This is a genomic window from Rhodococcus sp. T2V (assembly GCF_029269925.1).
Classification (GTDB): Bacteria; Actinomycetota; Actinomycetes; order Mycobacteriales; family Mycobacteriaceae; genus Rhodococcus_F; species Rhodococcus_F koreensis.
The window spans coordinates 1-57,671 of record NZ_JARJBD010000038.1 but is presented as its reverse complement, the minus strand read 5'-3'; the positions used below and the strand labels follow the sequence as shown (position 1 = coordinate 57,671).

General features: G+C 66.5%; 48 protein-coding genes and 5 pseudogenes (1 of these 53 running past the window's edge). 37 read left to right on the top strand and 16 right to left on the bottom strand.

The window, feature by feature from the left end:
• The 6 genes in view from P3H15_RS28290 to P3H15_RS28265 are tightly spaced (at most 11 nt apart) and all read left to right on the top strand, a layout consistent with a single transcriptional unit that may run on beyond the window.
• A protein-coding gene (locus tag P3H15_RS28290; protein WP_276140274.1) for an ATP-binding protein crosses the window boundary here: on the top strand, positions 1-850 show its 3' portion. It extends 1,064 nt beyond the left edge of the window; the window shows 850 of its 1,914 coding nt (coding positions 1,065-1,914); its start codon lies off the left edge, out of view; it ends in the stop codon at positions 848-850.
• 11 nt (positions 851-861) lie between these two features.
• Entirely contained in the window at positions 862-1,095 is a 234-nt protein-coding gene (locus P3H15_RS28285; RefSeq protein ID WP_276140273.1) for a hypothetical protein, read from the top strand.
• A complete protein-coding gene (locus P3H15_RS28280) occupies positions 1,092-1,745 on the top strand; it encodes a hypothetical protein (RefSeq protein WP_276140272.1) in 654 nt (217 codons plus the stop codon). The genes P3H15_RS28285 and P3H15_RS28280 overlap by 4 nt, the downstream gene beginning before the upstream one ends.
• Complete coding sequence (locus P3H15_RS28275) at positions 1,742-2,104, top strand: hypothetical protein (protein WP_276140271.1); 363 nt, start codon at positions 1,742-1,744, stop codon at positions 2,102-2,104. Before P3H15_RS28280 ends, P3H15_RS28275 begins: the two co-directional genes overlap by 4 nt.
• Complete coding sequence (locus P3H15_RS28270; RefSeq protein ID WP_276140270.1) at positions 2,097-3,236, top strand: hypothetical protein; 1,140 nt, start codon at positions 2,097-2,099, stop codon at positions 3,234-3,236. The genes P3H15_RS28275 and P3H15_RS28270 overlap by 8 nt, the downstream gene beginning before the upstream one ends.
• Complete coding sequence (locus P3H15_RS28265) at positions 3,233-3,748, top strand: phage baseplate assembly protein V (protein WP_276140269.1); 516 nt, start codon at positions 3,233-3,235, stop codon at positions 3,746-3,748. Before P3H15_RS28270 ends, P3H15_RS28265 begins: the two co-directional genes overlap by 4 nt.
• A 43-nt stretch (positions 3,749-3,791) precedes the next feature.
• On the opposite strand, the gene P3H15_RS28260 is transcribed toward P3H15_RS28265, so the two are convergent.
• On the bottom strand, positions 3,792-4,031 hold the full coding sequence (locus tag P3H15_RS28260) for a hypothetical protein (protein WP_276140267.1): 240 nt from the start codon (positions 4,029-4,031) through the stop codon (positions 3,792-3,794).
• Positions 4,032-4,069: 38 nt separating this feature from the next.
• On the opposite strand from P3H15_RS28260, the gene P3H15_RS28255 reads away from it, so the two are divergent.
• From P3H15_RS28255 to P3H15_RS28215, 9 genes are all read left to right on the top strand, one after another.
• Positions 4,070-4,438 (top strand): GPW/gp25 family protein, encoded by a 369-nt coding sequence (locus P3H15_RS28255; protein ID WP_276140266.1) that lies wholly within the window; start codon positions 4,070-4,072, stop codon positions 4,436-4,438.
• Positions 4,435-6,996, top strand: a complete 2,562-nt coding sequence (locus tag P3H15_RS28250; RefSeq protein ID WP_276140265.1) for a putative baseplate assembly protein — start codon at positions 4,435-4,437, stop codon at positions 6,994-6,996. Before P3H15_RS28255 ends, P3H15_RS28250 begins: the two co-directional genes overlap by 4 nt.
• An 89-nt stretch (positions 6,997-7,085) precedes the next feature.
• Positions 7,086-9,803, top strand: a complete 2,718-nt coding sequence (locus P3H15_RS28245) for a hypothetical protein (RefSeq protein WP_276140264.1) — start codon at positions 7,086-7,088, stop codon at positions 9,801-9,803.
• Positions 9,800-11,884 carry a hypothetical protein gene (locus P3H15_RS28240; protein ID WP_276140263.1) on the top strand — a complete coding sequence of 695 codons (2,085 nt, stop codon included), beginning with the start codon at positions 9,800-9,802 and terminating at the stop codon, positions 11,882-11,884. The genes P3H15_RS28245 and P3H15_RS28240 overlap by 4 nt, the downstream gene beginning before the upstream one ends.
• Before the next feature lie 11 nt (positions 11,885-11,895).
• Positions 11,896-15,105, top strand: coding sequence for a DUF6519 domain-containing protein (locus P3H15_RS28235; protein WP_276140262.1), 3,210 nt, complete (start codon positions 11,896-11,898; stop codon positions 15,103-15,105).
• Positions 15,106-15,118: 13 nt separating this feature from the next.
• Complete coding sequence (locus P3H15_RS28230; RefSeq protein ID WP_276140261.1) at positions 15,119-15,625, top strand: hypothetical protein; 507 nt, start codon at positions 15,119-15,121, stop codon at positions 15,623-15,625.
• Positions 15,626-15,658: 33 nt separating this feature from the next.
• Positions 15,659-19,264, top strand: a complete 3,606-nt coding sequence (locus tag P3H15_RS28225) for a DUF4157 domain-containing protein (RefSeq protein ID WP_276140260.1) — start codon at positions 15,659-15,661, stop codon at positions 19,262-19,264.
• Positions 19,265-19,369: 105 nt separating this feature from the next.
• A complete protein-coding gene (locus P3H15_RS28220; RefSeq protein WP_276140259.1) occupies positions 19,370-20,584 on the top strand; it encodes a DUF4157 domain-containing protein in 1,215 nt (404 codons plus the stop codon).
• Positions 20,585-20,975: 391 nt separating this feature from the next.
• On the top strand, positions 20,976-21,377 hold the full coding sequence (locus P3H15_RS28215; protein ID WP_276140258.1) for a hypothetical protein: 402 nt from the start codon (positions 20,976-20,978) through the stop codon (positions 21,375-21,377).
• Here P3H15_RS28215 and P3H15_RS28210 read toward each other — a convergent pair.
• The 4 genes from P3H15_RS28210 to P3H15_RS28195 form a co-directional block, all read right to left on the bottom strand.
• On the bottom strand, positions 21,314-22,441 hold the full coding sequence (locus P3H15_RS28210; RefSeq protein WP_276140257.1) for a M14 family metallopeptidase: 1,128 nt from the start codon (positions 22,439-22,441) through the stop codon (positions 21,314-21,316). The genes P3H15_RS28215 and P3H15_RS28210 overlap by 64 nt on opposite strands.
• Positions 22,438-22,695: a hypothetical protein gene (locus P3H15_RS28205; protein ID WP_276140256.1), complete on the bottom strand. Its 258-nt coding sequence runs from the start codon at positions 22,693-22,695 to the stop codon at positions 22,438-22,440. Before P3H15_RS28205 ends, P3H15_RS28210 begins: the two co-directional genes overlap by 4 nt.
• A gap of 82 nt (positions 22,696-22,777) precedes the next feature.
• On the bottom strand, positions 22,778-23,830 hold the full coding sequence (locus P3H15_RS28200) for a DUF2278 family protein (RefSeq protein WP_276140255.1): 1,053 nt from the start codon (positions 23,828-23,830) through the stop codon (positions 22,778-22,780).
• Between the two features lie 184 nt (positions 23,831-24,014).
• Positions 24,015-24,329, bottom strand: coding sequence for a hypothetical protein (locus P3H15_RS28195; protein WP_276140254.1), 315 nt, complete (start codon positions 24,327-24,329; stop codon positions 24,015-24,017).
• A 655-nt stretch (positions 24,330-24,984) separates the two neighbouring features.
• Between P3H15_RS28195 and P3H15_RS55805 the strand changes: the two genes are divergently transcribed.
• The 4 genes and pseudogenes from P3H15_RS55805 to P3H15_RS28180 form a co-directional block, all read left to right on the top strand.
• The gene (locus tag P3H15_RS55805) at positions 24,985-25,371 is read left to right on the top strand and encodes a Tn3 family transposase (RefSeq protein ID WP_369426204.1); all 387 of its coding nucleotides are present in this window, start codon (positions 24,985-24,987) and stop codon (positions 25,369-25,371) included.
• A 172-nt stretch (positions 25,372-25,543) separates the two neighbouring features.
• A complete protein-coding gene (locus tag P3H15_RS28190) occupies positions 25,544-27,703 on the top strand; it encodes a hypothetical protein (protein ID WP_276140253.1) in 2,160 nt (719 codons plus the stop codon).
• Positions 27,696-28,220 (top strand): hypothetical protein, encoded by a 525-nt coding sequence (locus P3H15_RS28185; protein ID WP_276140252.1) that lies wholly within the window; start codon positions 27,696-27,698, stop codon positions 28,218-28,220. The genes P3H15_RS28190 and P3H15_RS28185 overlap by 8 nt, the downstream gene beginning before the upstream one ends.
• A 26-nt stretch (positions 28,221-28,246) precedes the next feature.
• A pseudogene (locus tag P3H15_RS28180) lies at positions 28,247-28,480 on the top strand (transposase); the annotation flags it as partial.
• Here the strand turns inward: P3H15_RS28180 and P3H15_RS55800 are convergent.
• The 3 genes from P3H15_RS55800 to P3H15_RS28165 all read right to left on the bottom strand — a co-directional run bounded on the left by P3H15_RS55800 (position 28,381) and on the right by P3H15_RS28165 (position 35,760).
• On the bottom strand, positions 28,381-28,683 hold the full coding sequence (locus P3H15_RS55800; RefSeq protein ID WP_369426206.1) for a hypothetical protein: 303 nt from the start codon (positions 28,681-28,683) through the stop codon (positions 28,381-28,383). The pseudogene P3H15_RS28180 and the gene P3H15_RS55800 sit on opposite strands and share 100 nt — an antisense overlap.
• 257 nt (positions 28,684-28,940) lie before the next feature.
• Positions 28,941-32,435, bottom strand: coding sequence for an indolepyruvate ferredoxin oxidoreductase family protein (locus P3H15_RS28170; RefSeq protein WP_276140251.1), 3,495 nt, complete (start codon positions 32,433-32,435; stop codon positions 28,941-28,943).
• Entirely contained in the window at positions 32,428-35,760 is a 3,333-nt protein-coding gene (locus P3H15_RS28165) for an Rv1355c family protein (protein WP_276140250.1), read from the bottom strand. The genes P3H15_RS28170 and P3H15_RS28165 overlap by 8 nt, the downstream gene beginning before the upstream one ends.
• A gap of 462 nt (positions 35,761-36,222) precedes the next feature.
• Here P3H15_RS28165 and P3H15_RS28160 point away from each other — a divergent pair, with 462 nt between their 5' ends.
• Positions 36,223-36,390 carry a hypothetical protein gene (locus P3H15_RS28160; RefSeq protein WP_276140249.1) on the top strand — a complete coding sequence of 56 codons (168 nt, stop codon included), beginning with the start codon at positions 36,223-36,225 and terminating at the stop codon, positions 36,388-36,390.
• Positions 36,391-37,092: 702 nt separating this feature from the next.
• Here P3H15_RS28160 and P3H15_RS28155 read toward each other — a convergent pair.
• Positions 37,093-38,343 carry a pitrilysin family protein gene (locus P3H15_RS28155; RefSeq protein WP_276140293.1) on the bottom strand — a complete coding sequence of 417 codons (1,251 nt, stop codon included), beginning with the start codon at positions 38,341-38,343 and terminating at the stop codon, positions 37,093-37,095.
• Positions 38,344-39,127: 784 nt separating this feature from the next.
• Complete coding sequence (locus tag P3H15_RS28150) at positions 39,128-39,637, bottom strand: hypothetical protein (RefSeq protein WP_276140248.1); 510 nt, start codon at positions 39,635-39,637, stop codon at positions 39,128-39,130.
• A 44-nt stretch (positions 39,638-39,681) separates the two neighbouring features.
• On the opposite strand from P3H15_RS28150, the gene P3H15_RS28145 reads away from it, so the two are divergent.
• From P3H15_RS28145 to P3H15_RS28130, 4 genes are all read left to right on the top strand, one after another.
• Complete coding sequence (locus P3H15_RS28145; RefSeq protein WP_276140247.1) at positions 39,682-39,960, top strand: hypothetical protein; 279 nt, start codon at positions 39,682-39,684, stop codon at positions 39,958-39,960.
• 107 nt (positions 39,961-40,067) lie between these two features.
• The gene (locus tag P3H15_RS28140) at positions 40,068-40,367 is read left to right on the top strand and encodes a hypothetical protein (protein WP_276140246.1); all 300 of its coding nucleotides are present in this window, start codon (positions 40,068-40,070) and stop codon (positions 40,365-40,367) included.
• Positions 40,368-40,449: 82 nt separating this feature from the next.
• Positions 40,450-42,135, top strand: a complete 1,686-nt coding sequence (locus P3H15_RS28135; RefSeq protein WP_276140245.1) for an RICIN domain-containing protein — start codon at positions 40,450-40,452, stop codon at positions 42,133-42,135.
• 109 nt (positions 42,136-42,244) lie between these two features.
• Complete coding sequence (locus P3H15_RS28130) at positions 42,245-42,847, top strand: serine hydrolase domain-containing protein (RefSeq protein WP_346348807.1); 603 nt, start codon at positions 42,245-42,247, stop codon at positions 42,845-42,847.
• Between the two features lie 789 nt (positions 42,848-43,636).
• Here P3H15_RS28130 and P3H15_RS28125 read toward each other — a convergent pair.
• Positions 43,637-44,119, bottom strand: coding sequence for a GNAT family N-acetyltransferase (locus P3H15_RS28125; protein ID WP_276140244.1), 483 nt, complete (start codon positions 44,117-44,119; stop codon positions 43,637-43,639).
• Between the two features lie 588 nt (positions 44,120-44,707).
• On the opposite strand from P3H15_RS28125, the gene P3H15_RS28120 reads away from it, so the two are divergent.
• Positions 44,708-46,054 carry a serine/threonine-protein kinase gene (locus tag P3H15_RS28120; RefSeq protein ID WP_276140243.1) on the top strand — a complete coding sequence of 449 codons (1,347 nt, stop codon included), beginning with the start codon at positions 44,708-44,710 and terminating at the stop codon, positions 46,052-46,054.
• 228 nt (positions 46,055-46,282) lie between these two features.
• Positions 46,283-46,717, top strand: coding sequence for an SRPBCC family protein (locus tag P3H15_RS28115; protein WP_276140242.1), 435 nt, complete (start codon positions 46,283-46,285; stop codon positions 46,715-46,717).
• A gap of 239 nt (positions 46,718-46,956) precedes the next feature.
• Here the strand turns inward: P3H15_RS28115 and P3H15_RS28110 are convergent, their stop codons facing one another.
• Together P3H15_RS28110 and P3H15_RS55535 are read right to left on the bottom strand one after the other, a co-directional pair.
• Complete coding sequence (locus P3H15_RS28110) at positions 46,957-48,357, bottom strand: sensor domain-containing diguanylate cyclase (RefSeq protein ID WP_276140241.1); 1,401 nt, start codon at positions 48,355-48,357, stop codon at positions 46,957-46,959.
• Between the two features lie 209 nt (positions 48,358-48,566).
• Positions 48,567-48,874, bottom strand: a pseudogene (locus P3H15_RS55535) (phosphatidylserine/phosphatidylglycerophosphate/cardiolipin synthase family protein); the annotation flags it as partial.
• Between the two features lie 386 nt (positions 48,875-49,260).
• Here P3H15_RS55535 and P3H15_RS28105 point away from each other — a divergent pair.
• The 5 genes and pseudogenes from P3H15_RS28105 to P3H15_RS28085 all read left to right on the top strand — a co-directional run.
• Positions 49,261-49,971, top strand: coding sequence for a hypothetical protein (locus tag P3H15_RS28105; protein ID WP_276140240.1), 711 nt, complete (start codon positions 49,261-49,263; stop codon positions 49,969-49,971).
• A 749-nt stretch (positions 49,972-50,720) separates the two neighbouring features.
• Positions 50,721-51,257 (top strand): annotated as a pseudogene (locus P3H15_RS28100) (AAA family ATPase); the annotation flags it as partial.
• 216 nt (positions 51,258-51,473) lie between these two features.
• Positions 51,474-51,791 (top strand): hypothetical protein, encoded by a 318-nt coding sequence (locus P3H15_RS28095; RefSeq protein WP_276140239.1) that lies wholly within the window; start codon positions 51,474-51,476, stop codon positions 51,789-51,791.
• A 189-nt stretch (positions 51,792-51,980) separates the two neighbouring features.
• Complete coding sequence (locus P3H15_RS28090) at positions 51,981-52,208, top strand: hypothetical protein (protein ID WP_276140238.1); 228 nt, start codon at positions 51,981-51,983, stop codon at positions 52,206-52,208.
• A 9-nt stretch (positions 52,209-52,217) separates the two neighbouring features.
• Positions 52,218-52,800 (top strand): annotated as a pseudogene (locus tag P3H15_RS28085) (hypothetical protein); the annotation flags it as partial.
• A 26-nt stretch (positions 52,801-52,826) separates the two neighbouring features.
• On the opposite strand, the gene P3H15_RS28080 reads toward P3H15_RS28085, so the two are convergent.
• Together P3H15_RS28080 and P3H15_RS28075 are read right to left on the bottom strand one after the other, a co-directional pair.
• Positions 52,827-53,294: a hypothetical protein gene (locus tag P3H15_RS28080; protein WP_276140237.1), complete on the bottom strand. Its 468-nt coding sequence runs from the start codon at positions 53,292-53,294 to the stop codon at positions 52,827-52,829.
• A gap of 248 nt (positions 53,295-53,542) precedes the next feature.
• Positions 53,543-53,752: a hypothetical protein gene (locus P3H15_RS28075; protein WP_276140236.1), complete on the bottom strand. Its 210-nt coding sequence runs from the start codon at positions 53,750-53,752 to the stop codon at positions 53,543-53,545.
• Between the two features lie 338 nt (positions 53,753-54,090).
• Here P3H15_RS28075 and P3H15_RS28070 point away from each other — a divergent pair, with 338 nt between their 5' ends.
• Positions 54,091-54,543 carry a PDDEXK nuclease domain-containing protein gene (locus P3H15_RS28070; RefSeq protein WP_276140235.1) on the top strand — a complete coding sequence of 151 codons (453 nt, stop codon included), beginning with the start codon at positions 54,091-54,093 and terminating at the stop codon, positions 54,541-54,543.
• Between the two features lie 134 nt (positions 54,544-54,677).
• Here P3H15_RS28070 and P3H15_RS28065 read toward each other — a convergent pair whose 3' ends face one another.
• A complete protein-coding gene (locus P3H15_RS28065; protein ID WP_276140234.1) occupies positions 54,678-54,863 on the bottom strand; it encodes a hypothetical protein in 186 nt (61 codons plus the stop codon).
• A gap of 177 nt (positions 54,864-55,040) precedes the next feature.
• Between P3H15_RS28065 and P3H15_RS55795 the strand changes: the two are divergent.
• The 5 genes and pseudogenes from P3H15_RS55795 to P3H15_RS28045 form a co-directional block, all read left to right on the top strand.
• Positions 55,041-55,232, top strand: a pseudogene (locus P3H15_RS55795) (helix-turn-helix domain-containing protein); the annotation flags it as partial.
• A gap of 40 nt (positions 55,233-55,272) precedes the next feature.
• On the top strand, positions 55,273-55,629 hold the full coding sequence (locus P3H15_RS28060) for a hypothetical protein (RefSeq protein WP_276140233.1): 357 nt from the start codon (positions 55,273-55,275) through the stop codon (positions 55,627-55,629).
• Between the two features lie 724 nt (positions 55,630-56,353).
• Positions 56,354-56,791: an RICIN domain-containing protein gene (locus P3H15_RS28055; RefSeq protein ID WP_276140232.1), complete on the top strand. Its 438-nt coding sequence runs from the start codon at positions 56,354-56,356 to the stop codon at positions 56,789-56,791.
• Positions 56,788-57,075 (top strand): LuxR family transcriptional regulator, encoded by a 288-nt coding sequence (locus P3H15_RS28050; RefSeq protein WP_276140231.1) that lies wholly within the window; start codon positions 56,788-56,790, stop codon positions 57,073-57,075. The genes P3H15_RS28055 and P3H15_RS28050 overlap by 4 nt, the downstream gene beginning before the upstream one ends.
• 385 nt (positions 57,076-57,460) lie before the next feature.
• Positions 57,461-57,671: glycine cleavage system protein H (locus tag P3H15_RS28045; protein WP_369426205.1), on the top strand; the 211-nt coding region annotated here is incomplete at its 3' end.

Here is a 57,671-nt window from a genome sequence, read left to right as displayed (position 1 = left end):
ATCCCTGTGGCAAGCCTGCCGGGACAGAACCCCTAGCCGATTGGCCGCGTTGGCTCAACGGATCGAACCGGTGGCGACCTGGGACGACCTGGTGCTGGACGAACCCCAACTCGACGCGCTTCGGCAGATCACCGTGCATGTCCGGCAGCGTCTCGAGGTGTACGACGCGTGGGGTTTCGCGCGGAAAAGCTCCCGAGGCCTCGGGATCAGCGTGCTGTTCGCCGGTGAGAGCGGCACCGGCAAGACCATGGCGGCGGAGTTGTTGGCGGGTGACCTCGAGCTCGACCTCTACCGCATTGACCTTTCCGCCGTGGTCAGCAAGTACATCGGCGAGACCGAGAAGAACCTCCGACGGGTGTTCGACGCCGCAGAGGAAAGCGGCTCGGTGCTCCTGTTCGACGAGGCGGACGCGCTGTTCGGTAAACGCAGCGAGGTCAAGGACAGTCATGATCGTTACGCCAACATCGAAGTCAGCTACCTGCTGCAGCGCATGGAGGTTTACCGCGGGCTCGCGATCCTGACCACCAACCAAAAAGCGGCGATGGATCCGGCCTTCCGGCGTCGTCTCCGCTTCATCGTCGAATTTCCGTTCCCCGGCCTCCGGCAGCGCGAGGCGATCTGGCGCCGGATCTTCCCCGCCGAGACACCCCTGGACGGGATCGATTACGCCAGCCTCGCCCGGTTGAACGCGCCGGGCGGGGTCATCCGCAACATCGCGCTCAACGCGGCCTTCCTGGCTGCGGCGGAAAAGGTGCCAGTGACAATGCGTCATCTACTCCGGGCCGCACGCACCGAGGCTGGCAAGCGTGAACGACCGATGTCGCCCACGGAGGTGCAGGGATGGCAGTGAGGCGGATTGTCGTGACCATCGACCAGCTGGGGCTACACGGCGTCGCGCACGCGGACGCGCCGGCACTGGTAGCTGCCCTGCAGGGCGAACTCGAGCATTCGTTGGCGCACGAAGCCAGCGATGCTCAGAGGTGGACTTCCACAGCTCAGGCGGTGCTCCGTCCGCACCCCGTGCGCGAAGGCGGCGGGCCCCAGCGGATGGGTCACGCCCTCGGACAGGCTGTGGCGTCGGGGCTGACGCCATGACCGGATTCCCCAACTCCCCCAAGCTCACCAAGGGCGGCATCGTCCTGGTCGACGCCGCGACCGGACAGGTGCAGCGGGTCATCACGCTGCAGTACAACCCGGACTCGCTGACCCGCTCGCTGCAGGCCAAGACTCTCGGGGAGGGCCAGCATGCCCAGCCACTGCGGCTGACGGGTCCCGCCACCGAGACGATCAAGCTGGAAGCCGAGATCGATGCCACCGACCGGCTCGAGTTCCCGGATCGCAACCCCCAGACCGTTCTGCACGGTATCCAGCCCGAACTGGCGGTGCTCGAGTCGCTGGTACATCCCCAAAGCAGCCGACTGATTGCCAACAACGAACTCGCCAACTCCGGCACGCTTGAGATCGCGCCGATGGAGTCGCCCCTGCCGCTCTTCGTGTGGGGTACGAATCGCATCGTCCCGGTCAAGGTCACCGAGCTCAGCATCACCGAGGAAGCTTTCGACACCGCGCTGAACCCTATCCGCGCCAAGGTGAGTCTTGGGTTCCAGGTGTTGTCGGTCGACGACCTCGGCTTCGACCACAAGGGCGGAAGCGTGTTCCTGAACTATCTCCAGGCCAAAGAGGAGCTGGCCCGGCAGGCACGGGCCGGCGCCCTCGAAACGCTCGGCATCGGAGGCATCCAATGACCGACCCCGTCCAAGCCTTCCTGCAGGCCGCGTCGCTGGAACTCGCGGCCTTCCCGCCCGGCAGCCGGTACCAAGGAATCCCGATCGGCCGCTGGACAGCTGCCGACGGCCGAACGGTCGTCTTCGTGCGCCGGCGAACGGTGCCGCCGCCGGACCGCTTCGTCACCCTGCGGTTGCACACCGTGGTCGAGGGCGACCGGCTCGACAACCTGGCCGCAACCCATCTCGGCGACCCGCAGCAGTATTGGCGGCTGTGCGACGCCAACGGTGCCATGCGGCCCGACGAGCTGATCGACACCATTGGACGAGCGCTGCGCATCACGCTGCCCGAAGGCATGCCAGGAGCAACCGATGCTTGACGCCATCCACCTGACATTGCTCATCGGGCCGATCGTGCCCATACCGGCGCCGCGGGTCGTCATCGACGCGCTCAAGAGCGTGACGGTGACCACCGCGGCGGGGTCGCCCAGCGGCTTCCAGCTCGACTTCGAGTTTCCCACCGACTCGGCGCTCAACACGCTGTTGCTCATCGCCGCGGGCACGAACGCCAGCCCGGCCACCCCGCCGCTGCGGATCATGCTCATCGTCACGCTGAACGGCGTGCTCACCCCACTGTTCGACGGCGTGATGAACACCTTTGATATCCAGGCAGGCCAGAACGGCTCGGCGGGAACCATCACCGTCACCGGCTCGGATCTGACCGCGGTCATGGACATGATCGACTTCAGCGGGCTGCCCTACCCCGCCATGCCGATCGAAGGCCGGTTCGCCGTCATCTGCGCTAAGTACGCGGCTTTCGGGCTCATCCCGCTCCCGGTTCCAGTGCTGTTCCCGGATGTGCCGATCCCGGTCGATCGCATCCCCACCCACCAGGGCACCGACCTGCAGTACGTTCGGAAACTCGCCGACGACGTCGGCTACGTCTTCTATCTTGAGCCCGGTCCCGTGCCCGGGACGAACATCGCCTATTTCGGGCCCGAGATCAAGGTTGGAATTCCGCAGCCGGCACTCAACATCGATATGGACGCGCACACCAACATCGAGTCGATGAGCTTCTCCTTCGAGCCGACCAAGGGTGTGCAGCCGATCGTCTTCATCCAGAACCAGCTGACCCGCGTGCCGATCCCGATCCCCATTCCGAACCTCAACCCGCTGCAGCCACCGCTCGGCGTCCTGTCCACCCCCCTGGCCAACATCACCATGCTCAACGACACCGCCAAGCTCAACCCGATGCAGGCCATCTCCCGCGGGCTCGCCGAAGCGAAGAAATCCCAGGACTCGGTCACCGCGAACGGTGAGCTGAACGTCCTGCACTACGGCAGGATGCTCAAGGCCCGCGGCCTGGTCGGGGTGCGGGGTGCGGGTTTCGCCTACGACGGGCTGTATTTCGTGGAGAGCGTCACCAGCACTCTGAGCCGGGACAGCTTCAAACAGAGGTTCACCCTGACTCGCAACGGGTTGATCTCCATCACCCCCAAGGTGCCAGCATGAACAGCCAACAGAAGCACTACGGAAAGTACCGCGGCGTTGTGCTCAACAACGTCGATCCGATGCAGCAGGGCCGGCTGCAGGTTCAGGTGCCTGACGTCACCGGCCTGGCACCGGCCAGCTGGGCCATGCCATGTGTGCCCATTGCCGGCATCCAGGCCGGGATGGTGGCACTGCCGGTGCCGGGCTCAGGCGTGTGGGTCGAATTCGAGCAGGGCAACGCCGATCACCCGATCTGGACCGGCTGCTTCTGGGGCAGCGCGGGCGAGATTCCGGCGCTGGCGCGGGTGACACCACCCGCAATACCCGCTATCACTCTGCAGACTCCATTGCAGAACGGGTTGACCGTATCGGATCTGCCAGGGCCGACCGGCGGAATCGTGCTCAAGAGCGCAACCGGCGCGATGCTCATCGTGAACGACACCGGCATCTACATCCAGAACGGCAAGGGCGCGATTATCACTCTGGTCGGCCCCACGGTAACCGTCAACAACGGCGCGCTGGTGGTGATCTGATGCCAGGTCCCCTGCTTCACGTCGGCGCCTCGGTGCTGTGTGTTCACGGCGGCACGGCGACGCCCACCATGCCGAATTCGCGGGTGCTCGTCGGTGGCCAGCCGACCGTGCTGATGTCGGCGCCGTACGCGATCGCCGGTTGCCCCTTCGTGACGGGCACCAACCCGATGCCGTGCGTCACCGGACTGTGGACGGTCGCGGCGATCCGGGTGACATCCAACGGCCAGCCGATAGTGCTGATGGACAGCCAGGCGGTGTGCGCTCCGAACGGGACACCCGTCATGGCAACCGCGGCCCAGACCCGAGTCGTTGGGAGCTGACATGGCGCCGAACCTGCATTACCCCTACCAGTTCGACGGGCGCGGGCACACCCGCACCGAGGCCCACGCCGAGTGGATCCGTGGCCTGGTGGAGCAGGTGCTGTTCACCGCACCTGGCGAGCGCGTGATGCGCCCGGATTTCGGCAGCGGCCTCCGCCAGCTGATATTCGCGCCGAACAGTGACGAGCTCGCGGCGACCACCCAGGTGCTCGCCCAGGGTGCCCTGCAGCAGGGGCTCGGTGATCTCATCATCCTCGAGTCGCTGCAGGTCCAGGCCACCGGTGAGACGCTCACCGTCACCGTCCGATATCTCGTGCGACTCACCGGCGAACCCGCGGAGCACACATTCGACCACGGTGGTGTGGCGTGATCTACACCTGCTGTGACAAGAACCGGCGCGCCGCGGTGGACGCGCACGCCACCCTGAACGGGATCGACCAGCTGGAGGTGCTCGACCTCGACGCTCCTCCCGGTATCTCGCGGCAGCGCACGCTGATGGTCCGGTTGCTCAAGCCCGTGCCGGCTGGCCTAGCCCCCGACAACGTGCGCATCGAGGGCGGTGAGCGGGTGCGCAATGTCGCCGTCGAGTGGGTTGCCCCGGCAACGGCGGCGCCCGAGGCCCCGGCCTTCTTCGCCGCGTTAGATGAGGCCGACCAGGTGTTGCTGGTGCGCACCGACAGCACCGGCGATTTCACCACCTACACCCTGCGGCTGGTCCGCGCGTCGGACGACGCACGGCCCCCGGCCGACTTCGACCCGGTGTTGGCGGCGGTGTCGTTCAGCTTCAAGGTGGAGTGTCCGAGCGACTTCGACTGTCGGCCACAACGCGTGTGCCCGGAGGAACCCGCCCCGGCACCGGACATTGACTACCTAGCCAAGGACTACGGCGGATTTCGTCGGTTGATGCTGGATCGCCTCAGCCAACTCGTTCCCGGTTGGCGCGAGCGCACGGCCGCCGACCTCGGCGTGACCCTCGTCGAACTGCTGTCCTATGCGGCCGACCATCTCAGCTACTGGCAAGACGCGGTGGCCACCGAGGCGTATCTGGAGACCGCCCGCCGCCGGCCGTCACTGCGGCGCCTGGCCCGCCTTGTGGACTACGCCGTACACGAGGGCTGCAATGCGCGCGCGTGGGTGCAATTGCGGGTGTCGGATGACGCGGTGGATCTGCACCCGCAAACCGTGCGGTTGTACACGCGGGTGCCGGGCGCACCTGACCGCATCGCGGTCGACTCTGCCGACGATGCGGCCGCCCTCCGACATCGGCCCGAGGTATTCCAGCCCATGCATGAAGTAACGCTGCATGAATCCCACAACGACCTGTTCTTCTACACGTGGGGCGACAAGCAGTGCTGCCTGCCCGCCGGGGGAACCCGGGCCACCCTGCGCGGCCACTATCCGGACCTGCGTGCCGGTGACGTGGTGGTGTTCGTGGAGGTGCGCGGACCGCTCACCGGCAACCCCTCGGATGCCGATCCCGCACACCGCCACCCGGTACGCCTCAGCGGGATTCAGGCGTTCGACGGTGCAGCGCAACTGACCGACCCGCTGACAGAAGAAACGATCACCGAGATCGAGTGGACCACCGACGACGCGCTGCCCTTCCCGGTGTGCGTCTCTGCCCGCACCGACGACGAACACGGCGCCCAGTTGGTCGAAGACATCAGTATCGCGCTGGGCAACATCGTGCTCTGCGATCACGGCCGCAGCATCACCCAGGAATCCCTCGGTGTGGTGCCACCCGCTCGGCTGCGTTATCCGGCCGACGACCCGGATCACTGCTCGCCGGGTACACCGGCACCGATACCGCCACGCTTCCGCCCACCCCTGGCGGAAGCACCGCTGACGCGACGCGGCATGATGCCGAGGTCCACCGTCGAGCACGGGGTCCGCGTGACCCGGCAGGTCCCCTTCGACCCCGATGCCTCCGCGCGTCGCGCGTTCGAGTGGCGGATGGCCGACGTCGTACCTGACATCACGTTGGAATCACAGACCGGCGCATTCACCGCACATTGGGTGAGCCGCTCCGACCTGCTTTCCAGTTCAGCCTCGGACCACCATTTCGTGGTGGAAACCGAACACGACGGCACCGTCGCACTCCGATTCGGCGATGACATGCACGGGATTCGACCAGACGACGGGACGACGTTCACCGCGGACTACCGAGTCGGCAATGGTGTGGCCGGCAATGTCGGCGCACACACTATCGTTCACGTCGTCACCGACGACGGGCGCATCTCGGCGGCGGTCAACCCGATGCCGGCGCGCGGCGGCATCGAGCCGGAGACCGCCGCCCAGATCCGGCGCAGCGCACCACAAGCCTTCCGCACCCAGCAGCGCGCGGTCACCCCGGCCGATTACGCCGAGGTCACCGAGCGCCATGACGGTGTCCAGCGCGCCGCCGCCAATCTGCGCTGGACCGGCAGCTGGCACACCGTTTTCATCACCGTCGACCGTGTCGGCGGTGAACCGCTGGACACGGCGCTCGTCGAGCCGCTGGCGCGCCACGTGAACCGTTACCGCATGGCCGGGCACGACTTGCGTTTCGATGCCCCTGTTTACGTGTCCCTGGAGTTGGACCTCTTCGTGTGCGTGGCACCCCACTATTTCCGCGGCGACGTGCGGGCCGGGTTGCTGGAGGCACTCGGTAGCGGAGTGCTGCCAGATGGCCGGCGCGGCGTCTTCCACCCGGACAACTTCACCTTCGGCCAGGCAGTGTACTTGAGCCCGGTTTACGCGGCGGCGCATCAGGTCGCCGGGGTCGACTCGGTTCATGTGACGCATTTCAATCGACAGGGTCGCGACGACACAGCGCCGTTAAATGACGGCTTCCTGCGGCTCGATCGGCTCGAGATCGCCCGGCTCGACAACGACCCGAGCTTTCCGGAGCACGGGGTGCTGCGGCTCGAACTCTCGGGAGGCAAATGATGTCGAGCCTTGTTCCCCGTGCCACGGACTGCGGCTGCTGCGCCGGCGTCGACAGGGAAACCCCGCGTCGGATCGCCAACACCCCCAGGATGTCCGCGATCGTCTACCGAGTGGGGTCCTGGGCCCAGTTCAGGGCATCGATGCTGGCACGGCTGTCGAGCTCGAGCATGCCCGCTCTTTCCGGGCTGAGCACCCGATCGGATGATGACTTCACGATCGCGCTCTGCGATGCATTGGCGATGTCGCTGGATGTTCTTACCTTCTACCAGGAGCGCATCGCCAACGAGCACTATCTGCGCACCGCCACCGAGCGGCACTCGATCGTGGAGATGGCACGGCTGATCGGCTACCAGCCAACACCCGGCGTCGCCGCCGCCACCTACCTGGCCTTCACCACGCACGAAACGCCGGGTGATCTCGAGTCAACCCCGGCACCGATTCGCGTACCCGTCGGCACCCGGGTACAAAGTGTCCCCGGCCAGGATGAACAGCCGCAGTCATTCGAGACGGTGGAGGAGATCGAGGCACGGGCCGAGTGGAACTCGATCCGTGCACAGCAATCCCATCAGTGGCGACCTGCGCGCGGCGATACTGACTTATACCTGGCCGGTCTGGACACCCGGTTGAAGCCCGGCCACGCGATCCTGATCGTCGGCGAGGACCGCCGCAACGACAACGGCAGCGAACGCTGGGACGTGCGCGTGGTGGCGGCCGTGGAGGAGGACCGGGACAACACTCGTACTCGCATCGTGTGGGACGTCCCGCTCGGACACGTCGCCCCGCACGTCGATCCGGCATCCAGGACGGTGCAGGTCTTCGCGTTGCGAACGCGGGCCGCCCTGTTCGGCCACAATGCGCCCGACCCGCGGTTGATGAGCCGAACGGGGTCCCGCCTGAGCTATCTGGTCACCGGCAGTGGGGCCAGGCTGCGGTGGGCCCATTACTCGATGGGAGCCACTATCGACCTCGACCGTGTGTATCCGGGGGTCACGACGGGCAGCTGGCTGGCGCTGGTGTCCAACGAGGCGGGATACGGCACGCCCAGCCTGCCCGGCTACACCGAGCTGTACCGGGCCGCCGAGGTCAACGAGGTGAGCCGCACCGACTACGCGCTGAGCGGCAAGATCACCCGGGTAAAGCCGGATACCGGCGAAAACCTCACGCGCTACGGTCTGCAACAGACGCTCGTGCTGGCGGAGAGCGAGGAGTTGGCGATCTGCCCGCGCCCGCTGCTGTACCCGCTGTACGGCGACCTGATCGCCATGGACACCCCGGTCGCCGGCCTGCATCCCGGTCAGGCACTAGCCGTGGGGGGTGTGCGCCAGCGCATCGCGATCGCGGCGGGCGTGCACGACCTGTTCCTGACAACCGAGGCAGGCGCCACTGTCACACTGTCCGAGGGCGACAGCCTGGTGCTGTGGGCCGCGCCCGCTCAGGTGCAGAGCGGCACTCCGATCTACCGCACTCCCGAGGAGCTCGAGCTCCTCGTCGGCGATCCTGCCGCGCTGCTGATTCTCGCGGTGGTGGACCGCGACGGGGTGGCCGGCACGCTGCGGGCCCTGGGCTCCCAGATCCGCCTCGGGCAGGCACTGGACAGCGACGCCCGGGTATCGGAGGTCGTCGTCATCAAGGCCGGATCCGACTCGGTCAGCACTGAGAGCGGGCGCACTGTCGTGCGTCTGGCTCGTGAGCTCGAACACGTCTACCGGCGGACCAGCGTCCGCATCAACGCCAACGTGTCCGCGGCGACCCACGGCGAAACGGTGGTGGAGATTCTTGGTGGCGGCGGCGCCAGCCAACCGGATCAGGAGTTCCCCCTCAAACAGGGGCCGCTGACCTACGTCGGCGCCGACACCCCCGACGGGCGGGCGTCGACATTGCGGGTCCGGGTCAACGACCTGTTGTGGACTGAGGTGCCGACGCTCTACAGCCGAGGCGGCGAGGAACGCGTCCACACCGTGCGGCTGGCCGACGAGGGTGCGTCGACGGTGTGCTTCGGTGACGGCGTCGCCGGTGCGCGTCCGCCGACCGGGCAACACAATGTGCGCGCGACATACCGGAAGGGCGTGGGTGTCCAAGGCAATGTGAGCGCCGCGAAGCTGACGACCCTGCTCAGCCGTCCGATCGGGGTGGACTCCGCGACCAATCCGGTGCCCGCGGCGGGCGGCGAGGACCCCGAGCCCCTGGCTTCGGCCCGCGAGAACGCGCCGCTGACGGTGCGAACGCTGGAGCGGGCAGTGTCGGTCGACGACTACGCGGACTACTCGCGGGCGTTCGCCGGTATCGACAAGGCATACGCGGTGTGGGTACCTGCCGGACCCGCCCGCGGCGTCTGCATCACCGTCGCTGGGATCGACGGAGCAACGGTGGTCTTGTCGGCGACCGGGACCGGTGGGCGCCTGCTTGAGTCGCTGCACAGCTACGGCGATCCGCTGGTGGAAATCCGGCTGCAGAACTATCGGCCGGTCGGTTTCCGAACGCGGCTGTTGGTCAAGGTCGGCGCGGCATACCGGACCGACGCGGTTCTCGCTGCGGTGGACGCGACGCTCCGCGAGCAGTTCTCGTTCGCGAAGCGGGATTTCGGGCAGGGAGTCACATTGGATGAGGTGGCCGCTACCGTCCATACCGTCGAGGGCGTGGAGGCCGCGCAGGTGGTCAAGTTGTACAGGGCCACACCGGGCGCGGTTCCGACCCGCGAGCAGCGATTGTCCGCAGCGCTGCCGAGCGTGTCGCTGACCGCCGCTCCCGCGCCCGCCGAACTGCTGACGCTTTCGGATACGCCCCTCGAACTGGGGACCATGCCATGAGCCCGCGGACCCTGTACGAGCTGCTGCCGGCCATCCACCGAATCCGGGATGCCGCGCTGGCCGCGTCCACCGGACTGGAGCGGGGGCCACAGGAGGAACTGCTGGCGCTGTTCGCCGACGAGATCGGTGCCGTCGAGGAGAACCTCGAGCAGCTCTACGAGGATCTGTTCATCGAGACCTGCGCCGACTGGGTCACGCCCTACATCGGTGACCTGATCAGCTATCGCGCTCTCTATGGCGTTGTACCGAGCGTGGCCAGCCCGCGTGCCGAGGTGGCCGACACCATCGCCCTGCGCCGTCGCAAAGGCACGGCGCTGGTGCTCGAACAACTCGCGCGCGACGTGACGGGGTGGCCTGCCTGTGCCGTCGAGTTCTTCGAGCTACTTACCACGACGCAGTACACGAATCACACCCGGCCGCACAGCCGGCGGTGTATCGACCTGCGGGACCGCGAGTCGTTGGAGTGGATCGGTAGCGCGTTCGAAACCGCAAGCCGCAGCGTGGACGTGCGCCTCATCGAGTCGGGCGGTGGACGGCACAACATCCCGAATGTCGGAGTGTTCGTCTGGCGCATTGGCTCCTTTTCGCGGCGTGAAGCACCCGCGGTCCGCGTGGATTCGCGCCGCTACCGTGTCAGCCCGCTGAACCACGATGTACCCCTGTATAACCACCCCGAGGCCGAGGACGACATCACACACCTGGCCGAGCCGTTCAATGTGCCGGTGCCCATGACCCGCTGGCACCTGTCGACCCATCTGGCGCGGCATTATGGTGAGCGCTCGGGGCCTGGGCAACCGGTCGACAACCCCACCCCGAGCGTGGACCTGTTCGTCGACGGTGCTGCGATCGACCGCGACCGCATCGACGTGTGCAACCTGTCCGACGACGGCGCGGCCTGGGCGCATGTGCCGCCCGCCGGGCGGTACGCGATTGACCCGGAACTCGGCCGGATCGCCCTGCCACCCGACGTGGTGGACACCGCTGCCGAGCCCGCCGAGGTGCGCGTGACGTGGCACGAGGGCGCTGTTGCCGAAGTCGGCGGCGGCGAATATGAGCGCGGTGACACGCTGCCGGCACCCGAACCGGGTGCCACGGTCGTTCGGGTGCCCGATGACCAACCGAATCTGGCCGCGGCTCTCGCGGCGGTGGCGGGCGATGGAGTGGTAGAGATCACCGACAGCGGTCGCTACGACGCACCCGCATCGGTCCAGATTGCCGTCGGCGCGGAGGTGCAGATCCGGGCTGCCAACGGCCGCCGTCCCACGTTGGTGTTGTCGCAACCTCTGGTGGTGTCAGGGGAGGCCGGCAGCGTGTTCGTCCTCAACGGCCTGCTCGTCACCGGCGAGCACATCATCGTGCCGGCCGCGGGCGGCAATGTCCTGTCCCGGTTGCGACTCGTACACACCACGATCGTGCCCGGTTGGACGCTCACCGGAGCTGGCTCCCCGCAACACCCGGACGAACCCGCGCTGGAGTGTGAATTGCCCGACTTGGCGCTCGAAGTGGAGCGCTCGATCGTCGGCGCGCTGCGCCTCGACCAACACGCGTCCTGCCGAGCACTCGACAGCATCATCGACGCCACCGCCCGCGATCGCACGGCCGTCGCCGGTCTCGACGGCAACGCGCCCGGCGGGCGCCTCACGCTCGAGTCCTGCACGGTGATCGGCAAGGTGCACGCTGCCGAATTCGCGCTGGTCTCCGATTCGATTCTGGCCGCCGAGCTCGGTGCGGGAGACACCTGGCCGGTGGCCGTGCGGGCCCTGCGCAAACAGACGGGCTGCATCCGATTCAGTTTCGTGCCGTTCGATTCGATCGTGCCGCGGCGCTACCACTGCCAGCCGGACTCGGCGGCGACGGCGCGCAGGATCGCACCGCGATTCACCTCGTTGCGTCACGGCACGGCGGCATACGTGCAGCTACAGACCCGCACCGCCGACGCCATCCGGCGCGGCGCCGACAGCGAGAGCGAGATGGGTGTCTACCACCATCTGTTCGGGCCCCAACGCGAAACCAACCTGCGCATCCGGTTGGCGGAGTATCTCCGTGTCGGCTTGCGCGCTGGCATCTTCTACGAGTCGTAAGGAAGCCGATTATGGGACTCGATTACAGCCGCATCCGCTTCGATGCACGCCGGGACTTCCTTGGCGTCCTTATGCAGCAGGGCCGCGTCCAGCTCGACTCGGATTGGAACGATTGGGTCGCCGAGTTGTCGCGGCGGATGCAGGCGGGTGCCCTGGACACCGTCGGGCGCGCCGTGGTCCCCCGGGAGACCGCCGATGGATTCCTGATCGAGGCAGCCGGCGGTGGGCTGACCATCGGGGCCGGGCGGATGTACGTCGACGGTCTGCTGGCCGAGAACCACGGCGCACCGCCGGCCGACGAGTGGAATCCGCGGTTGGCGGAGCTCACCAGCACCGACCCGGTCGACTACACCGTCCAGCCGTATCTGCCGAACCCGCCGGCGCTGCCCGCTTCACCGGGTCCACACCTGGTTTACCTTGACGTCTGGCAGCGCGAGGTGGGCCTCCTTCAGGACCCCGATCTGATCGAAAGTGCGGTCGGGGTCGACTCCACCGGCCGCCTGCAGACCGTGTGGCAGGTGAAGGTGCTCGCCGGCGTCGGCGACGTGACATGTGCCAGCGACGACGCCGACGTCCCGAACTGGCCGGACACCATCCGTCCCTCCGGCGCCCGGCTGACCACCTCGACCGGCACCGTTTCGGAGCCGCCCAACCCTTGCCAGGTACCGCCGGGAGCGGGGTATTCGGGGCTGGAGAACCAGCTTTACCGCGTCGAGATCCATACGCCCGGCCCGCTCGGCACCGCGACCTTCAAGTGGTCGCGGGACAACGCCACCGTGGCGACCCGGGTCACGCATGTCAACGCCGCGGGCGACCAGCTGACGGTGGAGAGCACCGGTCGCGACGACGTGCTTCGCTTCAATGACGGCGACTGGATCGAAGTCACCGACGACTGGCTCGAGCTGCACAACCAGCCAGGTGAGCTGCGGCGGATCAAACTCGCCGGTGGGGTGGACGACGTGGGCCGCACCATCGAGCTGGAATCACCGGTGACGGCGGCGTTGTTCCCCGTCGACGCACAGAACGCGACCGACCCGGGCCGCCACACTCTCATCCGGCGATGGGACCAAGGCGGCCAGGTGCGTAACGAGGACGGCACCGCCTACGCCGATCTCGACGCGGCCGGCAGCACCGGCGATATCGTCGTCCCGCCCGCCAGCTCCCCGGTGTTCCTGGAGTACGGGGTCCTGGTCGACTTCGACCTCGACCCGGTCGGCGGTGAATTCCGGCCGGGGGATTACTGGGTCGTCGCCGCCCGTGCGGTCGACGCCTCGATCGACGAGTTGGACCGGGCAGCACCGTTGGGCATCCACCATCACTACGCGCGGCTGGCCATGGTGACGTTCCCGGACGACGAGACCGACTGCCGGATGCTTTGGCCGCCGCTGACCGAGGGTGAGAGCTGCGACTGCACGGTGTGCGTGACCCCGGACGGCCACAACTCGGGCACCGCCACGATCCAGCAGGCTGTCGACTCGGTGCAGGCCGTCGGCGGCACCATCTGTCTCGGCGCAGGTACCTACCTGATCCGCGAGCCGATCCAGCTTCACAGTGCCCAGTCGCTGCGGATACGCGGACAGGGCTGGGCCACGATCCTGCTGGCCAGAGCCGTCGGGACGGTCATCGACGTGTCCGGTGGGAGCGGGATCGCGCTGGAAAACCTGTCGGTGATCGGCGGTGGCCTGGACAGCGACGACGGCCGCTCAGTCATGGTCTCCGCGACGAACGTCATCGACTTCCGCATTCAACATTGCAACGTGGTCGGCGTCGCAAACCGGGACGCCACCACGGCCGCGCTGGGTTTCTCCGGTGCGGTGCTGGGGGCAGCCGTCACCGACTGCGCCTTCGTGGCGGTGGACGGCGTCGTCAGCGGCCCGAGCCGGGAAAAATACCTGCTCGCCGCGCATCTGCGCATCGCGGACAATGTGCTGTTCTGCCGTCAGCGCGGCATCGTCTTCGAGCAGGCCAGCTTCTACGTGGGCGACTGCAGACTCGTCGACAACCTGATCCTGGGCTGCGCCGACACCGCGCTGGTCGCCATCGGCGGCACCGTTCCGGGGTCGTGCGTCACCATCGCGGGCAACGCGATTCACACCCAGGGCACCGGCATACGGGCCGGGACGGATGACCTGTCGATTCGGGAAAACCAGATCACCGGCCGAGACCGGGAACGTGCGGCGGACGGCATCGTTCTCACTCGCGGGCTCGATCCGATTGCCATCGACCGGCTGCACGTCATCGGGAACCGGTTGCTGAGCATCGGCGGCCGCGGGATCGTGATCGAGCACCGCGTCGAGACCGGCATGATCAAGCAGAACGCTCTCGACGGCACCGGCGGCGCCGGCCTTACCGTGGAGCCGGGCGGCAGCCTGGGGTACGTGTCTATCGAGAACAACAGGTTCGCCGACATCGGCGCGGACGAGAATCCGGACCTCGCGTTCGCCGGCCTGCAGATTGTCGCCGCCGACCGTGTCGACCTCGTCGGCAACGTGGTGGAAGGCGTGGGCCGACAGGCGCTGGCGAATCCGTTCGTCGCCGGGATCGCGGCCGGTGCCGTCGGCGAGTTGCGTGCGACGGGCAATCGGCTGCGTGCCATCGGGCCCGAGACGAGCGCGAGGCTGATAGCCGGGATCTACGTCGCCCCACCCGTGCCGCAGGTCACCCTCGACGACAACTCGGTGCACCGGACCGGTGATGATCAGCAACCGTTGGTGCCTTGGGCCGCGATCCTGATTTTCCCGGTCAGCTGGACCGACCTCGAGCAAGCCGAGAACGCCGGATTCGACGCGTCGGGGCCGGGCATCGGTAGCTTCAAGTTCGCCCATGCCGAAACGTCCACATTCTTACTCAGTCCGACACATCTGACCGCGATCAGCACGGTGCCGTCAGAGGTGTCCGTCCGGGGTAACCGCCTGCAGGGCGGCGATATCCGGGTCCCTCTGGTCGTTATCGGCGGCGGGGTGGGGACCTGCCTGTTCTCGGACAACCACTGCCGTGTTGCGGGACAGGTTGGCAACGAACCGGTACACGGATCTCTGGCTGCGGTGGTCAACAACGTAGCCAACAACCGACTCACGGCGGAAACCGACGCGGAATCCTTGCACCTGATCAACGGCAACGAGCTCGCCGTGGTCCTGGGCAACATCAGCAGCGGACGCATCCGGGTGAACGGCGCAGCCGTGCCAGCACCCTTTGACCAGCTCAACCTCCTCGCTCTCTGATCAAGGATTCGGCATGAAAATCACCGTTCTGCACGAAGCGACCTCGGTCGACGCCCTGGTCGAAAGTATCGCCCCGGGGCTCGCGCCCGACGACCGCGAGCGTGTCGCCACCGCGCTGCTCAAGGCCAACCCGGGCCTCAACCGGCGGGACCGACTCGAAGTCGGGACCGTCCTTGCGGTGCCCGCGGTCGCGGGCGTGGCATTCACGCCCGCAGCAGGCACATCGGGGATGCACGACCCCGTCGAGAAGATCGGCGGCCAATTCGCCCGCGCAATAAAGGATTACGGTGCCCACCTCGCGCAGCGTCACGAGCAGTACCAGGACCAGCTTAAGCAGGAGGCCACGCTGCTGGAGAGCGAGCAATTTCGAAGTGTGCTGCGCACGCGCCAGGACGACCTCGGACCCCTCGTGCCACGGATCGAGGCCTCGATCGAGGCCCGCTCACGAGCGGCAGCCGCGCTGGACCAGGACGTGCAGGAGGCGGTGCGCAAACTCGTCGATACTCTCGCGAGTCTGTGACCACGCGGTGAAGCTCCGGGTGGAGGTTCGCCGATGACGCGTCTGCATGGAAATGTGGCGCTGCATCCGGGGCCGAACGCTGCCCTCAGTGTGCTGTCCAGCGGCGCGTGGGCGCAGCGGCCACGGGTGCCCGCGCGGCCCCATGAGGGCGGACTCGAACCGGCCGTGGCCGCAGAGGAAACGGGGGCGAGCCCCTCGGATATCGAGCCCGGGGCCAGCTTCCGTTTTGCGGACCTGCGGGTGGCCGGGCTCGAACGCATCGCGAGAACGCCCGCCGTCGAGTCGCCGACGCCGGTCGTGGCTCCCAACGGTCCGTTCGAGGTCACCGAACCGAACGATCCGAGCGAAGTCGAGGCCGATCGCTTTGCCGACGCCGCCGTCGAACTGCTCGCACCTGCCACCCCGGTAGCCCCCGCCACCTCGCGGGTCGCGTCGACCGCACCGATCCCGGCGACCCTGCCCACCACGCCGCCAACCGAGCCGGAGACCGAGGAGGAGGTGGAGGAGGCCGACAAGGCCGAGCGGGACGCCGACAGTGGCAAACAGTCCACCGGCGCCCTCCCGTCCGAGCCACCGCCGCTGCCCGAGAGCGTAGGCGCTCCCCTCGGCGCAGCCGTCCGCGAGCGGATCGAGCCGTTGATCGGGATCGACCTCAGCCGAGTGCGGATCCATACCGATGCCAGGTCGGCCGCACTCGCGAAGCATTTCGAGGCTCGCGCATTCGCCAACCGCAGTGACATCTTCTTCGCCTCGGGCGCGCATGCCCCGAACACGCGATCGGGTCTGCACCTACTTCTTCACGAAGTGGCTCATGTGGTGCAGAACTCGGGTCGACAGCCCGGCTCCGACACCATCGCGCGCGCACCGTTCTTCAGCGGTCCGGGCGTCCACGACAAGATCGAAGAAATACTGATCGAGAAGCACAAAGGCACCCATCTGATCGCCGAGGGCGTGCTCCCGGGGGCCAACAAAAATGGCAAGGAGCTGTCCCGCCTCGGCCACCCGGACCTCTACCGATCCTCGGCCGGGGCCAAGGTCCCCTGGGTCCGCGGGGAAACACAGGACGACGGCTCACTGAAATATGTGCCCGTCGTCCTGGGTGGACGCAAGCATCCGCGCACCTTCGGCGGGAAGCCCGGGCATGAACCGACCGTAGACAAGAACCAGAACTTCACCGGCGACTTTCCGACATCGTTCGAGGTGGCCGAGATCAAGCCGGTGGGTTTCTTCAAGGGCGGGGCGGAGTACGTCGCGGAAAGCTTGGTCCAGTCGAACAATTACCTTGAGGGATTTCCGGAGTTCGCCAAGCAGGCCCGGGCGGACGGCAAGAGCCAGACTATTCCGACGGCGGCATTTCTGACGAAGGTTCCGAACTTCCTGCCGCCGGCCATCGACTACAACAACTTCGCCAGCGACGCCGCGAACCCGTCGCCGGCCAAGCCGAATCTCGTCTTCGGCCCGCGGCGGTACTGGGTCTATCCGCAGCAGAGCTCGCCCGTTCTGCACTACGTAGACCTCCCGCATCCGTACGCCGCCTCCGACTACACCAAGGCTCTCGATGACGTCTTCGCCGTGCTCGAGGGTGTGAAGAACCGCCTCGGGGATAAGCAGTACAAGCTTACCGGGAATAAGCAGTACAAGTTTAAGTCGACCCGGCAGCGCGGGGCCCGCGGACGCCGTCGCACCCGCCGCGTGGCGCGAAAGACCGACTGGAAGGCGGTCCACACGGCCTGGGAGGCGGACCGGTTGAAATGGGATGACACGAAGGCCAAGCCGTACCTCAAAACCGACGCGGCCAAAGCCGTCCGGGAGAAGGCCGCGGCCGATCGATTCCTCAAACTGCCCGTCAGCCTGGATGCGCAGGGCGACGACCGGGCCCACAAGTTCCGGCAGGTCGAGCTCTTCAGCGGCCGGACCGGAAAGATCCTCGGCGACATACGCTACGCACTCGCGCCGGTGTTCGAGAAGATCGGACCGTTCTTCGAATGGCTGAAACAGAAATTCACCGCCCTAGTCGGAAAGCTCAAGCAGGCGAAGACGCTCATCGGTGGCATGACCTGGGCGCAGACCATTCTCGATGTGATATGCGCCGCGCTCCGGACCACCGTGCAGGAGGCCGTGTCCCTGCTGTTCGGCAAGTTCCAGTCCTGCATCATCGGGATGATCGACAACTTCGTGCAGGGCTTCACCCGCGACTTGACCGACGAGTTGGAGAAGCCGTTCGAAACCGCGAAGAAGGCCTTCTTCGATTGGCTCGGTACCGACGAGCAGGCGGCCGGGCAGCTCATCACCGACGTCCAGGCTTCGTTCACGAAGTACGAGGCCATCGTCGACGGGGTCATGAACGTCCAACGGCTGGTCGACGAGATCAAGGTCTACGAGTTGGTCATCCGGGGCATCGTCGAGGCGATTTCGTGCGCGACTCCACCCGGCTTGGGGTGCCTGTGGGGCCTGGTGGCGCAGCTGGCGCCCCAAGCGATCGTCGACCTCGCCATGACGTCAGATCTGTTCCAGGATAAGGTGGTCCGGCCTCTCGTGCGAGATCTGTTGTCCGACATCCTCGATGAGCCGTTCTCGCGCATCGTGTCGACAAGCATGGAGGCGATCGGACTCGGCAAGTACGGCGAGGATGTGACGGCCTGTCACATCACGCCGATCGACATGAAGAAGTTGCTCGACCAAGCCATCACGCCGGGATTGAAGATCACCGATCCGGCGCTTCTTCGCAAGCGTGAGGAATGGGAGAAGGCACACGAGGGCGCGCTCCTCGACGCCGCCGAGGGCAAGTTCATCAAGAAGGACGGCAAGCCGGCGACCCGCCAGGAAATCAAGCGGTTGATGGAGGCGACACGCGATCTGCTGCCGTCCGCGGGCAACATTCAGGATGCCGTGGCCGGTGCCCGCCGGGCCGACGGGAAGATCGACTTCCAGAAGCTCTCGGACTGGGCCCAAGGCAAGGTGAAGGCCAGCCCTCGTGTCGTCCCGTCGGGAGGGTTTTCCGCTGATCCCGGGCACCGGACGGATCCGGGCTACGTAAAGGACACGTTGGGACGCCTCGATCTCGCCAAGGCGTCCGCATCACAGCTGGTTGCTGTGCTGGAAGACTCGCGCGACAGTGACGGCAACGTCAACGTAGACCAGTTCGCCCGCCGGATGGAGAAACACGTCGAACGCCAACAACTCAAGCGCGATATCGAGGCCCAGCAGCCGGACCTGCGGGGTGTGCCCAAACAAGCAGGCCCCGAACTGACCGATCCCAGCGGGACGGCAGCGAGCAGCGATCAGCTGCGCGAGCTGGTGGAAAGCCTGGCGAAGGCAAACCTCGGCGAGGTGAGTGCCGCTGAGAAGGTCGCAGCGGCGCGAGGTGCCAACGGGAAGGTGGATGTGGCACAGCTCAAGGCCGCCGTCGATGCGGCGGCCGGTGGCCTGGCCGGAAGCGCGCCGCCCGGCTCAGACGCGCCCTCGCTCGGGGCGGAGTCCGATGAAGCGCCGCCGCAGAAGAAGCCGGAACCCAAGCAGCCCGACAAGGACTTCGGCAGGGGGCCTCGGGACACCGGTCCGCCATTCCGGATCGGCCCGTTCGACGTGGGCCCACAGCCTATGGTCGGGCCGGAGGGCACCAAACGAAAGCAGGGGTAAGGCTCGGGGGGCGAGCGACGCTGCGCAAAGATCCTTGTCACTGTTTGGCCAATGATGGTCAATAATGAGGTATCCGCGTTGCCTACTATTGGGTCGAGGCTTGAGATGAGCACGCCACAGCGCCAGGTGCTACCGACCGGTTCCTTCGCTCCGGTTTCGCACAGATTGCTGCAGCGCAAGTGCGCCTGCCATGGGGAGTGCGAGGACTGCCGTGACAAACAGCTGTTTCGGAAGCCACGGCAAAACTACGGCAGCAGTTACGCCACCCGTACTGTCAACCGCGACGTGGCGCATTCAGCGGGCCATCCGCTGGACGGCGCCACGCGCGCATATATGGAGCCGTCCTTCGGGCACGACTTCAGTCGGGTGCGCGTGCACACGGATACGAAGGCCGCCGAGTCGGCGCGCGCAGTGAACGCCCGCGCGTTCACTGTTGGTCAGTGCATCTATTTCGACAGCGGCGAGTATCGGCCGGACACGTTGTCGGGTAAGAGGTTGCTCGCCCATGAATTGGCCCACACCATTCAGCAGCGCAGCGCCGACACGGGCGCTCAGCACTTTTCACCCGATCGGGCGGCTCCCGAGAGCCACCACTTCGAGGACGAGGCCGATCATGCGGCCGAGAAGGTGCTCGTTGGTGGGTCTGTGCCGGCACTCGGAGCGGCCTCGCCCGGCGACGCACAGCGGCAGGGCAAAGACGACAAGAAGGAACTCAAGCAGCCCAAGGTGGTTCCACCCGTTAAACCAACCGCCGCACAGAGGAAGGTGATCGACGTGGCGAGGCGCGTCGCTGCCGTCCGAACCCAGGTGGCCAAGTTCAAAGCCACCGGTTTGCACGGCGATGCGGCGTTTCAGGACGCGCGCCAATTGGCGCAGATCAAATTCGACTGGGACCTCCCGAACATGGAACAGATCGGTGAAGTGCTCAGTGGAATGGGCGGCGGACTCATCGGAGTGGATGTCAAGGTTGCAGGTTTCGGCGACCCCCAGTGCGGTTCGCGAGCAGGGTATGTCAGCAACCACCGACCACCGATCGTGCTCTGCCCGGCGTTCTTCACGGATCCCACCGGCGCCGAGGGGCGCTCCCGAACGATGATCCACGAAATGGCGCACCTGCAAGGCGTCGGGTCCGCTGACGTCGGCGAGGAGTACTTCGTCACGTTCGATTGCACGTCGAAAGGCTCGTTCGAGTCTGCCGATTCGTGGGCCAATTATGTCCATTGCCTCAGCGGCCAGACTCCAGACAAGCCAGTGGAGATCAAGGGTAAGGGCGCGGGCAAGACCGCCCCGCCGAAGAAGCCGGAGCGAACGGCCAAGTAGCGAGAAAAGCCACGTTGACTGCCACTAACGAACTGGCCCGGTTTGATCCCAGCGGACGCCGGCCACTACGGACTTCGGCGCCCGTGACCGGTTTGAGCCATTAGCGCGGATTCCCGCAAGGTCGTCATGGGCGATCAGGCTGGCGTTGGCTGGGATCGGGTAGTGCCCGATTGGCTTTGTCTCTCTGCGGCTTCGGCTTCTGAGGTAATTACTTCCAGCACCGGATGGGGTAAGTTTCGCTGCCTGTCACAGCCTGTATCCGTATCACGTTGTGCAACCGACGGCAGCGAGAGCCGCGGTGCGTCCGAACAAATCACAACCCTGTGAGTAGTTTCCGCTTCGCTGGGCGGGTCGCCTTGACCCGCCCCGACCAGACAGTTCTAGTACAAGGGTGGAACAGGCAGCGGAATCGACCCCAGCTGGGGCCGCTCGGCCCGGTGGTGAGTTCTTCGCTGCCCCGACCGAGGTGAACCACCGCCGTTACGAGGCGCTGCGCGCCTACCTGTTCGAAGGTGCCTCGGCCGCACAGGCTGCCGCCCGGTTCGGCTACACGCCGGCCGCCCTGACCTCGTTGGCCCGTTTCACCCACACCGCCGCGCAGTTTTCTCCTGATTCTTCACATGGTAGGCACCAATCCACTCTTCTCGATATCAAACAGTCCCCCGTCCCGGCGCGCCCCGGACCCGCGATCTCTTCCACAGAAATGGATCGTCGGAAGGTCGGTTCCGATCAATCGAGCACCGCGGCGATGAACGCCCGAGCCGTCGGCGTGTTCTCTTCGAAGGTGGGCTGAATTTGACTGGCGGGAAGGATGAAACCGCCCTCCATCGCGGTGCGCGGCCGCAGCTCGATGGTGAAGGAGGGGATCCCGTACACGCCGTAGGTCCAGTCCGTTGTGTCGCCCGCGGTCGGGTACAGCTGGGACGACTGCTCGGCCACGTACTCCTTCCCGTGCACGGCCTTGATCAGGGTGCTCATCTTGGTGGCGAGGGTGGCCATTGCGTTCCGGTCCGCCGCGTTCTGGATCGGTTTCCGGGTGTAGCCCCACGGGTACAGGATCAGCTGGGAGTAGCTGTGGTAGGTGATCACCCCCGCGAACAGTTCCCGTCCGATCAGGTCCCGGACCGCGCGGGTCTCGGGCTCGGAGAAGGCGCGCGGCCCCACGTAGGTCTCGTCGGCGGGGGTGTGCGAGGAGGTGTCGATGTCGAGGGTGCCCCACATGTAGCCGTAGTTGCGGTTCGGGTCCACCCCGATGGTGCCGTCGAAGTTCGTGCGGCGGTTCTTGCGCCACAGCCGCTCGGTGGTCCTGCTGTGTTCGTGTCCGTCGGGGTTGACCATGGGCGCGACCCAGATCTCGCTGGTGGACAGCCAGGTCGACACGGGATCGGTGGTCGAGTTCGTCAGTAGATGCTCGGCCAGCAGGTAGGGGACCTCGACCGCGAGCCATTCACGGGCGTGATGGCATCCCATGAACGCTATCTTGGTGGTGCTGCCCTTCCGCTCGCCGAGGCGCAGCGCCCAGATGGGGCGCTTCTCCACGCTGCGCCCGATCTCCTCCAGTGCGGCGATCTCTGGAAAGCGTTGCGCGAGAGCGCGCATGTCGTGCTCGAGGGTGGCCGCGGAGTGATATCCGGAGGCGGCCTCTTCGGTGGCGAAGTCGGACAGGAAGGCTTCTGTTTCCTGTAATTGTTCGATCGTGTAGCCCATCTTCTCGAGACGTTCCAGCTGCGCCTCGGCGGCCCGCACCACCGCATGTTCCGCCGTCAGTTCCCAGATGTCCAGGCCGAGGGGCATCTCCGCGAGCTTGTTCATGGCGGCTTGTGGCCGCTCCGACGTGACGTTCACTATCAGGTTCATTGTTGCTCCTCATGATCCGATGTCCCCGCAGCGGGGGGACGTTTCTCGAACGCTTCGACCGTGCTGATCCGCTCCACGGTGGCCAGCCGGCGGCGCTGCACCTCGGCGAGCTGTGCGTCAGTGGCGGCGACCACCAGTTCGTTTCCGTGGCGCTCCCACACGTCCAGGCCGAGGCCCACCGCGAGCAGGGTCTCCACGTCCGTCCCGGGGGAGGGGACGAGGCGGGCCACCCAGCGCGAGGGGGTATCGACCATGGCGACGGGCCCTCCTTTCGGTGTCCCGGCTTCGCGGGTGGTCCGGGAGACCGCCGCACAACCCGGGCTGATGCCGTGGACGTCAGAACGTGATCGAGAATCCCGGCTGGGAGGCCTGGACTTTGGTGTAGGTGACGCCGTCCACTCGCAGCCCGTCCGGGTTGAGCACGGTGATCTGGCCGCCCGTGTTGGGCAGCACCACCGGCACGGTGAGGGTGCACCGGAGCGTGTCTCCCGCCTCGATCGTCCCCGACAGGGCCATCGGATGCTTGTCACGGTCCAGCAGTCGCCAGCCGTCCAGGTCGATCGCCGCGCTGGTGGTGTTGAGCAGCGTCACGGTCTCCACCTCGGGGGAGAGCACCGGGTTCGCCAGCGCCGCGACGATCCGCACCGCCCCATCCGGCGCCTCGGGTGTCGGTGGGGTGCCCGGGGTGAACGGGCGAGCGATGATGCCGCGGTCCGAGGGTGGCCCGCTGACGGCCGGCCGGATCTGGTGCCCGGTCTCGTCGTCGGTGTGCCAGGTCTGCGACTGGAATTTCAGGAACACCCCCACCCACTGGTCCTGGCCGGGGAAGTGCAGCAGCAGCGCACCGTCCTGGTAGACGCCGTCATCGGTGGTGAAGCGGCCGACGTTGGCCTGGTTCATGTGGATGTCGTGCACCCCGTTGCCGGGCAGGAACCCGAAGATCTTGTCCTTCTTTCGGTCTTCGGGTCCCCACCGTTCGCCGAAGGCGTAGAGCATCGCGTCCTCGTCGGCCATCGCCCGCTGGACGTAGTGGTCGATCTTCTCGTTCAGGTCGTTGTCCGGGCCGGGCACGTTGAACGGCAGCGGCACCATCTTCCGGGGATCGAACAGATTCGAGCGGATGAAATCCAGCGCCGGCCCGCCCGGTGCCGAGGCGAGCCGGTGCCAACCCTCGTCGAGGGCCGCGCACTGCGGCAGGAACGGATGCTGAAAATGGGACTCGATGAGGTACTCGACCTCCGAGGGCTCCAGCGCCGAGGCCACGTTGACCGCGATGCGATAGTCGGTGGTCTCGTCGATCACGTGGACCTGGTAGTGCGGATTCGCGCCGGAACCCAGCACCCGGTTGATCGGGCGGCCCTTGAGGACCCCGTACTTCGTCAACGGCATGTCGACCTCCTGGAAACGGCGGGTGTGCGGTGGCGGATGCCGGTCACGGTGTGAACCGGGCGATCGCGGGCGCCTCCCGCCGGCGGGTGGGATCGGTGGAGATGCTCGCCAGGGCGGTGTCGCCGGCGGTGCCGGTGTCCGGCGAGGTGATCGAGCAGGCGGTGGCTGATCAGGACGTGGTCGATCAGTTCGCGTTGCCCTCGAAGAGGCGCGAGTACCGTTCCTCGGCCGGGATCTTCCGGGCGATGGTCCACAGCCGGGTGGTATTGCCCCGGTCGGGATACTGCGCGAGGCCCGCGACGTCCTCGGAGTGGTCGAACCCGGGTGTGTCGTACTGTGATCCGGGTGGCCCGTACAGCATCGGGGTGGTCGCGGCCTGCGGGGTGTCGCTGCAATCGCCGAGCACGATCACCGACGCCACTGCCGGCGGTGCGGCCGGGGTGCGCAGCACGGTCGCGGCGATCCGCAGCGTCGCGGCCTCGGCGGCCCGCCGATACAACGCGTACGCCCCGAGGCGGGCGCGTCCGTCCTCGTCCCGGGGTGTGAACCGGTTCCCCGGGAAGGTGCAGGTTCTCCAGATTCCCGGTCGCTACCGTTACCATCAGCCCTCCCTCATGACATGTCCCGGCATCGGGCGCGCGCCGGGATGTGGTGCGCCGGGCTCGGTCACCGACACACACCAGCATGGTCCCCACCGTCCCCGGGTGTCACGAGTAGTGCACTACCTGCCTCGTGTGGATGGCTCGCCCACGGTGGAAGTATCCGAGCGGGCTTCTAGGACGCCTCCGCCGGGCACCTTTGATGCAGAGCAGGAGCGCGTACCGCGACCGGCAGGCTTGAGAAGCTCACGGCCACAGTCGACATCATCGATATTCGAGGTCCACCGGCATGTCCCGGCCAGCGGGACGACCCGTACGGGGTCTATCGCGTCGTCGTGTAGGCCCAGTTCCCTCGAACATGTCCCGGGTGCCGGGTAGAACGTCGTCGCGGGTCGGCGTATGCAATTTGCCATCGGCCCTGAGCCACCCACGGCAAGTTGCCGACACGACCAGCGGACATGCATCGGTGTGTACTCCCGTTCGCGTTCAAGGGAACTGGGCCCTTCAATGGGTTCGATCGATCCGGGTGATTGAGGGCCCCGGGTCACCGGGCACTTGGCATGGCTGATCGTCCCCACCCACGATCGGCGATATGCGACATCCCATGAGGGCATAGACGGCCGACGCGGCGCGCTGGGCCTGGTCCCCGAGTGCGTCACCTCCTGGAACGCCAGGTACCTCGACGCCGCGCCCACCGCGTTGCGGCACGACGGATATCCGGTGGCCGAGGAGGACATCGTGCACCTCGGCCCGCTGCGGCATATCAATGGGGTGCAGTTGCGGGGGCAGTGCCTCGACGTCCCTGGGCTTGAGCCCACTTGCTCGGGGCCACCGATACATGGGCTCGACCCACAGTTGGTACGAAATTCGAGTGGTTCACTACTCATGTTGTGGCGGGCGGCGAAGCCGAGACTTGTCGATGTGAGCGATTCGGTCAGATGATCGGCCCCACCACGATTTTCGCATCAGTGGTTCAGCCGTCGCGGCCATCGGGTGGCCGATCTCCCTCGGCCATGAAACGTGTCCAAAGGAATGAAAGCCATACGCGCGTTCCCGGTGACTAGAGGTTTCACGACCGACAACCGAATATCCGACAAGAAAGGCAAGGAAAGCCATGAACGTCGTATCGGATCCGACAGCAGAATCGGAATTCGCGGACTTCGTAGAGGAGGCGACCGGGCCGCTCTCGACGAACGGGCACGCGCCGGAGGCCTCGGGGCCGGAGACGCACGCCGAAAGTCCGGGAGCTGTGCCACCGATCGCGCTTCCCAAGTTGGCTGTTCAAGCGGCGTATCGAGCCACCGTATCCGGGTTCGATCTGGAGTTGCGGGTCGATGTCGACGGCGTCCGTCCAACGAAGCGGGTCAGCGGCGACTTCTTCACCCGCTCCGGTGCGACCGTGAGCTACTTCGGTTCGTTTGTGGTCAACGCGGTCACCGTCACCACCACCGCCGACGAGGTCAAGGTCGAAGGCCGGGGCGCCTTCACCTGGTCGGCGGCGAACCCGTTCGTGCGCGTGACGATTCCGCGGGTGACGATCCTTCAGCAGCGCAAACCGGCAACGCTGACCTTTTTGAACGCGGCGGGCGTCGCGGGCGCCAGCTACGTGTGCCCGTTCGCCTCCCGCTACCTTCGCACCGTCCAGTGGGAGCAGGATTCGGTCGCCGGCACAGTCCCGTTCATCTCCTACGACACGGGTTCACTGAGCGGTCCCGCTGGTAGCCCAGCGCGTGTCCTGACGGTGTCGAAGGCATATCAAGAGACCGGGATCGACCTACAGGTAGCGGGCGCACCGAACGTCGTTCCGGTCGGGAGTGCCGGCAGCGACGCGAAGTGGACCGACGCCGAACTCCACGCCGCGATGGTCAACCATTTCAGCCTGCATGCCGACAGACCGCAATGGCGGGTCTGGCTGCTTGTGGCGACCACCCACGTCGGCGGCTACCGCGGAATCATGTTCGACTACTCGGACTCGTTCCAGCGGCAGGGCTGTGCCGTCCTGTACGACGCCATCAAGGGGACCGACGCGGATAGCCAGCGAGCGGCGTTGCGCACATACGTCCACGAGCTCGGGCATGCGTTCAATCTGCTCCACTCGTGGCAGAAGAACCTCGCCGACCCGCCGGCGCCTCTGGGGCCGAACAACGGATTCGGCGATCTATCCTGGATGAACTACGTCCAGAACTACAACTCCGGTACCGGCCAGGCCGGCGCGGCGGCGTACTGGGCGGCGTTCCCGTTCCAATTCACCGACAACGAACTCGTCCACCTGCGTCACGGCTTCTACAAGAACGTCGTGATGGGGGCCAACTCGTTCGGCAAGGGTGCCGCCGAGATCGACCCGGACATGTTCGACGAACCGCTCGTCGACAACTCGGGGCTGGCCCTGGAACTGCGGTCGAAGGGCGCATTCGAGTATGGGGAGCCGGTCGTCGCGGAGATCAAGCTGTCGACGAACGATCTGCGCGGGCGTGAGACGCACGGATATCTGCACCCCAACGACGATTTCGTGAGCATCGCGATCCGTCAACCGACCGGCCGAACCGTCGTGTTCCGCCCGATGATGCGGCGCTGCGCGGATGAGTCCCGGGTCATCCGCCTCGACGGCAGTCGCCCGGCGATCTACGAGAGCGCTTACATCGGCTTCGGACGCGACGGACACATGTTCGAGCAGCCGGGCCTCTACCAGCTACGTGCGCAATACCTGGCGGCGGACGGCTCGCGGGTCGTCTCGCCGGTCACCGAACTGCGCGTGCGGCGCCCGATGAACCGCGAGGACGAACTGGTCGGCGAGCTGCTGCTCGGCGACGAGCAAGGTCAACTACTGGCACTGCTCGGCTCGGATTCGGCCGTGCTGCAGAGCGGGAACGACGCCCTCGGCACCTTGCTCGACGAGCACGCCGAGCATCCGCTCACCGTTTACGCTCGGCTCGTGAAGGGCGTGAACGCGGCCCGTGACTTCAAGCTCCTGACACCGCAGAAGACGATCACGGTCCGCGACGCCGACACCACGACGGCAATCTCCATGCTCAAACAGGTCGAGCAGGCCTCCACCGCCGACGCCGGCGTCGACAACATCACGCTCAACATGGCAATGCACTGCCAGGCCAGAGCCGAGGCCCGCGCCGGGCACACCGCGAAGGTCGAAAAGGTGCTCGACCGGATGGTCGACATCTTCCGCAGTAAGGATCTCAAGAACGAGGTGCTCGAGACGATCACAGCGGAGGCGAAGACGGCGAAGAGCGAAATCGTCGGCGAGGAGACCGGTGCCTGAACCGGAGGGGGGCCTTTCGCTCCACCTGCGCGCGGGTGGCCCCACCCAACGGGGCCACCCGCTGAGCGTGTCCATCCAACTGCGCAACTGCGGCCCCCGTCGGTGCCTGCTGGTCGGGGTACTCGACGGCTCGGAGTCGTGTCTGCGCTACCCGCACTACCGACCACAGATCGTCCACGACGGAGCGGTCGTGGCCGCGCCTGAGGTGTCCGAGGACCCACTCGTCGGCCCCCTGCGGGCCGTGGACTTTGTCCGCCTCGATCCCGGTGGGGCGTTCGACCCGAGCGCCGGACATGGTGCAGCGGCGTTTCTGCCACTGACGACGTTCACCAACTTCGTGCCGACCGAGAGCGGAATCTACGTATGCACGCTCGAGTTCTCGACGGAGAGTTTGCGCACCGAGGACTGGCTCGGGCGCTTCAATCAGGACGCCGAACGAGACGTCGTGTTGGACCTGATTGCGGATGTGCCGCGCGTGACGCTCCGGGCGGAACCGCTCCAGATGTTCGTTCGGTGAACGGTTCACGGCATGACCGCTGCACACCGGAGGAACGCCTCAACAAAGAAATCCGCAGACGGACCGATGTGGTCGGGATCTTCCCCGATCGCACCGCGTTGATCCGGCTCGTCGGGGCGGTCTTGGCCGAGCAGCACGACGAGTGGATCGAAGGGCGCCGCTATCTCGGCCTGGATGTTCTGGCCCGCTCCCGCAACGACAAGCCCACCGAGAGCAGCACTGAATCCACCGGGGAGGTGACACCGGCCTTGACTGCTTGACTCACCAACCGAGGAGTCCACGTGACAGCCCTCGTACACCACCCCCAAGGACTTGACCCGCCGCCGTGGTCGAGCTGGCGACTGCTGCCTTGTAGGTCATTCCTTTGGGCAGGCGCAGGACATCGGCCAGAGCAGCATGCTCGTTGGGGGTAGGGATAGAAACGGGTTCCCCCGACCGCGGGTCCGAGTGCCGTGGAGTGAATAGCGATGATCGCTCGAAGTCGACTGTCGGGGTCGTGACAGAAGACGACCTGTTCGTGGGGGAAGTCGGCGAATACGTCGCGGTCGAAGACACCGATGTCATTGTCGGTAATGGTGCTGGTCGATGACATGGTTTTCTACCTAGGGTGGGGTGGTTTCGTGGGCGGACCGTGGCGCGCGGGTGGTGCCCGGCCCCAGCGCAAGGGCGGCCGATGGTGCACTCCATGGCCGGAGCGCATCCACCGCCCGCCCGTATGAATCAGGGCCGTGGGCCGACCTGGTTGTCCAGATCCGCGGTGTCGATGCCGAGTTCGCGGAGGCGGTCCAGGTAGAGGTGCACATTGCGCATCTTCACCTCTTCGTAGCCGCGCACCATCTCGGGTGCCGACGCTACTGCGACGGCGGTGTCGTAGGAACCGGTGCGCAGCCCGGCCACCAGCTCGCTGATCACCCCTTCGTAATGGGCCAGGAGCTTGCGTTCCACCCTGCGCACGTGCGCGTATCCGAAGGGGTCGAAAGCGGTGCCACGCAGGAACTTCCCCTTCGCGAGGACCTTGAGGGAGAAGTGCGAACTGGGTCCGAGCCCGATCTTCTTCTTCCGCCCCAGTGCCTTGAGGGTCGGCGGGTGCAGCTTGTAGGTCAGATTCGCACCGCCGGGCACCTCGGCGTTGACCGCCTCGACAAAGGCCGGGTCGGTGAGCATACGCGCGACTTCGTACTCATCCTTGTACGCGGTCAACTTGTGCAAACCCTCTGCGACGGCCGACGACAGCTCGGTGCGGTCGGTGATGGCCTGCTCGGCGATCCACACCCGCTCGACGAAGTCGATGTACTGCGAAGCGATGCGATCGCCTTGGAACGCAACCAGCGCGCCGGCGCGCCGTTCGAGGAGTTCGCGGGTCCGACCGGTCACCGGGGAACCGCTCAGTAGGTGCGTCGGAACGACTGTGCCACTGCGCTGCGGAACCGCCGCTGCCGTGGTGGCAGCCCGGAAGACTTCTGGATCGGCCACCGCGACCCGGCCCCACCGGAACGCGGTCTGGTTCGCGCGCACCGCGACACCGTTGATGGAGATCGCGTCCTCGATCGACTCGGCCGGGATCGGCAGAGCACCGGCCTGGTAGGCGGCGCCGACGATGAGCAGATTCGCCGCGGCCGTGTTACCGAACAAGGTCTCCGCAGCGGCCAGCGCATCGAAGGACACCAACGCGCGGCAGCGGGTGTCGACCCGGGTGAGCAGTTCGTCATCGGCAGGGTAGGACACCGATCCGTCGTAGACCATCGCTCCGGTCGCCGTCTTGCTGGTGGAGGCGACAGTGAGGGTGCGGTTCGGGTCCCCGTAGCCGACGTTCTTCGAGTCTGCGGCGGTGAGCAGGTCGAACGCGAGGATGCAGTCCGCGGAGGAGGGGCTGATCCGATTCGACGACTCGACCGGCTGCGCACTGATCCGCATGTGGGACGTGACCGGTCCGGCCTTCTGGCTCAGTCCGGTCTGGTCGAGCCCCTCGGCGTGCAGGCCGGCACGCAATGCGGCCATACCGAGGACCTGGTTGACGGTGACGATGCCGGTGCCGCCGACGCCGGCGAGGAAGACGTTGTAGGTCTCCTCGAGCGTCGGGAAGTCCGGCTCCGCGACCGTCGGTGGGGTCGGGGGATTCTTCCGTCCCGCGGACGCCGATTTCTCGGGAAGCTCCACGGTGACGAAGGACGGACATTCCCCGTCCAGGCACGTGTAGTCGGTGTTGCAGCTGGTTTGGTCGATGCGGGTCTTGCGGCCGAACTCGGTGTCCACTGGCTGAACGGATAGGCAGTTGCTCTTCACACCGCAGTCCCCGCAGCCCTCACAGACCGCCTCGTTGATCACGACCCGGGTACGGCGCACCGGCAGCTTTCCACGCTTGCGCTTGCGCCGTGCCTCCGCCGCGCACTGCTGGTCGAAGATCAGCACGGTGACACCCATGGTTTCGCGCAACGCACGCTGCGCCTCGTCGAGGCGGTCACGATCCCAGAGCAGAGCGTTGGCGGCGAAGGAGGCTCCCTTGTGGCGGTTGGGGTCCTCGGCGCAGACGATGATCTTGGCGACGCCCTCGGAGGCGAGCTTGTGGGTCAGCTCCGGCACGGTCAGGGCGGCCTCGGCGTCCTGGGCGCCGGTCATCGCTACGGCGGAGTTGTAGAGGATCTTGTAGGTGATGTTCACCCCGGCAGCGACGCAGGCCTGCACCGCGAGCTGCCCGGAGTGGAAGTAGGTGCCGTCACCGACGTTCTGGAAGATGTGGTCGATATCGGTGTACGGGGCCTGCCCGATCCACTGGGCTCCTTCGCCGCCCATCTGGGTCAGGCCGGTGACCTGGGAGTCGGTGCGCGAGGACATCGTCACCAGTGTGTGACAACCGATTCCTCCGCCGGCCAATGAGCCCTCGGGTACGGCGGTCGAGCGGTTGTGAGGGCAGCCGGAGCAGAAGTAGGCGGTACGGCTGGTGGGCAACACCGTGAGCTGCAGCGGCGGCGGAGGAGGCGCGGTGACGGCGACCCGGTCCTTCAAGACCGCACGCAGTGGCCCCGTCAGCCGGGCGGCGGTCAGCTCCCCGTCGGGGGGCACCAGGGCCTTGCGTTTCGCGTCGTGTTTACCCAGAACCAATGGCGCGGGATCGGTTCCGTACAGGATGTCCCTGACCTGGTACTCGACGAAGGACGTCTTGTCCTCGACGACGAGGACCGTGTCCACGCCGTCGGCCAGCCGACGGATTTGGTTGGCGCCGAGCGGGAACGGCATTCCCACGCGCAGGATGCGGATGCCCTCCCGAAGCAGGTCGTCCTTGCCGAGTCCGAGTTCGGTCAGGGCTTGGCGCAGCGAGTCGTAGGCGCTGCCGACGGCGACGATGCCCAGCCACGCCTTCTCCGGTGCGACTTCGATGCGGTCAATGTCGTTGGCGGCGTTGAACGCCTCCACCATCGCCCAGCGGGGGCCGTAGAGGTCGGCCTCGGCGAGGACGCTGTCGGCGGGAACCGCGTTGATGCGCTGCTTGTAACTCCAGGGACGGCCCTCCCATTCGATGGTGGGCACGACGATCTCGAAGTCTGCGAAATCACGGTCGAGAGTCCAGATGCCGTCGGCGACGTCGGCGACGAATTTCATCGCGGGCCAGCAGCCCGACGCGCGCGAGAGCTCGATCGCGTACAGTCCGAACGCGATCGTCTCCTCGGCGTTGCGGGGAAAGAAGATCGGCATCGACAAGGCGGCAAGCGCCTTCTCGCTGGCGGCCGGTATGGTCGACGATTTCGCGGCAGGGTCGTCGCCGACCAAGGCGAGGACGCCGCCGGCCGGGTTGGCGCCGTACATCGCGGCGTGGCGGATGGCGTCGCTGGCCCGGTCGAGGCCCGGGCCCTTGCCGTACCAGATCCCGATCACCCCGTCGTGGGTGCGCGAACCCTGGGGCAGCTCGAGCTGACTACCCCACACCGACGTCGCCGCGAGTTCCTCGTTCATCCCGGGAATCAGGCGTACGTCGTGCTCTGTCTCGAGTTCCGGGATGCTCGAGATAAGCCGGTCGAGTCCGGCCAGGGGGCTGCCCTGGTACCCGGAGACGAACGTGGCGATGTTCTTACCCGAGCGGCGGTCGCGCTCGTGCTGTTCGACGAGCAGCCGGGCAAGGGCCTGGACCCCGGTCACCAGGACCGGCCCCGACGAAGCGCGGTAGCGGTCCGCGAGATCGATGGTGACCGCCACCGGTGCAGCGTCTTTGAGTTCAGTCATGGTTGCTGCACCGTCCGTGATCGTTCGGCAGCATGATCTGATACAGCGCCGGTTGTTGCTGCGGGGGCGCTGTCGGGCGCCAGTAGCGCGCGAAGCGCTGTTGTAGTGCGCGGACCTCGGGGCAATCAACCTGGACTGTGTCGTCCAAGCGTCGCATGGTCATGCCGCTCTTGGTGAAGAAGCGGTATATCTCCGGTGTGGCGACGCCGTAGACGCAGGCCACGCGGGAGGCGCGGAACAGTCCGAGCGAGCAGGTATATAGCCCTCGGTAGATCCTGCTGCGGTAGTTGCGCAGCACGCCGCTCAGCGCGTCGTCGGGCGCGGGCACGGCGACCTCAAATATCGGGTTGACGCTGAAGCGGCGTAGCTCGCCGACGCAGTCGACCGCCGCGCCGTTGCCGGTGGCGGCTCGGTGGGGGAGCTGCGCGCCGGGTGCCGGCGTGAACAACGACAGCGCTGGCACCGTGGTGCCGATGACGGCCTGCAGTGTGCCGATCATCACCGTGTCCTCGCCGACGCGGAGATTGGCCGTGAGCGTGTACGACCGCGCGTCCGGGATGGCCGCCTCCGCCGGCAAGTCGGGGGCGCCGTCGCCCGTGTAGTAGTGCGAGCAATACCCCCAGGTGAGCATCGCGGCCGCCGTCGTCGCTGCCCTGCTGTCGGCGGCCACCGCCGCAACGTCGACCCAATCGGCTGCCTCGTCTGCCTGCTCGCCGGTGTGGATCGGTGTGATCAGCGCGTCGTGCAGGGTTTGCAGGGCTGGCTGTCGGGCGGCTGTTCGCTGTGCCAGAGAGGCCAGCACGGGGAGCCGGCGTGCCAGGCCGGGCAATTGAAAACGCCCCGACACGAATTCGCGATGAGACTGCGGTTCATCGAGCAGCGCGACGGCGGCGGTTACTGCGTGGGTGTCGCTGCTGGCCACTGATTTGCCGTTCGTCTCAGCGGTCCGGCGGGTCGGGCCGGCGCCGAGCCGATGCTCGTGCGGGTGGTCCTCCGTGAACGTCAGGACCTGCTCCACCGGGCGGCGGTGGGCCACCGCCCGCGGCTCGGCTGCGATCGCCAGGCGCAGCAGCAGGATCTCACCACGCTGCTCGGCGATGATCGGGAACAGTGCCTCAAACCGTGTGCGGAGTTCCTGCAGCTCCCCGATGGCGGCTCGATCCAGGCCCGCGCCTTCCCCGTGCAGCAGACGAGCGAACAGAACCGTCGCCGACGCCATGGGTTGCACGGCCAACCGGTGCTGTGTTGCCGTGAGCCAGAACCGCTGCATCGCTCGGCCGCCGTCGAAGAAGGCGCGACCGCTCCACGTCGGCATGGTCAGCAGTCCGACGCACGAGGCCGCGGCGATCGCCTTGCGTGTCAGTTGCTCGAACGCCCCGCCACCGCCCCACTGTTTCACCGCGTCTACGACCGGCCACGAGCGCGCGACAACCAGTCCCGCCCGCTCGGTTGCCGTGAGGTCGATCGTCGCGAGGTCAATGCCGTCGCCGGTGGCTCGTGCCTCGGTGGGTGTCCAGCGGATTTCGCGCGCAAACTCATGGTGGCCTGCTTGGTTGAGCAGGCGCAGCCGCTCCACGGCGGCGGCAATGCTCGCCAGCTCGTCCAGCTCCGAATCTGAGGTCACGAAAGTCAGCTGGGCGCCGGGCACGGTGTGGGTGATCTGCTGCAGCCGGTGCAGTTGGGCGGAGTCGATCGACCGGCGGGGACCGAGGGTCCGGTTGGTTGTCCGCAGCCCGATCGCGCTGGCCAGGTGGTCGCACTGCTGCGACTCACGTCCCGGCAGAGTCTGTGCCTCGCGCGCGAAGGCGAACGCCGCAACAAGCTGCTGTTCACCGGCGATGAGTGGCTGTAGCGCGACGTGGAGCCCATAGGCGTGCGACTGCAGGACGAGGTTTTCTGCTGCTGCCCCCAGTGCCAGGTACGTGGCGGTGGACGCCACATCGAGCAAGGAGCCGCGCGACGGATCGCGGAACAGAAACAGGCGGCCATCGTTGTACAGCCATTGCCAGGGTTGCGCGTTCCCGCCCGAGGGCGCCCGAGTGGCGGCCTCGACCAGGCGCCTGACTTCGCTGCGATCGAGCCGGTGGGTCGTCGGCACCTCGGACAGGGCGAGTTCTCGGACCGCCGCGACCATCTCGTGAGTGCTCAACGGTGGCCGTGGCTGTGGCAGCTCCGGCGTGACCGTGGCTGCCGCTGTCACGCTCTGGTCGGCGATGAGCCCTTCCAGATCGATGTAGAAGCGACCAGAATCGTGGAACTCGTCGAGCAAGATCCGCCTCGCGACGTCGCTGACTGCCGCGCCGCCGAGCATCACGGCGTCCGCGAGCTGCGGCCACGTCGGGATGGTCTGCTCGACCTCCAGCATCGAAGCCTTCAGCCGCTGGGAAACGGTGTCGATCCCCAGCATGGCGAGGATGTAGGGCACCTTCGCCTCGGTGGAAAGGTGCTCGAGCGTGGTGACGTCGAGGTGCTCGATGAGCCCATGCAGCAGCGGACGCTGCGGTTCCCGGTCGAAGCGCTCGACGTCGAGCATGCCCCGGTCGCTGGTGTGCATGAGCACGGGAATGCCGGTCGCTTTGGCCCGCTGGCGCGCGAGCACCTTGATGTCGAGGCCGTCGCACACCTCGACCAGCAGGTCGAGGCTGCCGCCCTCGGTGAGGAAGGGATCGATCGTGGCGTCTGTGATGCCTTCCGGAAAGCAGGTGACGCGCAGGAACGGATCGAGCTCCGCGATCTCACGGGCCGCCACCACGGTCTTGGCGAGACCGAGGGCTGCGACGCTGCTGCGTACCCGATTGAGGTTGCTGAGCTCGAGGGTATCGAAGTCGGCAAGCCTGATCTCGCCGCACGTGCGTTCCATTGCCAGGGCGACGGCGATCGTCTGTCCAACCGAAAGCCCGATCACCCCGATCCGTTTCTCCGCTAGGACCCGCTGCTCGGCCGGCGTGATCTTGTACTGGTTGCGGCTGGTGCGGACGGCGACGAAATCGGGCTCGTCCAGAAGGTGCACGACCCTGCGCGCCCACGGGTAGTACACCCAGACCCCGTGGAGCGCGGGTGCGGTGCCGTCCAACTGAGCGCGCGCGGCCGCGGCAAGGGACTGGGCGGAGAACCGCTGCCGCGGATGGCGGATCTTGACCAGCTCGCCCAGTTGCGTGAGCAGCGTGTCGCAAACTTCGATCTGCGGATCGCGGAGAAGTGTTGACAGTGTCAGTCGGTCCGAATCGGAGCGCATCCGCAGGATCAATGGCCGGTACCCGTAGGTAGCCGAAGCGCGCCGCCCGACAAGGGAAGCGAGATCATCTGCATGCGGTGGCGCGCCCATGACCGCTCCTCGGGAAACGCCGGGACCCGGGGTGGGCCCTGGCTCGCCATCGAATCGTCCCCAGAACCTCGGCCGGGCGTTAGAGTAGCGCGCTACTCGAATTCACCCCGACTCGCTCGCCATCGGTGCCCGGCGGAAGTGCGTGCGATTTGGTGTGGTGTTTCGGCTGGGCCCTGCGTATTGGCGCCGCCGAGCTCTTCGTCGGTTCGTCTACTCCAGTAGAAAGCACCGTCAGATCGGAAAGACCTCATCCGAACAGATGACATCGGCGGTAATCATGGGTGCAGGCGGGGAAGACCGGGTGCGCTGCCCAATGCCGGGGCAGGGAGTGCTGGACGATGGTCACAGTCGACGATTTTTCGCGGCTCGTCTCCGCCATCTACGCCGCGGCCGTCACCCCCAGAGCGGTGGGATGCGACCCTTGCCGAGCTTGTCAGCGCATTCGATGGGTTTGCTGGAGGCTTGGGACTCGCGCAGTCGGCCACCCGCGAATCAGAGATCCAGGTCCGCAACGTCGGTGCCGACCCGTCCGCGAAGAAGACCTACAACGAATACTATTGTCGGCTCGACCATGTCACGGCGGCCATTGCTGAATGCCCGGTCGGCCTGGTCCGCACGGGAACGAGTTGATCCTTCCCCACATGCACTCGGAGTTCCACGTCGACTGGATCCGCTCCAATCATGTGGAAGACGGCGTTTTCGTCCGGCTCACCGGTAGCGCTCGATGCGCGTGGCTCGCCGTCGCGGCACCCCGGCGGTCGGAGCCGTTCGGCATAACCGAGCGGGTGACACCGATGCGCCAGCTGGTTCCGCACGTTCAGCAGGCGATCCGTACGCAAGGCAGAGTCGCGGATCTCGCTCGCCGACAGGCTGACCTTGCCGGAGCAAATGCAGCCGGTCCCAAACGGCATCGTGATTGTCGGGGCTGGATGCCGGGTATTGCATCTCAACTCCGCGGCCGAGAGCATCCTCACGGCCGGCGACGGCCTCAATATTCGTTCGTCGGGATCGACCACGGCAACGGTCATGCATGCCGACAGGGAACTCCATCGCCTCGTGCACCGCGCACTCGGCGACGGATCCTCCGGAATCCCCCGAAACGGGCATAGGCACAACCGAATCGCGCCAGTCAAAATTCCTCGGCCCAGGTCACAGCTCCACCACCGAGGAGGACAATCCAATGTCACCGGACACAGTGATTTCTTCCTGGTTGTGCCCACCTGTTGTCGAAGGCGACCGGACTAGGTGGATGGAATCCTTCAGGACCCGGCCCCGCGGCCTCCGGACCTCTTGTCCACGTAGATGTTCGCCGGGTCGATCCGCCTGCGCAGCTCAGAATTCCTCTGCGTCGTGCGGACCGAGGCAGGCAACCGACGGCTTGTCCGGATCGATGGCACTCGCGATGTCTTGTACCTCATTGATGGTGACCGCGTCCAGGTCGCCGATGAGGACGTCCGGATCAAGATCGCCATGATGGACGATCGCCTGGTGTGCCGTATGCAGCGCCACTGTGTAGGTGTCCTCGAACGCCAGCACCCAACGCCCGGCAGCGACCGCGCGTGCTCGCGAGACTTCCTCATCGGTTGGTCCCTGGGCACACAGTTCGGCGAGGATCTCGCGCATTCGTGTGTACGCCTCGACACAATTCGCGGACGCGAGGCCGGCGGCCAGGTTCAGCACCGCGACGTCGGCACACCCGCGGATACCCGCAGAAATCGAGTAGCACAGCCCGCGCTGTTCGCGGATCTCGTCGTTGAATCTGGAGCTCGGCGAGCCGCCGAGAATGATCGCGCAGATCCTCGCCGCGGCCCGCGCCTTGGCATCGGCGACGTCGTAGCCGAGGCGGTAACTCATTCGCAAATGCGACTGATTGGTGTCGCGCCGCTCGACCAGCGTCCGCGGCAGAAAGTCGGGTGCCGATTCGTATGGCTCCGGCTCGGCGAGCGTGGGGAACCGCTCGAACAGGTCGGATATTTCGCCATCATCGGAAACGTGGTCGGTATTGCCAACGATGAATGCGCCGCCGCGACACCCAGCCCAGCGGCGTTGCCGGAACGACAGAAGCGCCGCACGCGTGAACGTGGGCAGGTGTTCCACTCGGCCGAGGACGGGACGGCCGAGCGGGTGGTCGTCGAAGGTTGCGAGAGTGCTCATTCGACTCGCAACGTAGGCAGGCTGGTCGAGGTAGCGTGCGATCTCCTGGGCGACCACACCGCGCTCCTTGTCGAGATCGTTTTCGTCGAGCCGAGGTCGAGCGACGAAGTCGGTCACCAGGTCGATGGCCTGCGTTGCCGCCTCCGCGCGAACTGTGATGTGAAACGTGACCAGGTCGTGGGAAGTCGCTGCGTTCGTCCGAGCGCCCAGCTGTTCGGCGGTGCGGTTGATGGTGCGGTGATCTTCGTATTTTTCGCCGCCCTTAAACACCACGTGCTCGAGGAAATGTGCCATTCCATTCTCATCCCGCCGCTCGGCGCGTGCGCCCGCGTCGAAGGCGATCATGATGGTGGTTGCCCGCGTGCCATCGACGCGAATCCGATGCAGGGGGAGGCCGTTGTCGAGAGTCTCGGAGACAATTCGAGCCATCCGTAGCAGTCTAGGCACTCGGGATCGACTCCGCCACGGGCATTGGTCACGGGCCATTTCGGCCCCAGACTCCTGAGGCTGACCCGAAGTGCAAGGTAGCGGTGTGATTCTCGGAACGCTTGGGGTGTTGTCGCTCTAGGAGAGCAGGTCGAACCGTGGGAGGCGGGCCGTTTACGTGGCACGGCTCTCTCGGGCACCCCGACGTTATCCCATTCCATACCCGGGCGCGTGTCGAAAGTTAGGTCCGTACGAATGTTGTGACACGCAATTGTGGGACTAACTTTCGAGACGCGATGACCTGAGCACTTGTCGGAATTTCGAGTGGTCGGATCACCGTCCCAATTCCAAGGATCCGGGTCTTTGTGGGGAGCCCACAAGTTCAGTGCGCGTCCTGCTGTCGATGTTCGGAGTCGCGTTCAGTGATGCTCGAAGTCCTGTTCAGCTGGTGTTTCTGCCCCAGCTCGGTTGGCCGAACTCGGCAATGAGCAGCACTCATCGCACGCGCCGCGTGTCGATATGAACCACCCCGCCAGCGGCGGCGTACTCTTCGCTGCGGCACCCGCCCCGATGGGAGATTCCTCGCCCTAGACAAGTGCGAACCTTTCAATCGGATTCGGTCGGCCCTAGTCAAGCCCACCGCATGTACCCGGGCAGTGCCTTTCAAATGCGCTGGTAGCGTAGGTATTCGGCGTAGGCCAGCACCGCTTGGTAGTCGGCCGAGCGCAGGTCTACCCCGAGCAGCATGCTGGTAGGAACCGGGCAGATCGGAGGATGTCATCAGCGGTCATGCCGTAGAAGCGGTCGTGCCGCGCGAGTTCGCCGCTGTAGAGCTTGCGGTTGCCGCGTTCGAGCTCGGAGACCGCGCCGCGCTGCACGGGATCGACAGCACCGCCGCAATGTCGTCCTGAGTCTTGCGCGCTTCGCGGCGCAGGACTCGCAGGCGCGCACCGAATCTCTGCCATTCGGCGGCGTCGGCGCCGCGGGGTGCTGCGGCCGGCGCAGCGGTCGTCGGTGCCCGCCTCGACTCGGCTCGGCGGTCTGTTCGGTGTTGCGGTCGTGGTCGCGCAGCAACCGCATCACCGTAGCCGATGAGAGGTGCTGGCCCTTCTTCTTGCCCTTGGTGATCACCAGGCGCCTCAGCGATGTCGCGCAGGCTGTGGCTGTTCTCGCGCAGGTGCAGCGCCATGGACAGCATCGCCTCGTCGACCACGGCGACCCCGCCGATGGATTTGCCGCGCTGGCGGGCGGATTCGTGGCCTTCGAGAGTGCGGTCGCGGATGTATTCGCGTTCCATGCCCACAGAGCGGCCAGCACGGTGAACACCACCCCGGACGGGTCGTGGGAGCTCTGGAGTTCGCCGGTAAGGAATTCCAGTCCGATGTTGGCGGCTTTGAGCTGTTCGGCCAGGGCGGCGAGTTCGATTCCGCGCCCGAGTCGTTTGTGTTCGTGCACGACCAGGGTGAACGCGGCGCCGGAGGCGCGGATCTCGGCCGCCAGGGCGACGGCCTTGTCGAGTTCGCGCGGAACTCGGCGGGCTGCCGCAGACATCTGGTGTCGAGCATCCGGGCGCGGTACGCAGGGCTGTCGGGGCCGCGGCGAGGTTCCTCTCCGGGGTAGACCGGCTCGGCGCTTGGCGGGGCCAGTAACCCTGCGAGGGTCCCTCGAGGTCGAAGGCGCCGCTTCGCGGCCAGGTCCACGGCGACGGCGGCCGCCGGGCCTGCGCCATGATGGAGCGGGAACCGGCCGGCGGTACCGCGTTCATGAACAGCCGTGGGCTGCTGCACCTCGACGCGCACTTCGAGAACATCCTGACCGACAGTCGACGCCTCCAATTCGGCGACTACGGCCTCTCGCTCTCCTCCGGGTTCGATCTCTCGCCGACCGAGGCCGCGTTCTTCGACCAGAACCAGAGCTATGACCGTGGCTTCACCGCCACCTACCTGGTGAACTGGCTGCTCGTCGCCCTGTACGGGCCGCGCGGTCGCGTTCTCGGTCGCCAGCGCCGCGGCCCAGATTTCGAGTAGTCGACTACTCGATACAACGCCGCGGCGGCGGCGGACCTTGGAACAGTAACGAACCCTGTTGTTCGAATCGAGGAGAAATCCGATGTCAGACCTGAAAAGCGGACCCGGCTACCAAGCTCCCGTCGAGCAGCACCCCGGCATCGGCTTCGTGCCGGACGCCAGGCTGGGCGAGGCGCCCGGCGGTTTCGCGCAGGTACAGCAGTTCCTGTGGCAGTTCGGCTACCTCACGGCCGATCCGGCGGTCCCGCCGGGCGAGGACGACGCCGCGCGCGAGAAGGTGACCGGCATCTTGGACGCGGTCACTTCCGCCGCGCTGGCCCGCTATCAGGACGTGCACGGCCTGCGGGTCACCGGCCTGTTCGACAGTGACACCCGCGAGATGATGATCCAGCCCCGGTGCCTGCTCCCCGACCCGGAGCCGGGGATCGCGCCCAGGTCGGAAGTCGTCAGCTGCCGGTGGAAGAAGTCGGACTTCTCCTACGCCTTCGACGCGGGCACCGCCGACATCCCCGGCGACAACGAGCGCCAGGCGGTGCGCGATGCCTTCATCACCTGGTCGGCGGCGGCTCCGATCGCCTTTCGCGAGGTGGCGGCCTCCGAGTCGCCCGATCTGCTGATCCGGTGGGGTAACTCGAATTGCGGCGATACGAATATGACCGTCACGCCGACCCGCGACGTGATCGCCCATTGCGACTACCCGCCCGGCTGCGGGGCATACGGCCAGGCGCTGCCCCGCCCCATGCACTTCGACGACCAGGAACACACCTGGGTCGTCGGCCTGGCGGCCGGCTCCTTCGATGTCGAGACGGTCGCGCTGCACGAGATCGGTCACTTCCTCGGTCTGAAGCACTCGGTCGCCGGAACGGTCATGCAGGACACCACCGCCGCCAACTCGATCAAGCGGGTCCTCACCGCCGACGACATCGACGGTGTCCGGCGGCTGTTCCCGCCGACCGGTCCGCTGTTCGTCAAGCACAGCGGCAAGTGCCTCGACATCAAGGACGTATCGATGGCCTCGGGCGCGGACGCCACCCAGTGGGACTACTGGGGTGGGGGCAACCAGCTCTTCAAGTTCGAGTGGGTCGAGACCGGCTATTACACCATCGTCGTCACGCACAGCAACAAGGTGCTCGACGTCGCGGGCGGTTCCACCGCCGCGGGCGCCAGGGTGCAGCAGTGGGACCGGACCAACGGGGACAACCAGCGTTTCCGGCTCGACCCGGCGGGCCACGGCTACTACCGGATCGCCGCCAAGCACAGCAATCGGGTCCTCGATGTGTTCGGCGCGTCGCCGGATCCCGGCGCCAAGGTGATCCAATTCGACCAGAAGGGGACCGACAACCAGCTCTGGCGCCTCGGTCACGCGCCGATCACCGCGCTGCACAGCGGCAAAGTCATCGATGCCACCGCGTTCGGACTCTTCGCCGGTACGCCCCTGATCCAGTCGAATTATTGGGGAAGCGTGAGTCAAAAGCTGCGGCTCGATCCGGTGGGCGACGGCTACTACCGGATCATGATCGAGCAGACCGGCATGTGCCTGGATGTCACCGGCATCTCCACCGCGGCAGGCGCCGTGATTCAGCAGTGGCCCTACTGGGGTGGCGGGAATCAGAAATGGCGCCTGGAAGGAGTCGGCAACGGACACGTCAAGATCATCGCCAAGCACAGCGGCCTGTGCATCGACGTCCAGGGCGGCTCCACCGAGGCGGGCGCCCGGCTCATCCAGTTCCCGTACCACGGCGGCAACAACCAGCGCTGGCGTCTCTGACCGCGACGGCCGAAAGCCCATTCGGCGCAACCGATCACGATCGCGCCGCATGGCTACTATGGAGTTCTGCGCTCGGTGACCAGCCAGGCTCGCGCCCGCGGACTCCTCGATCCCCGAACCGCATCCGCAGGGCTACTCGTTCGGCACCAACGTCTCCACCATCGACACCTACGCGCTTCCGGCGGACGAGCAGGCCGCTGCCGTAGCCGGCACCCTGATGCCGAACAACGAGACGAACGCCAACCCGTCATGGGCGTGGACGGCCGGGGGCGCGATCTCGACGGCCGCAGACATGGAAACCTATGTGAAGGCACTGGTCGGCGGCGGACTCCTGGACGAGCAGATGCAGAAGGCCCGCCTCGACAGCATCCAACCGACCGATCCGGCCAACCGCACCGCCGCCGGATACGGCTTGGGTATCGCCCGGTTCGGTCCCCTCATCGGCCACGACGGCCAGATTCCCGGCTTCATGACCTTCATGGGCATGGACCCGAACACCGACCTCAGGATCGTCATCGGCACGAACCTCGCCACCGTGCCCTCCGGTGAGGGATCGGCCCTGACGCTCCTCAAAGGCATCCTGCCGGTCTTCTACGGTGCGGGTTCGGTGCCCGCCGGGAACCCGGCCGCGGTGCCCGGAACGACGGGCGGCGCTCCGGCGGCCACGACGCCCGCCGGCGGCGCGACGGCAACCACCGGCACCGGCGGCTGACATTTCGCGCCGAACCCGCCCCGGTGCGAGCACCGAACCCGATCCGGCTCGTTCCCGGCCGTGCCCTCCTGGCCCGCGCTGTCCCGCTCATACCGCGATGTGGCCCATTGACGGGGGTCGGAGATTCGATTCGATCGCGTCCATGGCGTCGACGGTCACGTGAGGCACGTCAGCGGTGACGACTCACGCACGCAGGCGCTCGACGTGGCTCCAGGCGGCCTCGCGCCAACCCGGAATGCTCCACTCGCGCCCCCCGACGTGCGCCCCGCGAAGACCCTTGAGAGGCTCGCCCATGGTTGTCGCGTCCCGCACCCTCGGGACCGTTATGCAGCATCACGCCCACAACCCATCGAACCGGCCAGCAGAAGACCCTGACGCCGTCCGGGAGCCCGTCTCCGCCGGCGAGCAGGCTGAGAAACGGCTCGCCGGGGCAGTCGCCGACGCCCTCACCGAAGGGACATCCTGATCACAGATCGGCGCCCGACTCGGGGTGATCCTCTGGATGCTCCGCGCCCGGCGAAAGGCGTTCAACCGTGGCCTCGACCCCACCACCGAGGAGGCCCGTACGCCACCTTCGGTTTCCTTCAGGAGCCAATCGAGATCCAAACCCAGGACGGCGACATGACCGCCACCTTGCCACTGCATCCCGGCCATACCCGCATCGCAGACGTCGCCCCCGTTCTGAATGAGCACGGCTGGCAGAAAGCCGGACGGATCCGAGCGTCAGCCGACTTGCGCACATCGGGCCCCGCGGGCTCGATCGGGCGCGGGGGAGTGGGGCTGGCTCGCCTACGCGGGCCCGAGGTCGCGCTCGAACTCGATTTCGTCCCGAAGCGGGATCTTGTAGTAGCCCACGTCGGGGATGTCCGGCTTCAGGGTCCGTCTCGCCTCGTCCACTGCGCCGCATCGAACGGCCGACAGGCGGAAGCCGCGCCGCTGGTAGAACTGCATCGAGTCGAGGTTGTCGTTCGTCGTGACCAACCACAGTCGCGAACAGCCTTGTGCACGGGCGACTTCGGTGATGCGTTCGATGAGTGCCGTGCCGACGCCACCCCATTGGCCGGACGCGCGCATGTTCACGATTTCGCAGTTCGTGCCGTCGATGTCGTAGATCAGCACCCCGACCGTCTCGTCGTCGGTCGATGCGATCAGGGCCGGGCGGTCGCGTGCGTCGACCAACTCGCCGCGCCGGGCGATCTGGGTGGTGCGCTGCGCCTGGAGGAATGACGTCAGGCGTGGCTCTCCTGCGGGTACCTCATAGATGTCAACCATCGTCCCTATTTTCCTCGCCCCACCGAGGCTGGACCAGGTCTCGTGGGTGACGAACAGCACCGCCGTCCCGTCGGTGCGGCGCGCCGGGCACACGAGACGATGATCACCTGGACTCTCTGGACCGGCATGGCGCTGGTCGTGGGCGGCTCGGTTGCCCAGTTCAAACACCAGCCTTCGCGGCCAAGCGATTGGTCCAGCGGTGCTGCAGGGCCAGGATGAGGCCATCGGTACCACCGAAGAGGCGTCCGACGTCTGGCAGGTTGGCGAACAACAGCGGGCGACTGCACGTCAGCCGTCCCGGTGTTGATCAACTGCGCGATCGGCCTCGGCGTGCTGGTCGGGCTCGAAGCGTGCACCGCTGTTTCGTTCTCGCTCATGCTCTCCCCCCTTTCGCACCTGATTGGGGCCGGATCAGGTAGTGATGTTCCTCCACCCCGGGAGACGAAAGGCACTGCACACGATGGGGGTTCACGAATCGAGCGCGACGCCACCGGCATCGTCCGCATAGAATTCCGGTGGCGGCGGGGGGCGGCCCTGCCCGGTGCACGGTGCCGCGGACGCGGCCGGTTCGAGCGGGGGAGAGTGACGATGCAGGGTGGAGCCCTATTCGGCAGGTACCGGCTGGACCGTCCGCTGTCGGTGGACGGGACCGGTGAGGTCTGGGCGGCGTTCGACACCGTCACGTCTCGGCACGTCACGGTGCGGGCGTTGCCGCCGGACGCTACCGAGGACGACGAGTACCGCGCGCGTTTCGAACGCGACGCCGGCATCGTGGCGCACATCCGGAACCCGCATGTGCTGCCGGTCCATGACTTCGGGCAGATCGGTAACCGGCTCTTCCTCGCCACGCCGATCACCCCGGGCACGACACTGCGGACGATGCTCCGGTCCACCGGCGCGATGGAGGTCCCGCGCGCGGTCGGAGTGGTCGAGCAGCTGGCGTCGGCGCTGGACGCCGTGCGCGCGGCCGGACTGGTCGAGCCGGCAGTGGCGTCGGCGAACGTCCTCGTGCAGGACGGCGGGCTGATCCAACTGACCGACGTCGGGCTCCCCACCCCTCGCGGCGCCGCGTCGGGCGTCTACGGCCTGACCGCCGTGTTGTACGAATGCCTGACCGGCACGCTGTTTCCGTCGTGGAGTGGAACCGAGTTGGCGCCGCGCCCGTCGTCGGTGATCGCGAGGGTGCCCGTTGGCCTGGATGCGGTGATCGCCCGCGGCACGGCGGTCGAACCCGCGCGGCGCTATCGGTCGGCGGGTGAGCTGGCCGCTGCCGCTCGTGCGGCGGCGACACCACCGGAGCCCGCTGCCACTCTCGCGCCGGCCGCACCGCCGCAGCCCGCCGCCGGGCTCACTCCGGCGCGCGTTCCGGTCGACTGGGGCCGCGGTGTCCTGGTCGCTGGCCTTGCGCTCGCGGCGATCCTCGCTGTCGTCGGCGGCGTGATCCTCGGGTCGGGGTCGTACTCGCCGGACGTCGCCGGCCCCGCCCCGGTGGTGAGCGCGGCGCGGCCGGCCTCGCCACCATCGGCGACGGCGCCGACCGCGGTGACGAACCCGGCGGCCGCGGGGCGGGCACGATCGGTGCAGACGCCACCGCAGACGGATACGCAGACGGAAACGCAGCTCGCGGATGATCCTGCACTGCAGGAGGCGGCCCCACGCACACCGACTCCACAATCCGCGCCGCAATCGCCACCGGGACCGGCGTCGGCACCGGGAGGGGTCGTGCCGCAGGTGCTGCCCTGCGATCCGGGTTATGAGCACACCCCGCCGCCGGACGGTCCGTGCTGGGCTCCCGGGTCGGCACCGGCGCCGGCACCGGTCGCGCCGCAGGTGCTGCCCTGCGATCCGGGCTACGAGCACACCCCGCCGCCGGACGGTCCGTGCTGGGCTCCCGCGATCGAGCGAGGTGCGACCGGCGACGGTCGGTACCGGTGACGCGCCCGATGGCCTCGGAGAGCTCAACGGCGCCGGGGCCTCGGGTGTTCTCGGGTCCGGATTTTTCAGAGGGTGGCTGTCGCCGATGCTGCGGACAACGCCAGCGGCGTGCATCCGGTTGGTCGGCCTGGAGCGTGGCAGCCGAGCGGGTTGCTTTCCGTCGGCGCAGCAACGAACAACAATCGAGTATGGCGGGTGCAACGAGAGGGAGAAACAATGTCGCCGATCGTGTCCACCTTCGAAATCGACCGTCCCCCCGACGTGGTGTTCTCGTACGCCACCGACCCGTCGCGGTTCACGGAGTGGCAGCACGACGTCGTGCAGGTGCGCGGGGAGGGGGACCGGCCGGCCGAGGTGGGCGCGCGATTCACCACCACTCGCCGGATCGGCCGCGCGCACCGGACGATGACGCAAGAGGTCACCGAGATCGACCCGCCCCGACGCTGGGCCGTTCGCGGTGTCGACGGGCCGGTCAGGCCGAACGTGACCATCACCATCGACCCCCTCGAGGACCGTGCACGGTCGCGTGTCACGATCGCTCTCGACTTCGAGGGTCACGGGATCGGCAAGCTGATCGTGCCGCTCGCCGTTCGCCGGCTGGCACGTAAGGGAGCGCCGACAAGCTACCGGAATCTCCAGGAACGCCTCCAGGGCGGCCGTTAGCACGCACCAGAGGTTATCTCGAGCTGACTTCGCCGTAAGCGCTGTGACTAGTAGCGTTCCGACGCGGACATGTCGCTGGCGCAGCCGTCAGTATGGTCCGATCATGGTTTGGTAATTCTTCTTCGGCGTGTCGCGCGGGTCGATGGCGACATGGTTCGTACCGCTCCGGGATCCGTCGAACTGTGGGTTTGTCACCGGACGTCCGTAGCGCCTGAGCGGTGGGCTGCGCGAAGCTCACCTCAAGGTGCCAGTGCGTACCCACTTCCGGTTGTCTTGGCCTGATACATGGCCGCGTCCGCGCGACGGATCAACGTCCGCCGGGTTTCCTGCGGTCCGGCCAGCGCGATGCCGACGCTGGCGGTGAACCGAAGTTCGTGCCCGACCGAATCGGCCCCGACTTGTAGTTCGGTGATCCGGGTGGCGATGGCGATGGTCTCCTCGACCGAGGTGGTCTGGGGGCACACGATGAGGAATTCGTCGCCACCGATCCGGGCCACGGTGTCGGCGGGCCGCACCACCGACTGGAGCTGTTCGGCCAACAGGATGAGGGCGTCATCCCCGACGGCGTGGCCGAGCCGGTCGTTGAGGCTCTTGAACTCGTCGACGTCGATCAGCAACGCCGCGACCCGGTATTGGCTCCCGCATGCCGCGTCCAGGGCGGCGTCGATCTGCTGATGCACCAGGGCACGGTTCGGTAGCCCGGTCAGCGGGTCGTGCAGGCTCTGATAGCGCAGCGCCTCCTCGGCCTCGATGCGCCGGATCGCCGCGGTCAGCACCGCGGTCACCGAGCGCAGGAACATCACGTCCCGGTCGGAATATTCGCGGGGGCGGGCACTGTGTGCGGTCAGCACGCCCCACACCGGCTCGGCGCCGATGGGAACGCAGACCCCGCTCCGTAACCCCCGAGCGTTCATGGCTTCGGTGGAGAACCGGTGCTCCCCGTACCGGTCGGGGCAGGTGATGATCTCGTGGACGGCGGCTGCGTAGCCGGGTTGGGAATCGGCACCGGGGGTGAAGGTTTCCGGGGCGGGTGGTTGACCGCGGTAGGCGAGTACCCGCAATGCGCCGCCCGGCTTTTCGGCCCGGGCCACCGAGGCGCAGTTGACCCCCATCAACGCGGCGGCGGCGTCCGCCGCGGCCGCGAGTACCTGGTCGAGGTCGCCGTCGACGGCGAGTTGACTCAATTCGGCGAGGGAGCGTTGTTCGCGGGCCCGGTACGCGGCCGCCTCCAACGCTGCATGCAGGCGCTGTTCGTGCTCCTGAGCGGTCCGCAGGTCCTGGGCGATGCAGGCGATCACCGTCGGGCGGTCCTGCGGACTGCGCTCGACCACGAAGGCCGACAGGGTCACCGGGATCGGTTCACCGGTGAGGAAGTTCCGAAACTCCGACCGCTCCTCCCACTGGCCCTGTTCGAGCAGGGCCGATTCCATCTCGGGGGCCTGCACGAATCCGACATCGGTGAAGAATTCGGGGGCCCAGCGAGCGGCGGCGGCGGCCTCGTCGGTCAAGCCCATCAGGTGCATTCCGGCGGGGTTGAGATGGAGCACGCGACCGGTGTCGTAGTCGGCGAGTGCGACCAGGTTCTGGGCGTGCTCGATCACCGACAGCAGCATGCGGGCTTCCGGTGCATCCGGCTTCATCCCGGTCGTCCTTCCCGGCGTCGATGACGGGCGCCGCCCTTGTGTTCACCCGCTCGGGTCGAGCCGTCGCAGTGCTGGTGATGATTCGAGTGAACACCGACAGGTTCGATCAGTCGATGTCGATGCGTCCAAATCCTGGGTCGCGTTTCGGCCGTCGGGTTCGTCGGTTCTTGCAACGGACTCTCACGCTGACACAGACTCGCTGAGGGTCATAGGTCCCACAGTCCCAGCAGCGCGGTCCGGAGGGTGGGGGGAGCGGACGTAGTGGTCGGTCCGCAACCGTGAGCCGGGGTGCCCGAGGTCGGTGAGCGCCTTCTCTGCCTCGGTGAGGGGAAGCGGGGGCAGGTCGGTGCGGATACGCAGGAAGTACAGCACCGCCCTACCGGACCAGCGGGATCTTCATGGGGTCGGACACCACGACGGCCGGTGGGTAAATCCATCCGTCGTCGACGGAGACGACTACGTCGCTGCGCCGGACAGCGCTGGTTCTGTCGAGGCGGAGCGATTCGAGTTGGTACAGACGGTAATCGGCCGACCGGCCCGGGCGGGCGATGGTCCCTGGCCAAGGCTCGCCCGGAATCGGAGGCCGATGCTGGGCAGCGGCTACGACTGTCCTCCCGCGGCTGCATAACTCCGGCGATCGGGCAAGCCTTCTGTGACACTCACGGATCTGCCTCGTCCGGCTCGGCGGTAACGAGGCCGCCTCTCGCGGCCGCAGGGCGCCAACACACTCCCCGTCGCCGGCGCATCGAAAGGGGTTCTGAGCCGACCGTCCCAGCCGATGACGGAGGGAGAGCGCCACGAACGACGTGCTGGACGCCGACGATCGGTATCACGGCCCTTCACCTGGCCCGACATGTGCGGACGCGGGAGCTCCCGATCGGTGAAGCAGAATGGGGTGCCATGGACGATGCGGAGTTGGTCGAGCAGGTGCGGCGGCGTTGGGAGCAGGGTGTCCCGCCGAAGGTGATCGCGCGCGCTCTGGGCGTGCGGCCGTCGGTGGTGGCGCCGTTGGTGCGACGAATCGCTGCCGAGGCCGAAGTGTCCCAAGGATTGGGGCGGGTGCTGGGGTGCTGGGTCAATTGTGGCTGGAGTGTCGGGCTGGGCCTCGAGCGTCATCCGGAGTGGGCGGAACTGGACGCTCCCGCCGGTGAGGCCGAAGGCTTCGCGCAGGTGCTGGTGGCACGAGAGGGACCGCGGCGTGGTCGGGCGACGCTGCGAGGGTACCTGGCCGACGTGCACTGCCTGGGGGTGAAGAACACCCGGGACCCCGAAACCATGGACGCGGGCAGGATCCCCACCGCCATCCGCACCTACTACGCAGCGTTCGACCGTCCGGCGGTGGAGATTCCGATCGAACTCGGCCGCGAACTGATCCTGGGGGCGGTGCACTATGCGCGGGGGCTCGGTTTCGAGCCCGCCGGCGCCTTCGATGAGGATGCCGCCGCATTCCTGGGTGAGTGGGACGGGCCGGGTCGGATCGAGTTCGGTAGGGACGGCCAGCCGTTCTACCTCAACGGGCCCTACGACAATCCGGCTGCCGTCATTGCGACTCTCGAGCGGTCCGTGGGTGCGGGGAACTTCCACGTCTCGGTGGCCGCGGGACCGATGTGACCGCCACGAACACACCCGACGTCGAGGGGAACGCCCGACTCCATGGGCCGTAGGCCGAGCCACAGCACACGCCGGCACGAAAACGGCAAGCACCACGACCAACCGACATCACAGGCGGACCGGCATCGGTGTTCGATCGGATCGTGGTGGACGAGCGGGTCGATGTTCGTGGTCGGCTACACCGCGGGCGGTGTCCCCTACGGTTGCTTCGAGGACGAGCCGGACGACGACGCATTCGACGCTGTCGCCGCGGATCCGTTCGGCTAGCCCGGTACGCGGCCCCGGGCCGGTCGGCCCATCCTGTCCGGCCCACTCGACACTCGACCCCTGTCCGACATGTGCGCTATCGACGCCGGCACCCACATCTCGAGTGTGGCGGTGCCGAAAGTGAATGTCGAGACCGGTTTTCAGTTGGTCCGGCGGGCCACTCGGACCTACTGCCGGACCTGAACGACTGCGACTACACCGGACAGTAATCGCCATGAGCGATCACCTCTACCGGCGGCCGGAACTCCGCATCAGCTTCACTGCGCCGGGCATCAGATTGACCGCCGCCGACATCAGATTCTCCAAGTCGGCATCAGATGCATTGAGTCAGGACAGGTGGGCTGGGAGCAGGATCGGAAACGCTACCCAACCCTAAAGAAACTAAAAACGCTAAAAAAGCTAAAGGGGCTGGGAGCGTCCTCGGTATGAGGAATCCGTTCACCCCGTAGTTCGGGGCGCCGCCGCCATCCCCGGTCGGTCGAGCCGATCTCGTCGAGGACTTCGGCGACGCCCTCGGCGACGGTCCCGGTGCTCCAAGGTGCGCGACGATCTACACCGGGGCCCGCGAGGTCGGGAAGACCGTCATGCTCAACGAGGCGGAGGCGCAGGTACGCAGCCGTGGGTGGCTCGTCGTATCCGAGACCGCCACACCCGGGTTGGTCGACCGGCTCACCGGAGAACACCTGCCCCGGCTGCTCCGCGAGCACGCCGGCAACGGGGGGACGAAGCGGCGCCCGTCGGGGATCACGGCCGCCGGGATCGGGGGCGTCAACTGGACCACCGACTCATCGCCGCCGGCAGTGAGCCTCCGTCACCAGATCGAGGAACTCACCGACGCCCTTGCCGAACACGAGACCGGCCTGTTGATCACCGTCGACGAGATCCACCGCAAACTCGCCGACGACCTGCGTGCCCTCGGTGCGATCGTCCAGCACGCTATCCGCGAAGAGCGGGAACTGGCCTTCGTCGCTGCCGGTCTGCCCGCCTCGATCAGTGATCTCCTCAACGACGACGTCTGACCTTCCTGCGCCGTGCAGACCGCCATTCCCTGGGTGCGGTGCCCCTCGACGAGGTGGCGCAGGCTATCCGTGAGCCGATCGAGGGGACGGGGCGCTCGATCGCCGAGGCCGACTGCCGCACCGCGGCGGAGACCACGAATGGTTACCCGTTTCTGATTCAGCTTGTCGGATGCCATATTTGGCGGCAGAACCGGACCGCAGCGGTGGTCTCATCGGATGATGTCACTGGGAGTGTCGCCGCGGCACGGTCGCCGGATCGGATCGTTGGTCCTCGAGCCCAGCCTCGCGGGGATCTCCGATGTCGATCGCAGTTTCCTGGTCGCGATGTCGCGGGACGACGGCCCGAGCCGGATCGGTCAGATCGCGGTCCGGCTCGGCGTCGACGGAACCTACGCCAGCCAGTACCGGTTGCGGCTGATCGACGCCGAGTTGATCGCGTCGGTTGGTCATGGGATGCTCGACTTCACCATGCCGTATCTGCGCGAGTACCTGCGCGAGCACGCCGCCGCGCTCGGGCTGCCGAGGCATTCCTGAACTCCCGGTGGGGCCGTCGGCCCCGGACTTCTCGCTCGCGGCACAGGTCACCCCGGCAGTATTGCGGCAGATCCCGCGGCGGACGTCCAGGTGCCGACCGCAACCAGAACTACTGATGCCCGCGGTGCATTCGTGTAAAGGTCGGCGCTCTCGCGCTGTGAGCAGCACGACACCAGCGGAAGGAGGATCATGGGTTACGAAGCGATCTACGACGGGGTCCGTTATCCGCTCGCCAATGCGGCCGCCGCCCACGGCCTCGAGGACGCTATCCGGGGCATCTTTGCAGACAACGGCAACGGCGGATTCGTTGGTTTCGTCAGCCAGAACTCGACGGTTCGCCTCCTGATCACGCCGGCGACTCCGGTCGCGATTCGAGGCAGCGACGAGCCGAACCCGAGCGTCGTCCACCGCTGGTAGCCGGGGGCGATGTCCCTCACCCTGCATCTTCCGAAGCCTCGCACCACGAAGCCGGCGCAGCAGGCGGTCGGTCTCGAAGGCCTCAAGGTCTCGGTTTCCAACGCCGCGACCAGCGGTGTCGAGAAGTCGAAGCAGGTCAAGAGCGGGGGTCTGGCCGGGCTGACGAGCAAGGTGTCGGTCAAACAATTACGCACGGAGCTCGGCAACGAAGGGCTGCGGCAGGCGGCGATCGACGCCGGCCGCACCCCGTCGGACCGCACACTGCGCCCGTGGGCGCAATAGGATCGCATCCCGCACGCGGATGTTCTCGAGCGAGCCCAACGCCGTGCCGCGATCGAACGCCTCGGCGGCATCGATGCGGTGGCGGCGACGATCGGCAGGTCCCGCTCCGCGGTGTCCAGGTATCGGTCGGGGAGACGAATGAGTTGCGGGCCGATGCCAGCAAGAAACTGAAAACTGTGAAGGCGCAGGATATTATGAAGCAGGCGGGGGTGCTGCGGCCGAACGGAACCCCGAAGCGGGCGGTGATCCGGGTCACGGGTGGTGTGATGGTGCGTAACGGTGCCGATGAGGGTATGACTACCGGGTCCGGGCTTGGGCAAGATTGCGGTGAGATGGTTACACCCCGTCTGCGGCGGGTGACGCAATGCTTGTCGCGGCATCCAGCGCCTCCATTGGTGTTCCGGTGGCAATCTTTTCGACGTCCGCGTCGCTCGCAGGATTCGAACGGGCAGCCGCACTTGCAGCCTGCTGGAGCAGAGTCTTGTCGACATGCCCGGAAAGCCATTTCGAGCCCCCGGTACCCACCAAGGCAGCGCCGGCGATCGCACTCAACGTCAACCAGGAGCTATCAACCTCCTCGAAAAGCCCTGCGTTCGCCAACGGGCCGTACAGGCCCCAGGACAGCAAGCCGGCCACTGCTCCGATCACCACCAGCGCGATGAAACCGGGACGGACGATGGTGCCCGAGGCCTCGGTGACCTTCTTCGGCAGAACGAAGCCTCTGTCCTCCGACATCAGCGCGGCTGCCACCCCGCCCACCGCACCCGCTACCGCGATGCCACACGACATCTGCCACAGAATCATGACCTCCACCTATCTGTAGTTTCGTAGCCGTGCCACTTTCGCTGATCCGATTCAGCGCCAATGCCACTGACGGTGTGAACGGAATCTTGTCGCACGCAGATGGCTTCGGAGCCTCGATCTCATCAAACGCCGAGGAGCGGCTTTGCCAATGAATCTTCTCAGCACCCCGCCTACGTGTAACGAGTAGCGGACTACCTGTATCCGGGAGATCTCACGCCACCGTCCGCGGATAGTGCGGACGCGACGATTCAGGCAATTTCTCCCTTGACAATGCGGGCAAGTTGGAAGCGCACGCGAGAATGCATAATCCCCAATTCCGCCCGGGTGGGGACGCGACGGCATCTCATCGTGGTCAGATGTGGTGAGAAGTTCTCGCACACGATCGCCAGGCGCACTCCGACCGGGTAGAGGCCCCGCAGATCGCGGCAGAAGGTGAGGAGCTGGCCGGGCATCGTCATCTTAAGTAATAGTCGCAGTGGCGCAGTCAGTTTGGGTTCGTGGCGGATGGGAAGATTTTGGCGGGGTGCTGTGTTCAGGCAGCCGTGGCGGTCGCGGTGATCTCGTACGACACCGCGAAGCGGGCGGTCATCTCGCGACGCCAGTCGGATACCGACATCACGTGCCATCGCAGCTAGAGCGTGTCTGCTATTTCGATTTACGCTGGACGGGTGCGGATCCGCGCCGCCCTCGCAGCGCTCGAACCGAAAGACCTGCTCGTTGTGTGGTCCCAGCGTCACCGAGATCGCCGACGTGCTCGGCGTCGCACGCTCGACCGTGTACCGCCGCTGCATTTTCGATGTCCCCAAAGCTGAACCCGGCCGGCACCGGCACCGGCACCAAGGATCCGTTCACGCTCGAGTTCCTCGCCATCGACGGGGACGCCGCCGAGCGCCAGCTCGAGGATCGGCCGGTCAAGCGCATCATCGACACCCTTCGTGAGCTCGGCTCCGGGTTCGCGTTCGTTGGCGCCAGGACCACTTCGATGTCGAAGGCGATGATGTCTTTGTCGCACAGCCATTTAGGTATGCCCGACGGATACGACGAATTCCGCAGCCCCTACTGGATGGTGGCGCTCGGCGAACAGAATGACCCGACCTCGCACGGCAAGATCGCCTTGGTCATGGGGGTGACGCCGTGCACCAGCTCGCGGCCCGGATCGGCTGTGGCGCACCGATCAGGACCAGCAGTTCGAGCGCGGGTGCAGGAGTGGGGGAGGGCATCCCCGGCAGCGGCAGGGGATTGCCGGTGACGGTGGTCATCGCCCTGCCCTCCCTCCGCCCGTTTCGTGCTGTTACCGGAGGGTAGGGGCGGGGTCCGACATCGCGCTCTGTCGTTGATCGTCAGATCTGGGCCGAGCCCGTGAGCTGTCTACGGCCACGATCCCTATCGAGAGCAGTGTTTGGCGTGGTCGGGTCTGGCGGTTCGAGTCTGGTGGAGTTCGTCGAGCACGTGGTCGACGGCGGTGGTCGGAATGCGCATATCCGTCCCCTCCGCGTCCCGCCGGTAGGCGCGGACGGCGGCGAGCATGCGGAGTTCACGCTCGAGATCTGCCGTGGTTCGATCACTCACCCTTGTCTCCTCCGTTGGCACGTCAATCACCACCGGGCATTTCACCACGAGTAAGGGCTCGGGGCGTCGTGCTGCCGATGTCTCAGCGGAGTGTCTGTGTGTGCTCAGGACATCGCGAACACTTGATGTCTCAGGACATCGTGGACACTTACCGGCCCGTCCCTGGGATTCTTGGGGATGGGCGGAAAAGGGTTTTCGATGGATTCAGAGTTTGTGTCCGCGATCGTCCGGGTCGCAGAATGCGAGGACGTCAACGTCGCCGAGTTCTGCCGAACCCACGCAATATCGCGGACGACGTTCTACAAGTACGTTGCCCGGTTCGCAGCCGAGGGCGCCGACGGGCTCACCAGGCGCTCCACCGCCCCATACACCTGTCCGACCCCGAACGTCGGCGGTGCTGTGCGAGGCGGTGCTCCGAGCCCGGAAGGAACTCGACGATGCAGGCCTGGACAACGGGCCGCAGAGCATCTCCTGGCGGCTCGAGAGCCTCGGTTTCGATCCGTTCCCGTCCCGGGCGACGGTGTACCGGATCCTGGTCGACCACGGGCAGATCGTCGCGCAACCGCGCAAGCGGCCCAAGACCCGACGCCGGTTCGAGTACGCAGACCCGGGCGGGTTGTGGCAGATCGACGGGAACCGCAAGGCAGTGCTGCACTGGCGAGGCGATGACGTCACCGTCCTGGTCGGTGACGTCATCGCCCGCGAGCTCACACTCAACCGATCAGTTAAATTCCAACCACTGACCGCACTGTCCACGAAGTCCTGAGACAGATGTGTTCACGAAGTCCTGAGGCAGCACAGTCTCAGCGGAGTGCCTCGAGAACGTCCGGCCGATCGTCGAGCGTGCTGGTTGGCGCACAACGCACGGTTCGAGCGGGTAACAGCTCACCGCGCAACCCGGTTCGGCCGTGTGCGGAGCGTGCTAGTTGTCGTCGGTGGGTCGCAAGCCCTGTCGGATGTGGTCGGCGCGGTGGGTGTACTCCTCCTCGGTGAGTTCTGCGAGGCCGGGAACGATGGTCCGACCCAGCCCCCGAAAATATCCGCCCGAGATTCGGATTCACCACGCGGTTACCTCGCCGATGCGGCGGCGGCCCGGGGACGCGACGGCCTACCGGCACTACTGGGAGCTGTGCGTGGTGTACGGACTACTAGCCGAAGCCAACACCGCCACAATAGAACCCGGCTCCATAAGCTACGCCGGTCACCGACGCAGCCCGTAGTCAAGGGGATTTCCGGATCAGGAGTCCTGGGCGCCACCCGAGCGGCTCGGAGGAGTAGTCGAGTAGGAGTCTCTCGAATTCGAGTAGAAGACTACTCTAGCGAGTGCGACGATACCCGCGAAGATTTACTTTAGTGAGCGCGAAGGATCCCCTCAATTCGGATTGAGAATCCGTAGGCATTGAGAATCGCACTGCACAGATGGATCCGTCTGCTCCGCCAACGAACACCAAGAAACGCAAAGATCCTCGCATAAGATAGGAATTTCGATCATGGTCATGCCGCAAGTCAATGTTTTTGGCAGTCTCATTGCCAACCACTCCGACAAGGCCCTCGATGTTGAAGGCGGGTCCGCCGACAACCTTGCGCGGCTTATCCAATTCAGCCCGACTGGAGGGTCTAACCAGCGATTTCGTTTCGAGCCATTGGGTGACGGATTCTTCGTTATTAGAATTGAGCATTCGGGAAAGGTCCTCGACATCGAGGGAGGGTCCAACGCCAATCTCGCTCGGCTGATCCAATTCGATCAACATGGAGGTCCGAATCAGCGTTTCGCCGTCGAAGAATTGCCCGACGGTCACTTCATGCTCCGCGCAATGAATTCCGGCAAAATGCTCGATGTCGAGGGTGGATCGTTATTCGACAGAGCCGGTATCATCCAGTTTGACCGAACCGGGCGACCAAATCAGCAATGGAGCTTCGTGGTGTGAGGCCGGTCCGCGACTTCCGCCCAGGCCGGATTCTCTTCCGCGAACAGCAACATCACGGTTCTGCGCTAATAGCCATCGAACGTGCCAGGGCGCTGGCAGGCACCCGCTGCGGGCTCAACACCCACGCACTGCGCCAAGCCGGCGAAACCACCCCACTCACGAGGCGGCAGCGCGAAATCGTCGCCCTCGTCTCCCAGGGCTTCACCAACAAAGAGATCGCCGAACGCCTCGGAGTCTCCATCCGCACAGTCGAAGGCCACCGCTACCACGCCAGACTGCGCTGATCGCGCGTCGCCGCAGTATCCGGAAAATCGCGTAGTCGACTATGCGGTTCAGATCCGCGACCGAGCGTGACGATCATTGCTGTCCCATGCAACTCGAGAGGCGCTTCGAGGCGATAAGCCGGTAGCCCTCGGATGGTGCGTCCGGACTGCACTTCGAAGCGTCCTCATGGAGGAGTAACTCATGAATAACGACAAGCACCTCAAGCACCTCGGCGAGCTGGCGGTGGCAGTGGGCATAGGGCTTGCGGTCGCGTCGGCGGGCATGGCGGTGGCAGCACCGTCCGTCGGCGACTCGTCTGCGTCGTCGAGTTCCGACTCCTCCGGCCAGGCATCGTCCGACGGGAGATCCACGGACCGAACGGACGGGACTTCGTCGGACAGGACGATCCCCGCCGATCGTCGATACACCGCCGAGCACGAGTGGGTCGAGCGGACGGGGCCCACGACGGTGCGCGTCGGCATCACCGATTTCGCGCAGTCCCAGCTCGGCGACGTCGTGTTCGTCCAGCTTCCGGCGGTCGACGACGACGTGACGGCGGGCGAGTCGTTCGGCGAGGTGGAATCCACCAAGAGCGTCTCCGACATCTTCGCCCCGC

Bases quoted from the DNA above. Each gene is read 5' to 3' on its own strand.
- P3H15_RS28280 (WP_276140272.1), top strand. From the start codon at position 1,092: ATGACCGGATTCCCCAACTCCCCCAAGCTCACCAAGGGCGGCATCGTC.
- P3H15_RS28275 (WP_276140271.1), top strand. From the start codon at position 1,742: ATGACCGACCCCGTCCAAGCCTTCCTGCAGGCCGCGTCGCTGGAACTC.
- P3H15_RS28270 (WP_276140270.1), top strand. From the start codon at position 2,097: ATGCTTGACGCCATCCACCTGACATTGCTCATCGGGCCGATCGTGCCC.
- P3H15_RS28265 (WP_276140269.1), top strand. From the start codon at position 3,233: ATGAACAGCCAACAGAAGCACTACGGAAAGTACCGCGGCGTTGTGCTC.
- P3H15_RS28260 (WP_276140267.1), bottom strand. From the start codon at position 4,031: ATGACGGGTGTCCCGTTCGGAGCGCACACCGCCTGGCTGTCCATCAGC.
- P3H15_RS28255 (WP_276140266.1), top strand. From the start codon at position 4,070: ATGGCGCCGAACCTGCATTACCCCTACCAGTTCGACGGGCGCGGGCAC.
- P3H15_RS28245 (WP_276140264.1), top strand. From the start codon at position 7,086: ATGTCCGCGATCGTCTACCGAGTGGGGTCCTGGGCCCAGTTCAGGGCA.
- P3H15_RS28240 (WP_276140263.1), top strand. From the start codon at position 9,800: ATGAGCCCGCGGACCCTGTACGAGCTGCTGCCGGCCATCCACCGAATC.
- P3H15_RS28235 (WP_276140262.1), top strand. From the start codon at position 11,896: ATGGGACTCGATTACAGCCGCATCCGCTTCGATGCACGCCGGGACTTC.
- P3H15_RS28230 (WP_276140261.1), top strand. From the start codon at position 15,119: ATGAAAATCACCGTTCTGCACGAAGCGACCTCGGTCGACGCCCTGGTC.
- P3H15_RS28225 (WP_276140260.1), top strand. From the start codon at position 15,659: ATGACGCGTCTGCATGGAAATGTGGCGCTGCATCCGGGGCCGAACGCT.
- P3H15_RS28220 (WP_276140259.1), top strand. From the start codon at position 19,370: ATGAGCACGCCACAGCGCCAGGTGCTACCGACCGGTTCCTTCGCTCCG.
- P3H15_RS28210 (WP_276140257.1), bottom strand. From the start codon at position 22,441: ATGAACCTGATAGTGAACGTCACGTCGGAGCGGCCACAAGCCGCCATG.
- P3H15_RS28205 (WP_276140256.1), bottom strand. From the start codon at position 22,695: ATGGTCGATACCCCCTCGCGCTGGGTGGCCCGCCTCGTCCCCTCCCCC.
- P3H15_RS28200 (WP_276140255.1), bottom strand. From the start codon at position 23,830: ATGCCGTTGACGAAGTACGGGGTCCTCAAGGGCCGCCCGATCAACCGG.
- P3H15_RS28190 (WP_276140253.1), top strand. From the start codon at position 25,544: ATGAACGTCGTATCGGATCCGACAGCAGAATCGGAATTCGCGGACTTC.
- P3H15_RS28170 (WP_276140251.1), bottom strand. From the start codon at position 32,435: ATGACTGAACTCAAAGACGCTGCACCGGTGGCGGTCACCATCGATCTC.
- P3H15_RS28165 (WP_276140250.1), bottom strand. From the start codon at position 35,760: ATGGGCGCGCCACCGCATGCAGATGATCTCGCTTCCCTTGTCGGGCGG.
- P3H15_RS28155 (WP_276140293.1), bottom strand. From the start codon at position 38,343: ATGGCTCGAATTGTCTCCGAGACTCTCGACAACGGCCTCCCCCTGCAT.
- P3H15_RS28150 (WP_276140248.1), bottom strand. From the start codon at position 39,637: ATGGAACGCGAATACATCCGCGACCGCACTCTCGAAGGCCACGAATCC.
- P3H15_RS28140 (WP_276140246.1), top strand. From the start codon at position 40,068: ATGATGGAGCGGGAACCGGCCGGCGGTACCGCGTTCATGAACAGCCGT.
- P3H15_RS28135 (WP_276140245.1), top strand. From the start codon at position 40,450: ATGTCAGACCTGAAAAGCGGACCCGGCTACCAAGCTCCCGTCGAGCAG.
- P3H15_RS28125 (WP_276140244.1), bottom strand. From the start codon at position 44,119: ATGGTTGACATCTATGAGGTACCCGCAGGAGAGCCACGCCTGACGTCA.
- P3H15_RS28120 (WP_276140243.1), top strand. From the start codon at position 44,708: ATGCAGGGTGGAGCCCTATTCGGCAGGTACCGGCTGGACCGTCCGCTG.
- P3H15_RS28110 (WP_276140241.1), bottom strand. From the start codon at position 48,357: ATGAAGCCGGATGCACCGGAAGCCCGCATGCTGCTGTCGGTGATCGAG.
- P3H15_RS28105 (WP_276140240.1), top strand. From the start codon at position 49,261: ATGGACGATGCGGAGTTGGTCGAGCAGGTGCGGCGGCGTTGGGAGCAG.
- P3H15_RS28095 (WP_276140239.1), top strand. From the start codon at position 51,474: ATGATGTCACTGGGAGTGTCGCCGCGGCACGGTCGCCGGATCGGATCG.
- P3H15_RS28090 (WP_276140238.1), top strand. From the start codon at position 51,981: ATGGGTTACGAAGCGATCTACGACGGGGTCCGTTATCCGCTCGCCAAT.
- P3H15_RS28080 (WP_276140237.1), bottom strand. From the start codon at position 53,294: ATGATTCTGTGGCAGATGTCGTGTGGCATCGCGGTAGCGGGTGCGGTG.
- P3H15_RS28075 (WP_276140236.1), bottom strand. From the start codon at position 53,752: ATGACGATGCCCGGCCAGCTCCTCACCTTCTGCCGCGATCTGCGGGGC.
- P3H15_RS28070 (WP_276140235.1), top strand. From the start codon at position 54,091: ATGTCCCCAAAGCTGAACCCGGCCGGCACCGGCACCGGCACCAAGGAT.
- P3H15_RS28055 (WP_276140232.1), top strand. From the start codon at position 56,354: ATGGTCATGCCGCAAGTCAATGTTTTTGGCAGTCTCATTGCCAACCAC.